This is a genomic window from Kitasatospora sp. NPDC005751 (assembly GCF_040630835.1).
Classification (GTDB): domain Bacteria; phylum Actinomycetota; class Actinomycetes; order Streptomycetales; family Streptomycetaceae; genus Kitasatospora.
Window position 1 is genome coordinate 224,183 of the sequence record NZ_JBEXYC010000004.1, and the last position, 55,463, is coordinate 279,645.

The 55,463-nt window shown below is 73.1% G+C and carries 58 protein-coding genes and 1 riboswitch (1 of these 59 cut by a window edge); of the genes, 19 read left to right on the plus strand and 39 right to left on the minus strand.

Annotation, left to right across the window (positions count from 1 at the left end):
* Positions 1–88 precede the first annotated feature (88 nt).
* The 5 genes from ABZ497_RS07020 to thrC form a co-directional block, all read right to left on the minus strand.
* On the minus strand, positions 89–454 hold the full coding sequence (locus ABZ497_RS07020; protein WP_329489150.1) for a hypothetical protein: 366 nt from the start codon (positions 452–454) through the stop codon (positions 89–91).
* A 100-nt stretch (positions 455–554) separates the two neighbouring features.
* Positions 555–2,177, minus strand: a complete 1,623-nt coding sequence (gene groL / locus ABZ497_RS07025) for a chaperonin GroEL (RefSeq protein ID WP_359803823.1) — start codon at positions 2,175–2,177, stop codon at positions 555–557.
* Positions 2,178–2,591: 414 nt separating this feature from the next.
* On the minus strand, positions 2,592–2,795 hold the full coding sequence (locus ABZ497_RS07030) for a cold-shock protein (RefSeq protein ID WP_030289665.1): 204 nt from the start codon (positions 2,793–2,795) through the stop codon (positions 2,592–2,594).
* A gap of 603 nt (positions 2,796–3,398) precedes the next feature.
* Positions 3,399–3,677, minus strand: a complete 279-nt coding sequence (locus ABZ497_RS07035) for a ubiquitin-like small modifier protein 1 (protein ID WP_329489148.1) — start codon at positions 3,675–3,677, stop codon at positions 3,399–3,401.
* A 62-nt stretch (positions 3,678–3,739) separates the two neighbouring features.
* Positions 3,740–5,026 carry a threonine synthase gene (gene thrC / locus ABZ497_RS07040; protein ID WP_329489147.1) on the minus strand — a complete coding sequence of 429 codons (1,287 nt, stop codon included), beginning with the start codon at positions 5,024–5,026 and terminating at the stop codon, positions 3,740–3,742.
* A gap of 17 nt (positions 5,027–5,043) precedes the next feature.
* Positions 5,044–5,176: riboswitch (SAM riboswitch) on the minus strand.
* 149 nt (positions 5,177–5,325) lie between these two features.
* On the opposite strand from thrC, the gene ABZ497_RS07045 reads away from it, so the two are divergent.
* Both ABZ497_RS07045 and ABZ497_RS07050 read left to right on the plus strand, forming a co-directional pair.
* Positions 5,326–6,393, plus strand: coding sequence for a glucosyl-3-phosphoglycerate synthase (locus ABZ497_RS07045; protein ID WP_329489146.1), 1,068 nt, complete (start codon positions 5,326–5,328; stop codon positions 6,391–6,393).
* 47 nt (positions 6,394–6,440) lie between these two features.
* Positions 6,441–7,910, plus strand: a complete 1,470-nt coding sequence (locus ABZ497_RS07050; RefSeq protein WP_359803824.1) for a trehalose-6-phosphate synthase — start codon at positions 6,441–6,443, stop codon at positions 7,908–7,910.
* Positions 7,911–7,959: 49 nt separating this feature from the next.
* Here ABZ497_RS07050 and otsB read toward each other — a convergent pair whose 3' ends face one another.
* Positions 7,960–8,829 (minus strand): trehalose-phosphatase, encoded by an 870-nt coding sequence (gene otsB, locus ABZ497_RS07055; RefSeq protein ID WP_359803825.1) that lies wholly within the window; start codon positions 8,827–8,829, stop codon positions 7,960–7,962.
* Between the two features lie 87 nt (positions 8,830–8,916).
* Positions 8,917–9,156, minus strand: coding sequence for a DUF3263 domain-containing protein (locus ABZ497_RS07060; RefSeq protein ID WP_329489143.1), 240 nt, complete (start codon positions 9,154–9,156; stop codon positions 8,917–8,919).
* Between the two features lie 103 nt (positions 9,157–9,259).
* On the opposite strand from ABZ497_RS07060, the gene ABZ497_RS07065 reads away from it, so the two are divergent.
* Complete coding sequence (locus tag ABZ497_RS07065; RefSeq protein WP_329489142.1) at positions 9,260–9,604, plus strand: cupin domain-containing protein; 345 nt, start codon at positions 9,260–9,262, stop codon at positions 9,602–9,604.
* A 31-nt stretch (positions 9,605–9,635) separates the two neighbouring features.
* Here the strand turns inward: ABZ497_RS07065 and ABZ497_RS07070 are convergent, their stop codons facing one another.
* A complete protein-coding gene (locus tag ABZ497_RS07070; RefSeq protein ID WP_329489141.1) occupies positions 9,636–10,907 on the minus strand; it encodes an extracellular solute-binding protein in 1,272 nt (423 codons plus the stop codon).
* A 311-nt stretch (positions 10,908–11,218) separates the two neighbouring features.
* Between ABZ497_RS07070 and ABZ497_RS07075 the strand changes: the two genes are divergently transcribed.
* Both ABZ497_RS07075 and nagA read left to right on the plus strand, forming a co-directional pair.
* Positions 11,219–12,166 (plus strand): ROK family protein, encoded by a 948-nt coding sequence (locus ABZ497_RS07075; protein ID WP_359803826.1) that lies wholly within the window; start codon positions 11,219–11,221, stop codon positions 12,164–12,166.
* A complete protein-coding gene (gene nagA, locus ABZ497_RS07080; RefSeq protein ID WP_359803827.1) occupies positions 12,163–13,365 on the plus strand; it encodes an N-acetylglucosamine-6-phosphate deacetylase in 1,203 nt (400 codons plus the stop codon). The genes ABZ497_RS07075 and nagA overlap by 4 nt, the downstream gene beginning before the upstream one ends.
* Positions 13,366–13,432: 67 nt before the next feature.
* Here nagA and ABZ497_RS07085 read toward each other — a convergent pair whose 3' ends face one another.
* Positions 13,433–14,455: a hypothetical protein gene (locus ABZ497_RS07085; protein ID WP_329489138.1), complete on the minus strand. Its 1,023-nt coding sequence runs from the start codon at positions 14,453–14,455 to the stop codon at positions 13,433–13,435.
* A gap of 174 nt (positions 14,456–14,629) precedes the next feature.
* Positions 14,630–16,429: a diguanylate cyclase gene (locus tag ABZ497_RS07090; protein WP_359803828.1), complete on the minus strand. Its 1,800-nt coding sequence runs from the start codon at positions 16,427–16,429 to the stop codon at positions 14,630–14,632.
* A 367-nt stretch (positions 16,430–16,796) separates the two neighbouring features.
* Between ABZ497_RS07090 and ABZ497_RS07095 the strand changes: the two genes are divergently transcribed.
* Positions 16,797–17,324: a flavin reductase family protein gene (locus ABZ497_RS07095; protein ID WP_359803829.1), complete on the plus strand. Its 528-nt coding sequence runs from the start codon at positions 16,797–16,799 to the stop codon at positions 17,322–17,324.
* Between the two features lie 14 nt (positions 17,325–17,338).
* Here ABZ497_RS07095 and arfB read toward each other — a convergent pair whose 3' ends face one another.
* Positions 17,339–17,770: an alternative ribosome rescue aminoacyl-tRNA hydrolase ArfB gene (gene arfB, locus ABZ497_RS07100; protein WP_329489135.1), complete on the minus strand. Its 432-nt coding sequence runs from the start codon at positions 17,768–17,770 to the stop codon at positions 17,339–17,341.
* 92 nt (positions 17,771–17,862) lie between these two features.
* On the opposite strand from arfB, the gene ABZ497_RS07105 reads away from it, so the two are divergent.
* A complete protein-coding gene (locus ABZ497_RS07105; RefSeq protein WP_359803830.1) occupies positions 17,863–18,351 on the plus strand; it encodes a hypothetical protein in 489 nt (162 codons plus the stop codon).
* 125 nt (positions 18,352–18,476) lie between these two features.
* Complete coding sequence (locus ABZ497_RS07110; protein ID WP_329489133.1) at positions 18,477–19,052, plus strand: TerD family protein; 576 nt, start codon at positions 18,477–18,479, stop codon at positions 19,050–19,052.
* A gap of 115 nt (positions 19,053–19,167) precedes the next feature.
* Here ABZ497_RS07110 and ABZ497_RS07115 read toward each other — a convergent pair whose 3' ends face one another.
* The 7 genes from ABZ497_RS07115 to ABZ497_RS07145 form a co-directional block, all read right to left on the minus strand.
* A complete protein-coding gene (locus ABZ497_RS07115; RefSeq protein ID WP_359803831.1) occupies positions 19,168–20,346 on the minus strand; it encodes a hypothetical protein in 1,179 nt (392 codons plus the stop codon).
* Between the two features lie 122 nt (positions 20,347–20,468).
* Entirely contained in the window at positions 20,469–20,960 is a 492-nt protein-coding gene (locus ABZ497_RS07120) for a DUF3180 domain-containing protein (protein WP_359803832.1), read from the minus strand.
* Between the two features lie 236 nt (positions 20,961–21,196).
* The gene (gene folK, locus ABZ497_RS07125; RefSeq protein ID WP_329489129.1) at positions 21,197–21,796 is read right to left on the minus strand and encodes a 2-amino-4-hydroxy-6-hydroxymethyldihydropteridine diphosphokinase; all 600 of its coding nucleotides are present in this window, start codon (positions 21,794–21,796) and stop codon (positions 21,197–21,199) included.
* Between the two features lie 58 nt (positions 21,797–21,854).
* Positions 21,855–22,214 (minus strand): dihydroneopterin aldolase, encoded by a 360-nt coding sequence (gene folB, locus ABZ497_RS07130; protein ID WP_329492204.1) that lies wholly within the window; start codon positions 22,212–22,214, stop codon positions 21,855–21,857.
* 246 nt (positions 22,215–22,460) lie between these two features.
* Complete coding sequence (locus tag ABZ497_RS07135; RefSeq protein ID WP_329489128.1) at positions 22,461–22,943, minus strand: nuclear transport factor 2 family protein; 483 nt, start codon at positions 22,941–22,943, stop codon at positions 22,461–22,463.
* A 31-nt stretch (positions 22,944–22,974) separates the two neighbouring features.
* A complete protein-coding gene (folP, locus tag ABZ497_RS07140) occupies positions 22,975–23,880 on the minus strand; it encodes a dihydropteroate synthase (RefSeq protein ID WP_329489127.1) in 906 nt (301 codons plus the stop codon).
* A gap of 89 nt (positions 23,881–23,969) precedes the next feature.
* Positions 23,970–25,808: a phosphatidylglycerol lysyltransferase domain-containing protein gene (locus ABZ497_RS07145; protein WP_329489126.1), complete on the minus strand. Its 1,839-nt coding sequence runs from the start codon at positions 25,806–25,808 to the stop codon at positions 23,970–23,972.
* 373 nt (positions 25,809–26,181) lie between these two features.
* Between ABZ497_RS07145 and ABZ497_RS07150 the strand changes: the two genes are divergently transcribed.
* Positions 26,182–27,342: an alpha/beta hydrolase-fold protein gene (locus ABZ497_RS07150; RefSeq protein ID WP_359803833.1), complete on the plus strand. Its 1,161-nt coding sequence runs from the start codon at positions 26,182–26,184 to the stop codon at positions 27,340–27,342.
* Positions 27,343–27,473: 131 nt separating this feature from the next.
* Positions 27,474–28,262, plus strand: a complete 789-nt coding sequence (locus ABZ497_RS07155; protein ID WP_352293629.1) for a ferritin-like domain-containing protein — start codon at positions 27,474–27,476, stop codon at positions 28,260–28,262.
* A 43-nt stretch (positions 28,263–28,305) separates the two neighbouring features.
* Here the strand turns inward: ABZ497_RS07155 and folE are convergent, their stop codons facing one another.
* From folE to dacB, 6 genes are all read right to left on the minus strand, one after another.
* Entirely contained in the window at positions 28,306–28,911 is a 606-nt protein-coding gene (gene folE / locus ABZ497_RS07160; RefSeq protein ID WP_329489123.1) for a GTP cyclohydrolase I FolE, read from the minus strand.
* A 109-nt stretch (positions 28,912–29,020) separates the two neighbouring features.
* Positions 29,021–31,072 (minus strand): ATP-dependent zinc metalloprotease FtsH, encoded by a 2,052-nt coding sequence (ftsH, locus tag ABZ497_RS07165; protein ID WP_359803834.1) that lies wholly within the window; start codon positions 31,070–31,072, stop codon positions 29,021–29,023.
* A 231-nt stretch (positions 31,073–31,303) separates the two neighbouring features.
* On the minus strand, positions 31,304–31,858 hold the full coding sequence (gene hpt, locus ABZ497_RS07170) for a hypoxanthine phosphoribosyltransferase (protein ID WP_030059589.1): 555 nt from the start codon (positions 31,856–31,858) through the stop codon (positions 31,304–31,306).
* A 71-nt stretch (positions 31,859–31,929) separates the two neighbouring features.
* Entirely contained in the window at positions 31,930–33,054 is a 1,125-nt protein-coding gene (gene tilS, locus ABZ497_RS07175) for a tRNA lysidine(34) synthetase TilS (protein ID WP_329489121.1), read from the minus strand.
* 327 nt (positions 33,055–33,381) lie between these two features.
* Positions 33,382–34,557, minus strand: coding sequence for a zinc-dependent metalloprotease (locus ABZ497_RS07180; protein WP_359803835.1), 1,176 nt, complete (start codon positions 34,555–34,557; stop codon positions 33,382–33,384).
* A gap of 172 nt (positions 34,558–34,729) precedes the next feature.
* On the minus strand, positions 34,730–36,400 hold the full coding sequence (gene dacB / locus ABZ497_RS07185) for a D-alanyl-D-alanine carboxypeptidase/D-alanyl-D-alanine-endopeptidase (protein ID WP_359803836.1): 1,671 nt from the start codon (positions 36,398–36,400) through the stop codon (positions 34,730–34,732).
* 76 nt (positions 36,401–36,476) lie between these two features.
* Between dacB and ABZ497_RS07190 the strand changes: the two genes are divergently transcribed.
* Together ABZ497_RS07190 and ABZ497_RS07195 are read left to right on the plus strand one after the other, a co-directional pair.
* Complete coding sequence (locus ABZ497_RS07190) at positions 36,477–36,968, plus strand: inorganic diphosphatase (protein WP_329492202.1); 492 nt, start codon at positions 36,477–36,479, stop codon at positions 36,966–36,968.
* Positions 36,969–37,193: 225 nt separating this feature from the next.
* Complete coding sequence (locus tag ABZ497_RS07195; RefSeq protein ID WP_359803837.1) at positions 37,194–37,865, plus strand: biliverdin-producing heme oxygenase; 672 nt, start codon at positions 37,194–37,196, stop codon at positions 37,863–37,865.
* 73 nt (positions 37,866–37,938) lie between these two features.
* On the opposite strand, the gene ABZ497_RS07200 is transcribed toward ABZ497_RS07195, so the two are convergent.
* From ABZ497_RS07200 to ABZ497_RS07215, 4 genes are all read right to left on the minus strand, one after another.
* Positions 37,939–38,031, minus strand: a complete 93-nt coding sequence (locus ABZ497_RS07200) for an LPXTG cell wall anchor domain-containing protein (RefSeq protein ID WP_359803838.1) — start codon at positions 38,029–38,031, stop codon at positions 37,939–37,941.
* Between the two features lie 110 nt (positions 38,032–38,141).
* A complete protein-coding gene (locus ABZ497_RS07205) occupies positions 38,142–38,357 on the minus strand; it encodes a dodecin (RefSeq protein ID WP_329489112.1) in 216 nt (71 codons plus the stop codon).
* Between the two features lie 143 nt (positions 38,358–38,500).
* Positions 38,501–39,460 carry an asparaginase gene (locus tag ABZ497_RS07210; protein ID WP_359803839.1) on the minus strand — a complete coding sequence of 320 codons (960 nt, stop codon included), beginning with the start codon at positions 39,458–39,460 and terminating at the stop codon, positions 38,501–38,503.
* Positions 39,461–39,536: 76 nt separating this feature from the next.
* A complete protein-coding gene (locus ABZ497_RS07215) occupies positions 39,537–40,157 on the minus strand; it encodes an ABC transporter substrate-binding protein (RefSeq protein ID WP_359803840.1) in 621 nt (206 codons plus the stop codon).
* A gap of 478 nt (positions 40,158–40,635) precedes the next feature.
* Here ABZ497_RS07215 and dtd point away from each other — a divergent pair, with 478 nt between their 5' ends.
* Positions 40,636–41,085, plus strand: a complete 450-nt coding sequence (dtd, locus tag ABZ497_RS07220) for a D-aminoacyl-tRNA deacylase (RefSeq protein ID WP_359803841.1) — start codon at positions 40,636–40,638, stop codon at positions 41,083–41,085.
* 25 nt (positions 41,086–41,110) lie between these two features.
* Here the strand turns inward: dtd and ABZ497_RS07225 are convergent, their stop codons facing one another.
* The 3 genes from ABZ497_RS07225 to ABZ497_RS07235 all read right to left on the minus strand — a co-directional run bounded on the left by ABZ497_RS07225 (position 41,111) and on the right by ABZ497_RS07235 (position 43,281).
* Positions 41,111–42,073 (minus strand): folate-binding protein, encoded by a 963-nt coding sequence (locus ABZ497_RS07225; protein WP_359803842.1) that lies wholly within the window; start codon positions 42,071–42,073, stop codon positions 41,111–41,113.
* Between the two features lie 10 nt (positions 42,074–42,083).
* Complete coding sequence (locus ABZ497_RS07230; protein ID WP_359803843.1) at positions 42,084–42,548, minus strand: Fur family transcriptional regulator; 465 nt, start codon at positions 42,546–42,548, stop codon at positions 42,084–42,086.
* A 130-nt stretch (positions 42,549–42,678) separates the two neighbouring features.
* Entirely contained in the window at positions 42,679–43,281 is a 603-nt protein-coding gene (locus tag ABZ497_RS07235; RefSeq protein WP_329489106.1) for an FABP family protein, read from the minus strand.
* A gap of 288 nt (positions 43,282–43,569) precedes the next feature.
* Here ABZ497_RS07235 and ABZ497_RS07240 point away from each other — a divergent pair, with 288 nt between their 5' ends.
* Positions 43,570–43,953, plus strand: coding sequence for a DsrE family protein (locus tag ABZ497_RS07240; RefSeq protein ID WP_329489105.1), 384 nt, complete (start codon positions 43,570–43,572; stop codon positions 43,951–43,953).
* On the opposite strand, the gene ABZ497_RS07245 is transcribed toward ABZ497_RS07240, so the two are convergent.
* The 7 genes from ABZ497_RS07245 to ABZ497_RS07275 form a co-directional block, all read right to left on the minus strand.
* The gene (locus tag ABZ497_RS07245) at positions 43,947–44,231 is read right to left on the minus strand and encodes a DUF3099 domain-containing protein (RefSeq protein ID WP_329489104.1); all 285 of its coding nucleotides are present in this window, start codon (positions 44,229–44,231) and stop codon (positions 43,947–43,949) included. The genes ABZ497_RS07240 and ABZ497_RS07245 overlap by 7 nt on opposite strands.
* 128 nt (positions 44,232–44,359) lie before the next feature.
* Complete coding sequence (locus ABZ497_RS07250) at positions 44,360–44,650, minus strand: DUF1416 domain-containing protein (RefSeq protein WP_093861460.1); 291 nt, start codon at positions 44,648–44,650, stop codon at positions 44,360–44,362.
* A gap of 40 nt (positions 44,651–44,690) precedes the next feature.
* Positions 44,691–45,524, minus strand: a complete 834-nt coding sequence (locus ABZ497_RS07255; protein ID WP_352293668.1) for a sulfurtransferase — start codon at positions 45,522–45,524, stop codon at positions 44,691–44,693.
* Between the two features lie 220 nt (positions 45,525–45,744).
* Positions 45,745–45,825: an Ms5788A family Cys-rich leader peptide gene (locus ABZ497_RS07260; RefSeq protein WP_350517234.1), complete on the minus strand. Its 81-nt coding sequence runs from the start codon at positions 45,823–45,825 to the stop codon at positions 45,745–45,747.
* A 271-nt stretch (positions 45,826–46,096) separates the two neighbouring features.
* A complete protein-coding gene (locus tag ABZ497_RS07265; protein ID WP_359803844.1) occupies positions 46,097–46,813 on the minus strand; it encodes a DUF2993 domain-containing protein in 717 nt (238 codons plus the stop codon).
* 226 nt (positions 46,814–47,039) lie between these two features.
* A complete protein-coding gene (locus tag ABZ497_RS07270; RefSeq protein ID WP_359803845.1) occupies positions 47,040–48,647 on the minus strand; it encodes a hypothetical protein in 1,608 nt (535 codons plus the stop codon).
* A 5-nt stretch (positions 48,648–48,652) separates the two neighbouring features.
* On the minus strand, positions 48,653–48,946 hold the full coding sequence (locus ABZ497_RS07275; protein ID WP_359803846.1) for a MoaD/ThiS family protein: 294 nt from the start codon (positions 48,944–48,946) through the stop codon (positions 48,653–48,655).
* Positions 48,947–49,664: 718 nt separating this feature from the next.
* Here ABZ497_RS07275 and ABZ497_RS07280 point away from each other — a divergent pair.
* The 5 genes from ABZ497_RS07280 to ABZ497_RS07300 all read left to right on the plus strand — a co-directional run bounded on the left by ABZ497_RS07280 (position 49,665) and on the right by ABZ497_RS07300 (position 55,229).
* Positions 49,665–50,396 (plus strand): response regulator transcription factor, encoded by a 732-nt coding sequence (locus ABZ497_RS07280; RefSeq protein ID WP_329489099.1) that lies wholly within the window; start codon positions 49,665–49,667, stop codon positions 50,394–50,396.
* 124 nt (positions 50,397–50,520) lie between these two features.
* On the plus strand, positions 50,521–51,579 hold the full coding sequence (locus tag ABZ497_RS07285; RefSeq protein WP_359803847.1) for a LacI family DNA-binding transcriptional regulator: 1,059 nt from the start codon (positions 50,521–50,523) through the stop codon (positions 51,577–51,579).
* 106 nt (positions 51,580–51,685) lie between these two features.
* The gene (locus ABZ497_RS07290; RefSeq protein ID WP_359803848.1) at positions 51,686–52,828 is read left to right on the plus strand and encodes a trypsin-like peptidase domain-containing protein; all 1,143 of its coding nucleotides are present in this window, start codon (positions 51,686–51,688) and stop codon (positions 52,826–52,828) included.
* Positions 52,829–52,947: 119 nt separating this feature from the next.
* On the plus strand, positions 52,948–53,721 hold the full coding sequence (locus tag ABZ497_RS07295; protein WP_329489096.1) for a response regulator transcription factor: 774 nt from the start codon (positions 52,948–52,950) through the stop codon (positions 53,719–53,721).
* Positions 53,718–55,229, plus strand: coding sequence for a HAMP domain-containing sensor histidine kinase (locus tag ABZ497_RS07300; RefSeq protein ID WP_359803849.1), 1,512 nt, complete (start codon positions 53,718–53,720; stop codon positions 55,227–55,229). The genes ABZ497_RS07295 and ABZ497_RS07300 overlap by 4 nt, the downstream gene beginning before the upstream one ends.
* A gap of 72 nt (positions 55,230–55,301) precedes the next feature.
* Here ABZ497_RS07300 and ABZ497_RS07305 read toward each other — a convergent pair whose 3' ends face one another.
* A protein-coding gene (locus ABZ497_RS07305) for a bifunctional metallophosphatase/5'-nucleotidase (protein WP_359803869.1) crosses the window boundary here: on the minus strand, positions 55,302–55,463 show its end. The gene runs 1,560 nt beyond the window's last position; the window shows 162 of its 1,722 coding nt (coding positions 1,561–1,722); its start codon lies off the right edge, out of view; it ends in the stop codon at positions 55,302–55,304.

Below are 55,463 nucleotides of genomic sequence, written 5' to 3' on the forward strand. Positions count from 1 at the left end.
CTCGATGACTCACTGAGCGGCCGACCCGCCCGGGACGCGCGAAGGCCCGGCCCGGCGCACGGAGCGCCGGAGCCGGGCCGGGGCGGGATCAGCCGTCGAGCCGGCCGACGGGCGCCACCACCGCCCCCGCCTTGCCGCAGACCCAGTGCGGCTCCGGCCCCAGCTCGGGCTCGACGCCCAACGCGTGCGGGTCCCCGTCGGCCGCGCAGGAGGTGCAGAGCGGCCAGCGGCCGTAGGCCTCCAGCAGCGCGTCCTGGACGTCCTGGGCGACCAGCCCGAGCACGTACTCGGCGCCGTCCGGCCACTGCTCAAGCCACCACCGGCGGTGCGTCACGGCGTCCTCGACCAGCGACACCACGGCGGCGTCCGCCACGTCCCGCGCGGTCAGGTCGGCCAGGATCAGCGCCCGCGCGTTGTGCAGGGCGGTCTCGATGTCATCAGCGGTGGCAGCCATCCGTCCATTGTCCCAAAACGGCGCCGGACACAACGCCGCACGGGCGGCTCCCCGAGGGGAACCGCCCGTGCGATCGGGAAACGACCGATCCCGGAGGGGATCAGAAGTCCATGTCACCGCCCGGCATGCCGCCGCCGGCGGCCGCGGCGGCCTTCTCCGGCTTGTCGGCGATGACGGCCTCGGTGGTGAGGAAGAGCGCCGCGATGGAGGCGGCGTTCTGCAGCGCGGAACGGGTGACCTTCGCCGGGTCGATGATGCCCTCGGCGATGAGGTCGACGTAGGTGTTGGTGGCGGCGTTCAGGCCGTGGCCGGCGGGGAGGTTGCGCACCTTCTCCACCACGACACCGCCCTCGAGGCCGGCGTTGGTCGCGATCTGCTTGATCGGGGCCTCCAGCGCCACGCGGACGATGTTGGCACCGGTGGCCTCGTCGCCCTCCAGCTCCAGCTTGTCGAACGCGACACCGGCCTGCAGCAGCGCGACGCCACCACCGGCGACGATGCCCTCCTCGACGGCGGCCTTCGCGTTGCGGACGGCGTCCTCGATGCGGTGCTTGCGCTCCTTGAGCTCCACCTCGGTGGCCGCGCCGGCCTTGATGACGGCCACGCCGCCGGCCAGCTTGGCGAGGCGCTCCTGGAGCTTCTCGCGGTCGTAGTCCGAGTCGCTGTTCTCGATCTCGGCACGGATCTGGTTCACGCGGCCGGCGACCTGGTCGCTGTCGCCGCCACCGTCGACGATGGTGGTCTCGTCCTTGGTGATGACCACCTTGCGGGCGGTGCCCAGCAGGTCGATGCCGGCGTTCTCCAGCTTGAGGCCGACCTCCTCGGAGATCACGGTGCCACCGGTGAGGATGGCGATGTCGCCGAGCATGGCCTTGCGGCGGTCGCCGAAGCCCGGGGCCTTGACGGCGACGGACTTGAAGGTGCCGCGGATCTTGTTCACGACCAGGGTCGACAGGGCCTCGCCCTCGACGTCCTCGGCGATGATGACGAGCGGCTTGCCGCTCTGCATGACCTTCTCCAGCAGCGGGAGCAGGTCCTTGACCGAGCCGATCTTGGAGTTGGCGATGAGGATGTACGGGTCCTCGAACGTCGCCTCCATCCGCTCCAGGTCAGTGGCGAAGTAGGCGGAGATGTAGCCCTTGTCGAAGCGCATGCCCTCGGTGAGCTCGAGCTCCAGACCGAAGGTGTTGCTCTCCTCGACGGTGATGACGCCTTCCTTGCCGACCTTGTCCATGGCCTCGGCGATGAGCTCGCCGATCTGGGTGTCGGCGGCCGAGATGGAGGCGGTGGAGGCGATCTGCTCCTTGGTCTCCACGTCCTTGGCCTGGGCCAGCAGCTGGTCCGAGACGGCCTGGACGGCCTTCTCGATACCGCGCTTCAGGGCCATCGGGTTGGCGCCGGCGGCGACGTTGCGCAGACCCTCGCGAACGAGCGCCTGGGCCAGCACGGTGGCGGTGGTGGTGCCGTCACCCGCGACGTCGTCGGTCTTCTTGGCGACCTCCTTGACGAGCTCCGCGCCGATCTTCTCGTAGGGGTCCTCGAGCTCGATCTCCTTGGCGATGGAGACACCGTCGTTGGTGATCGTGGGGGCGCCCCACTTCTTCTCCAGCACGACGTTGCGGCCCTTGGGGCCGAGCGTGACCTTCACCGCGTCGGCGAGCTGGTTCATGCCACGCTCAAGGCCGCGGCGAGCTTCCTCATCAAAGGCGATGATCTTGGCCATCAGAAGTGGTCCTCCGGGACACGGTCGACTGCTCGGACCAAGGGGTGCCCGCGACGGACGGCCCTGGTGTGCGGGGGTCCTTTCCCCTACCGCTCCCGGGGGCCTCACCGACCCAGTCCGCTGTCACTCTCACACTGTGAGTGCTAACGCCAATGATTAGCACTCCGGGTAGGCGAGTGCAAGCCCAATCGCCCAACCCGCGAGCCGCGTCCGCCCCCTGCGGCCGCCGTCGGCGAGCCCCCGGCGAGCCCCCGCTGGGCCGCCGCCGGGTGTTCGGCACCCCCGCGCCGGACGCCGCGCGGGCCCCCGCCGGACATGCCGACGGGCCCGTACGACATGTGTCGTACGGGCCCGTCGTGAAGCAAGAGGTGCACCAGCCGAATGGGCCGAGCCGAACTCCTGGGGTCGGAAAGGTCAGACCGCGGCGCGGACCATGTCCGCCTGCGGGCCCTTCTGCCCCTGAGAGATCTCGAACTCGACCCGCTGGCCCTCCTCAAGGGTGCGGTAGCCGTCCATCTGGATCGCGCTGTAGTGGACGAAGACGTCCGCACCACCGTCGACCGCGATGAAGCCGTAGCCCTTCTCCGCGTTGAACCACTTGACGGTGCCCTGAGCCATTCCGAACTCCCCTAGTGCTGTGCTGGCCCTTCACGCGCCCGCAGGTCGCGGGCCCGGGTCTGGTTTGAGGCCGGCCCGGGGAACCCCCCCTGGGCGCAGCCGTGCACGCCACAATCGTCCGCGGAGACCACCGGAAGGCCTCCGGTGAGCGGGTGATTGCGTCGACCGCGGCTGAATGTATCCGGATCGACGCCCTCTGCAACAGGGTCAACCGCTGGGAATTCCCTAGGTCCGCCAGGGGACAGGCCAGACCAAAGCGGGAGGAAATCGGCATTTCACGCCGGACATAGCGGACGAATTACTCAAATGCCTTCGAGAATTCTGACATCGGCCTGACATGTTTCACGGCCACGGCCCCGGCGCCGGTCTCAGCGGCCGGACAGACACCGGCGGTACGGGCGCGGACGGAGTTCGAGTACCGGCGCGAGGGGGATGGGGCGGCCCTCTTCCCGGACGAGCCACACTCTACTCCCCCGGACTGCGAAATATTCCCGCCGGAATGCGGCGGGCCGCCCGCGCGTACGGAGATCGGAATTCCGTACGCACGGACGGCCCGGTCGAAAACGGGTCGGCCGATGAAAGGCCTGGTCGGAAAGGGGCGGATCAGCAGCCGCCGGCCACCGCCGGAATGATCGAAACGCTCGCGCCGTCCTTGATCTCGGTGGCCAGGCCCTCGGCGAACCGGACGTCGTCGTCGTTGACGTAGACGTTGACGAACCGGCGCAGCTTGCCGGCGTCGTCCAGGATCCGGGCGGCGATCCCGGCGTGGTTCCGCTCCAGGTCGGCGATGACGTCGCCCAGGGTGGCGCCCTCGGCGGCCACCTCGGCGGCGCCGCCGGTGTAGGTGCGCAGGATGGTCGGGATGCGGACGGTGGCGCTCATGGGGGATCTCCTCGGGCGGTGCGGCCGGGCGGCCGGTACGGGCTGCGGGGGCTGCGGGCGGGTCAGGCGGACGCGAGGCCGGCGTCGCGGAACGAGGCCAGCGTCGGGCGGATGACGGTGGTCATCCCGGAGTCGGAGACGGCGTCCAGCGTCTTCAGGCCGTCACCGGTGTTGATCGCGACGGTCTCCTTGGCCGGATCCAGCTGTCCGGTCTCGACCAGCTTCTTCAGCACGCCGACGGTCACCCCGCCCGCGGTCTCGGCGAAGATGCCCTCGGTCCGGGCCAGCAGCTTGATCGCGGCGACCACCTCGGCGTCGGTGACGTCCTCGACCGCCCCGCCGGTGCGCCGGGCGATGTCCAGCACGTAGGGGCCGTCGGCCGGGTTGCCGATCGCCAGCGACTTGGCGATGGTGTCCGGCTTGACCGGCCGGATCACGTCCTGGCCGGCCTTGAAGGCCGCCGACACCGGTGAGCAGCCCGCCGCCTGGGCGCCGAAGATCCGGTACGGCCGGTCCTCGACCAGGCCCAGCTTGATCAGCTCCTGCAGGCCCTTGTCGATCTTCGTCAGCTGCGAGCCCGAGGCGATCGGAATGACGATCTGCTCCGGCAGCCGCCAGCCGAGCTGCTCGCAGATCTCGTACGCCAGCGTCTTGGAACCCTCGCCGTAGTACGGGCGCAGGTTGACGTTGACGAAGCCCCAGCCCTCACCGGCCGGGTCGCCGATCAGCTCCGAGCAGAAGCGGTTCACGTCGTCGTAGTTGCCCTCGATGCCGACCAGCTCGCCACCGTAGACACCGGCCATGACGACCTTGCCCTGCTCCAGGTCGTGCGGGATGAACACGCAGGACTTGAACCCGGCCCGGGCCGCCGCCGCGCCCACCGCGCCGGCCAGGTTGCCGGTCGAGGAGCAGGAGAGGGTCGTGAAGTGGAACGCCCGGGCCGCCTCGATCGCGCAGGCGACCACCCGGTCCTTGAAGGAGTGCGTCGGGTTGCCGGAGTCGTCCTTGACGTGCAGCTGGGCGGTGAACCCGAGCTCGCGGCCCAGGTTGTCCGCCTTCACCAGCGGGGTCCACCCCGGGTTGAGGTTCGGCTTGTCGGCCACGTCGGCCGGGACGGGCAGCAGCGGGGCGTAGCGCCAGATCGACGCCGGACCGGCCTCGATCCGCTTGCGGAGCTCCTCCGCGCCCTCGCTCCCGAAGTCGTAGGCGATCTCCAGCGGCCCGAAGCACTCCAGGCAGGCGAAGCTGGGACCGAGCGGGAACCGGGTACCGCACTCCCGACAGGACAGTGCGACGGCGGGACCGAGATCAACGGTCGCGGGGGCGGCTGCGGCGGTGTCGATAGCCATGATGGCGGAGGCCTCTCTCCTCATCTTCCCCGTGACGCGGGCGCGCCACAGGCCGGAATTGGCACCTGTCCCGCCGGGGCCGGAGGCCTGCCGTGCGAGAAGGTTGCCGGGACGTCAACGGGCCGTTCCCTCAGTCCCTCTGGATGAGCTCTGTGAAGTTGTGGTCCTGCTCAGCGACGACCCCGGCGTGCGAAGGTCCGATCGCTGTACGAAGACTGTATCCGAAGGCGTCAACCCTGAACGGGACCGTCCGCCACGCGAGATGCCCCGTCCCACCCCGATCCGTCGAGGAGAGTTCCGTGCCCGCCGAACCGACACCCGCGCTCCTCCCGAAGGCGGCGTCCTGGCTGCGCCGCCGCTCCTGGAGCGCGGCCGACCGCCCGGTGGGCGCCCTGCTGGCGGCCAAGCAGGCGGCGGGTCGGGCCGGCACCGTCAGCGTGGTGCTGCCCGCCCTGGACGAGGAGGCCACCGTCGGCGACATCGTCCGCACCGTGCGCCGCGAGCTGATGGAACGCCTGCCCCTCGTCGACGAACTCGTCGTCGTCGACTCCGGCTCCGTCGACGGCACCGCCGCCGCGGCCGCCGAGGCCGGCGCCCGGGTCGTCCACCGCGACGACATCCTGCCCCGGCTGCCCGCCTCCCCCGGCAAGGGCGAGGTGCTCTGGCGCTCGCTGCTGGTCACCAGCGGCGAGATCGTCTGCTTCGTCGACGCCGACCTGCGCTCCTTCGACCCCGCCTTCGTCTCCGGCATCATCGGCCCGCTGCTCACCGAGCCGGACATCCAGCTGGTCAAGGCCATGTACGACCGGCCGCTCGAAGTGACGAACGGCTCCGGCTCCGGCGACGCCGCCGTGGTCCCCTCCGGCGGCGGACGGGTCACCGAGCTGGTCGCCCGCCCCCTGCTCAACCTGCACTGGCCGGAACTCGCCGGTTTCGTCCAGCCGCTCGGCGGCGAGTACGCGGCCCGCCGCTCGCTGCTCGAACGGCTGCCGTTCCCCACCGGCTACGGCGTCGAGCTCGGCCTCCTGGTGGACGCCCTGGAGCTCGCCGGCCTGGACGCCCTCGCCCAGGTGGACGTCGGCGTACGCCACCACCGCCACCAGGACAGCCAGGCACTCGGCCGGATGGCCGCCACCATCTACCGCACCGCCCTGGAACGCCTGGACCGGACCCACCGGTTGAAGGCCTCCGCCGACCTGGTCCACCCGCTGCTCACCCAGTTCACCCGGGACCCGCGCACCGCGGCCGGGCCCCCGGCCGGCGGCGCCGCCATCTTCACCCCGCACACCCATGCGATCACGGCGGAGGAACGGCCCCCGATGCACACCGTCCCGGAGTACGCCGCCCACCACGGCCACCAGGCCTGACGCCGGACGGGGGTTTGCCGACCCGGGCCCACGGCAACGTACCAACCATGGGCGATCTCACGACCGAACGTTCGAGTGCGACCGGTTCCGCCACCGTACTGGTGGCCTCCAACCGGGGACCGGTGTCATTCAGTACCGCGGCCGACGGCACCCTGACCCTGCGCCGGGGCGGCGGCGGGCTGGTGTCCGGACTCTCCGCGATCGACGACCCGCATGCCGTCTGGGTCTGCGCGGCGCTCGGCGACGCCGACCGCCGGGCCGCCCGGGAGGCCCCCGACGGCCGCCTCGACCGGGCCGGCCACGACGTCGGCGGACAGGCCGTCCGGATGCTGGACATAGACCCGGAGACCTTCGCGGCCGCCTACAACGGCGTCGCCAACTCCACCCTCTGGTTCGTCCACCACCTGCTCTACGCCACCCCGACGGCCCCCTCCTTCGGCGCGGAGTTCCGCTCCGAATGGCAGTCCTACCGCGCCTACAACGCCGCCTTCGCCGAGGCCCTCGCCGCCGAGGCCGCGCCCGGGGCCGCGGTACTGATCCAGGACTACCACCTCTCGCTGGCCCCGGCCCTGCTCCGGACCGCCCGCCCCGACCTGCGCATCGGCCACTTCTCGCACACCCCGTGGGCCCCGCCCGAGTACTTCCGGCTGCTGCCGGACGACGTCGCCGAGAGCGTCCTCACCGGCATCCTCGGCGCCGACCGGGCCGCCTTCCTCACCCGCCGCTGGGCCCTCGCCTTCGCCGACTGCTGCGCGGACGTCCTCGGCGCGGACATCGACCGCGAGGCCCTCACCGTGACGCACGCGGGCCGCACCACCCGGCTCGGCGTGCACGCCCTCGGGGCCGACGCCGACTTCCTGCGCGAGCGGTCCCACCGCCCGGACGTCGACGAGCGGCTCGCCACCCTGCGCGAGGCGGTCGGCGGGCGGCGCACCGTCGTCCGGGTCGACCGCACCGAGCTGAGCAAGAACATCGTCCGCGGCTTCCAGGCCTACCGGCACCTGCTCCGCACCCGCCCCGAGTGGCTGGACAGCGTGGTGCACATCGCCTTCGCCTACCCCTCGCGCACCGACCTCGCCGAGTACCGCGCCTACACCGCCGAGGTCGAGCGGATCGCCGCCGAGATCAACGCGGAGTTCGGCACCGCCGACTGGCAGCCGCTGATCCTGCATGTCAACGACGACTTCCCGCGCTCCCTCGCGGCCTACCGGCTGGCCGACGTCGCCCTGGTGAACCCGATCCGCGACGGCATGAACCTGGTCGCCAAGGAGGTCCCGGTGGTCTCCGACCGCGGCTGCGCCCTGGTGCTCTCCCGCGAGGCCGGCGCCCACGCGGAGCTGGCCGACGACGCCCTGTGCGTCAACCCGTACGACGTCATCGCCACGGCGGAGGCCCTGCACACGGCGCTCACCATGCCCGAGGACGAGCGCGCCGACCGCACCAAGCGCCTCGCCGCCGCCTCGACGGCGCTGCCGCCGCAGCAGTGGTTCCTCGACCAGCTGACGGCGCTGGACTGACCGCCGCCGCGCCGGCCGGCGGCTCGACCGCCGGCCGGCACGGCCGGCCCTAGGAGCCCTGGGCCCGGTCCCCGAGCGCCGCTCCCAGCGCCGTCAGCAGCCCCACCACGCCGGCCGGGCCGGCGACCACCAGGTCCGCCCGGTCGGCGAGCTCCCGCACCGGCGCGTCGCCGTCGACCGTGCCGCTGCACACCAGCAGGCCGGCCAGCCCCTCGCCGCGCAGCTTCTCCACGGCCGCGAAGGCCGCCACGTCCCCCAGGTCGTCCCCCGCGTAGAGCACCGCCCGGGCGCCCCGCTCGCGCAGGAACCCGGTCAGCGCGGCGCCCTTGTCCACCCCCGGCGGCCGCAGCTCCAGCACCAGCCGGCCCGGCTCCACCACCAGCCCGTGCTCGGCGGCCAGCGCCTCCACCGGGGCGCGCAGCAGCTCGAACGCCTCCTCCGGCGCCTCCGTCCGCCGGGTGTGGACGGCCAGCGAGCGCCCCTTGTCCTCCACCCACGTCCCGGCCGGCGCTCCGACCCGCGCCAGTACGCCGTCCAGCGCGGCCCGCGCCCGTGCCACTCCCGGGTGCGCCGGCGGCGCAGTCAGCTCGCCGCCCTCCCAGCGCTCGGCCCCGTAGTGCCCGAGCACCACCACGCCGTCGACGTCGCCGAACCCGCCGTACTCCACCGCCAGGGCGGCCGGCCGGCCGGTCACCACCACGATCGCGCCGACCCGGGGCGCCAGCTCCGCCAGCGCGCCCGCCGCTCCCGGATGCGCCCGCGCCCGGCTCGGATCCGCCACGATCGGCGCCAGCGTGCCGTCGAAGTCGAGCGCCACCACCGCCTCCCGGGGCGCCCGGAGGATCGCCTCCAGCCCCGCCCGTCCGGCCTCGTTCCCCGGCTCCGCCATCTCCTCAAGACCCATGTCCTCAAGACCCATGTCCGGAACCTACCCAGCCTTCCGGGCCCGACCCGCCTCCGGACCCGGGAACGCCCCGGTGGCCCGAGCGGCCCGCGACCACCCGGGCTACCGGGCCGCGCGCCGTGCCTCCCGCACCCGCCGCAGCCGGTTCACCAGCACCGGCGCGTGCGCCAGCGCCGCCGGCCGGTCCAGCAGGGCGTTCAGCAGCTGGTAGTAGCGCGTGCTGGAGAGCCCCAGCTCCTCGCGGATCGCCCGCTCCTTGGCCCCGGCCGTCCGCCACTGCCGCCCTTCGAGCTCCAGCACCGCCGTGTCCCGCTCGTCGAGCCCGTCCGTCCCCGCACCCATCCGCGACCCACCTCCGTCCAGCACTACGGAGTGTCATTCTCCCCCGGCGAGGCGACACACCTTGCGCCCCCGCCGGCGTCCCCGCCCGGGCTAGCGTCACCCCATGACGCCCAGCTTCGCCGTGCACATCCCGACCGCCGAGCTCGAACCCGACCCGCTCGACCCGGCCCAGATCGTCTCCGGCACCCCCGAGGTCTCCGGCCGCGTGCTCTCCGAGTCCCCCGACGGCCGCCAGCTGCGCGGCATCTGGCAGATCACCCCCGGCGTGGTCACCGACGTCGAGGCCGACGAGATGTTCGTGGTGCTCAGCGGCCGGGCCACCGTCGAGATCGACGGCGGCCCGACCCTGGAGGTCGGTCCGGGCGACTGCGCCGTCCTGCGGGCCGGCGACCGCACCACGTGGACGGTCCACGAGACCCTCCGCAAGGCCTACGCCATCACCCTCTGACGTCCGCACCCGCCGCCCGGCCCGGGATCCGTCACTTGCGGACCCGGGCCGCCTCCTTCACCGCGGACTCCTGGAGCCCCTCCAGCACCTGCTTGGCGTCGCCCGTCACGGCGCCGCCGATCCCCGCCTTGATCCGGTTGCTGACGTCCGCCCAGGCCGGGTCCCCGAAGGGGTAGAAGCTCGCGTTGGTCAGGCCGGCCGCGAACTGCTTGAGGTCCTCGTGCCTCCCGTCCTTGGTCACCGCGGTGAAGGCGTCCTGGGTGACCGGCAGCAGGTTGTACGTCTCGTCGAACTTGAGCTGGTTGTCCTTGGCGTACACGAAGCTGAGGAACTTGCGGATCTCGTTGCGGTGCCCGTTCGCCTTGAACGCCATCATCCAGTCGGCCACCCCGAGGCTGCCGGTCTTCGCCAGCCCGTCCTTCTTCGGGATCGGCGCCGTGCCGAAGTCGATCTTGCCCTTGGCCGCCATCCGCAGCAGCGTCGGGTGCCCGTTGAGCATCGCGACCTTCCCGGCCGCGAAGTCGGTGAACATCGGCGTGCGGTTGGTCTTCCCGGGATCGGGGTTGGTCAGCTTGGTGTCGACCAGGTTGGTGCGCAGCCAGGTGAAGGTGGCCTGGTTCTCCGTGCTGTCGATGGTGTAGTTGCCGACGTCGTCGGAGAGGCTGCCGCCACCGCTCAGCGTCCACAGCATCGACTCGGCCGGGGCCTCCTCGGGGCCGAGCGGCAGCCCGTACGGCGTGACCCCCGGCACCTTGGCCTTGATCTTCTCGGCGGCCTGCCGGAGCTCGTTCCAGGTGGCCGGCGGCTGGGTGATCCCGGCCTTCTGGAAGACCGCCTTGTTGTAGAACAGCACCCGGGAGGAGGAGACGAACGGGATGCCGTACTGCGTCCCGAGCACCTGGCCGGCGTGCGCGAACGACTCCATGATGTTGGCCTGGGTCTCCAGCGAGAGGACGTCACCCGCCGGGTACAGCCGGTTCGCCACCGCCTGGTCGGCGAAGCCGCCGGTCTGCAGCAGGTCGGGCGACTTGCCGGCGGCCACCAGGTCGTCGACCCGCTTGCCGATGTCGGTCCAGCTCGTCACCTCGACGTCGATCCGGATGTCCGGGTTGGCGGCCTCGAAGCGGCGGGCGACGTCGTCCCAGTACAGCTTGGAGCTGGTGGCCGCGTCCTCGCCGTAGTCGGCCGCCACGAGCTTGAGGGTGACGGTCTTGTCGTCCTGGCCGCCGCAGCCGGTGAGCAGCAGCGCTCCGGCCAGCGCGGTGCCGAGCAGCCGGGTGGGGGCCTGGGCGCGCCTGATCAACGCGGGTACCGCCTTCGGGGGGTGAAAGGAAGCGGGGGGCCGGAGGGGGGAATCCGGCGGAGGGGAGGCGGCAACCCTGCCAAATGCGGTGCACAGTGGTCCACACCTGTGGGCCGTCACCGCCGGGTAGTTATCGAAGTGCGGAGGTCATTGCACGATGCGCAATGAATCCGCGTGAAAACCGCCCTCTCCGGGCGGGCGCAAAGTGCCGCACACCACATGGTTCTGCGACAAAGCTCACCTACTTTGGACCAGACCAATCCGACAACTGGACTAGACCTCTCCGACCCAGCCAAGGGAAACTGTCCTCCGTGAAGCACGTCATCGCACTCGATGTAGGCGGCACCGGCATGAAGGCCGCGCTGCTCGCCCAGGACGGCTCCGTGCTGTTCGAGGCACGCCGACCGACCGGGCGGGAGCACGGCACTGATGCCGTCGTCGCCGCCATCCTCGACTTCGCCGCCGACCTGGCGGACGAAGGTCGCAGCCGCTTCGGCGTCGCCCCGCTGGCGGCGGGCGTCGCCGTCCCGGGGACGATCGACGAGAAGAACGGCATCGCGGTCTTCTCCGCCAACCTCGGCTGGCGGGACCTCCCGATGCGCGAACTGCTGGGCGCGCGCCTGGCCGGGGCGGGCGGCACCGCGATGCCGGTCGCGCTCGGCCACGACGTGCGCTCCGGCGGGCTCGCCGAGGGCCGCCTCGGCGCCGGGCGGGGTGTGGAGCGCTTCCTGTTCGTCGCGCTGGGCACCGGGATCGCCGGCGCCATCGGCATCGGCGGCCGGATCGAGGCCGGCGCCCACGGCTACGGCGGCGAGATCGGCCACGTCGTGGTCCGCCCGGGCGGGCCGCGGTGCGGCTGCGGCGCCCGGGGCTGCCTGGAGACCCTAGCCTCCGCCTCCGCCGTCTCCCGGGCCTGGGCCGCGGCCAGCGGGGACCCCGACGCCGACGCGGCATCCTGCGCCGTCGCGGTGGACGCCGGGGACCCCCGCGCGGTCGCGGTCTGGCAGCACGCGGTGGACGCCCTCGCCGACGGCATCGTGCTCGCCCAGAGCCTGCTCGACCCGTCCACGGTGATCGTCGGCGGCGGCCTCGCCGAGGCCGGCGACACCCTCTTCACGCCCCTGCGCGCGGCGGTTTCCGAGCGGCTGACCTTCCAGATGCCCCCCGAGGTCGTACCCGCCATGCTCAAAGACACCGCCGCGTCCCTGGGCGCCGGCCTGCTCGCCTGGGATCTGCTCTCCATGGAGGTGACCGCGTGACCACCGCGCGAATCGAATCGGCGGCCCGGCCCGCGGGCATCGCCCTGGCCGGCGCCCGGCTGGTCCTGCCGGGCGGTGTCGTCGAGGGCGACCGGCTCACGGTCGAGGGCGACCGGATCGCCGGCATCACGGGCGGCGCGGCGCGGCCGGGCGATCTCGACCTGACCGGGTACACCGTCGTCCCCGGCTTCGTGGACCTGCACGTCCACGGCGGCGGCGGCGCCTCCTACGCCTCCGGGATCGCCGAGGAGGCCCTGCGGGCCGCCCGCGTCCACCTCGAACACGGCACCACCACCACGGTCGCCTCCACCGTCACCGGCGAGATCGACGAGGTCGCCCGCCAGGCCGGCGTGCTGTCCGAACTCGTCGAGGACGGTGTCCTGGCGGGCATCCACTTCGAGGGCCCGTTCATCTCCCACAACCGCTGCGGCGCGCACCGCCCCGACCTGCTGCGCGACCCGGACCCGGCGCTGGTCCGCAAGCTCGTCGACGCGGCCCGCGGCCACGCCAAGATGGTCACCCTCGCCCCCGAGCTGCCCGGCGGCCTGGAGTCGGTGCGGATGCTCGCCGACCTCGGCGTGATCGCCGCCGTCGGCCACACCGACTCGGACTACGCCAAGACCCTCGAAGCCGTTGACGCCGGCGCCACCGTCGCGACCCACCTGTTCAACGCCATGCCCGGCATCGCCCACCGCGCCCCGGGCCCGATCGTGGCGCTGCTGGAGGACGAGCGGGTCACCGTCGAGCTGATCAACGACGGCGTGCACCTGCACCCGTCCGTCCTCGACCTCGCCTACCGCACGGCCGGCGCCTCCCGGGTCGCGCTGATCACCGACGCCATGGGCGCCGCCGGGATGGGCGACGGCCTCTACCCCCTCGGCCCGCTCCAGGTCGAGGTCAAGGACGGCGTCGCGCGGCTGGTCGAGGGCGGCGCGATCGCCGGCTCGACGCTCACCCTGGACGTCGCGTTCAAGCGCTCCGTCACCGTCAACGGCCTCTCCCTGGCCGAGACCGTCGAATCGCTCAGCACCGTCCCGGCCCGCCTGCTCGGTCTCGCCGACTCGACCGGCTCGCTGGCGGCCGGCAAGAACGCCGACCTCGTCGTCCTCGACTCCGACGGCTACGGCCTCGTCGCCGTCATGCGCCGGGGCGAGTGGATCACCGGCGGCGACACCTTCGCCGCCGTGCGGCCCGCCTGACACCGGACGCGCGACGGCCGCCCGCTCCCCCTCGGGAACGGGCGGCCGTTTCGCGTCCGCGCGCCGGTCAGCCGCCGTACGGCTCGACGGTCAGCTGGTCGATCAGCACCGGGCCGCCGCTCGGGTTCATGATGGCGACGGTGTTCGAGCCCGCCTGGAACTGCGGGAGTATGAACGTGGTGTACCAGGAGGACGCCGGGTCCTTGCCGGGCGAGTAGTTCTTGAGCGACAGCCCGCTCGGCCAGTCCTTGCCGTTGACCGCGGCCGAGGCCTTCACGTCGCTGCCCGCGTTGTTGAAGTGCACGGTCAGCTTGTACGTGCCGGCCGTGGCGATGTCGCCGGTCCAGCTCACGGTCGCACCCGGCTGGAGGGTCAGGTAGCTGCCGTCCGCCGACTTGGCGCCCTTGACGGTGTTGCCGGACGGGGCGTTCTGGCCCTGCAGCTGGCCCGCGTCGACGGTGGCCGGACCCGAGGTGGCGGTGGCGCCGGGCGAGGCCGTGCCGGAGGCGGACGGGCCCGCGGTGGTGGCGCTCGGGGCCGGCGGGGCCGTGGTCTGGGTGCCGCTCTTTCCGCTCTTGCCGCCGTCCGGATCTCCGGTGGAGAGCGCTATGCCCGCGCCGATCGCGATGGCCGCGACCACCGCCACCGCGCCGATCACCGCGCCCTTGCTCCTCCCGCTGCTCGCCCGCTCCTCACCCGGCTGCGGCCGGGAGCGCTCGGCGTACCGGGTCTGCTGGGTGGGCGCGTCGCCGCCGTACTCCAGGTGCTGCGCGGGCTGGTGCGGCACTGGCGGCTGGTGCTGCGTGGGCGCACCGCCGTACTCGGCCTGCTGCGGCGGGTACGGCTGCCCCTGCGGGTAGCCCTGCTGCGGCGGGTACGGCTGCTGGCGCTGCTGCCCGTACTGCGCACGGCCGACCTCCATCGGCCGGTTGTACGACGTACGGGGTACGCCCTGCTGCGGCTCGGCCGGCTGCGCGGCGCCGCCGCCGGCCGGACGGTAGAGGTAGCCGAAGGGATCGTCGTCCTGGGGGGCACCGCCCTCCGGGCCCTCGGGCACTCCGTTGCTGCCGGCGGTCGTCACGGTGGTCAACTCCCCATCGCGGTGGCGCCGCCGGACTTCCCTGCCGTCGGCGCACGTGGTGGTCGCTCGTACCCGGGAACCCTACCTGCCGCAGCCGATCCGCCGAAAAGACCCCTTGACAACCTGCGAGTAGCTTTCACCTCACCGCCACGGGACACCGGGCGCCCGGGCCGCCGTCCGGGCCTAACCCGCCCGGCGGTGGGAGCGTTCGCCCCGGGCCCCGCGCACCGCGCCGCCCCGGGCCCGCTTCTCGTCGTACATCCGCTCGTCGGCGGTGTGCAGCACCTCCTCGATGCTCATCCCGCAGCCGGCCCAGCCGACGCCGAGGCTGACCCCGACCCGCATCCCGCGGCCGTCGATCCGCATCGGCGGGATGATCGCGTTGCGCAGCCGGTGGGCGAGGTCCTTGGCCTCCTCGCGGCCGATGCCGTCGGCCAGCACCACGAACTCGTCGCCGCCGAGGCGCGCCACCGTGTCGCCCTCCCGGACGGCCTGGCTCAGCCGGCGGGCGACCTCGACCAGCACCGCGTCGCCCGCGTTGTGGCCGAACCGGTCGTTGATCGACTTGAAGCCGTCGAGGTCGCAGAAGAGCACCGCGAGCCCCTTGTCCGCCGCGGCCGCGCCGCCCGACCGGAACGGGCCCGACCAGACGTCCCCGCCCGGGCCGTGGTCGGCGGGGACCACCGCGTGCTCGTGCTCGCCGTAGCCGGCGGCCGCCACCGGGTAACCGTCGGGCAGCCCGTAGCCGTGCGTCCCGCCGGTCCGCGGGTCGGCCCCGTCCAGCCCCTCGTAGGCGGCGTGCGCGCTGTAGGAGTCGACGGCGTAGCCGCCGTACGCCGGCGAGTACGCCCCCTCGCCGTGTCCGGCCGGGTGTCCGGCGACGGCGCCGACCGTCTGCGGTTCGTTGCAGAGCCGCCGACCCAGCCGGGCCTTCAGCTCGGCACCGTTCGGCAGTCCGGTGAGCGCGTCGTGGCTGGCCCGGTGGGCGAGCTGGAGCTCGTGGCGCTTGCGGTCCTCGATGTCCTCGACGTGGGTGAGCAGGAAGCTCGGGCCCTCGGCCGCGTCCGCGACGATCGAGTTGCGCAGGCACACCCACTGGTATCCGCCGTCCCGGCGGGACAGCCGCAGCTCGGCCCGGCCGCTCTCGGCACTGGTGCGCTCCAGCAGGGCCCGGTCGTCGGGGTGGACGAGGTCGGCGAAGCTCTGCTGGCGCAGCACCGCGCGGGGGCGGCCGAGCAGTCGACAGAGCGCGTCGTTGACCCTGGTCAGCTGGCCGCGCCCGGCGCCGTGCAGCTCGGTGATGGCCATCCCGCTGGGCGCGTACTCGAAGGCCTGGCGGAAGCTCTCCTCGCTGGCCCGCAGGGCCTGCTGCTCCTTCTCCAGGCGGGCCAGCGCGCGCTGCATCTCGGCCCGCAGCCGGGCGTTGCCGATCGCGATGGAGGCCTGCAGCGAGAACATCTCCAGCGCCTCGCGGGTCCAGGCCCCGGGTCGCTTGCCGCTGCGCGGGCGGTCCACCGAGAGCACGCCGAGCAGGTCGCCGCCGGCGCTGTACATCGGGGCGAGCAGCCCGTCCGCGGGGTGCCAGTCGTTGGCGTAGACGGGCATCGGGCCGTCACCGATCCAGCGCGGGATGTCGCTGGCCACGGCCCAGCCGCGGTCGTAGGGCAGGAATCGCAGGGTGCCCCAGTGGTCGCTGACGCCGAGCAGCCGGTCCCAGGACTCGCGCGAGCCGACCTGGCCGAGCAGGACGGAGGGGCCGCCCATGGCGCTCTCCTCCAGCTCCCAGACGGCCGCCACCACGAGGTCGCCGTCCGGACGGACCAGGCTGACCGCCGCGGCGTCGAATCCGAGCCCGTGGACCGCACCCTCGACCACAGCCTGCAGCGTGCCCGCCAGGCTGCGGGCAGCGTTGAGGTCCGCCACGACCCGGTGCAAGGTGCGGAGGGTCGCGAGGCGGACGTACGGCTCCGACTCGGCTTCCATGCGGGGGCTCCCCGGCTGCTTCGGATAGTTCTTGAATGGTTATCGTCCGATTGCCAGAAGAACTGAATCACAGGGAGCACAGCGTTCGGCACGCTCGGTCAGCAATAGGCCACCACTTGTGACTTAAATCACACGACACTTATGCGCCCTTAATCAGCTCATCCGCCCCATAACGGGACATAAGGCTTTATAGGAACATTTCTGGTGGTCGGCCGCATTGCCCGTGCACTGAAGCCGCCTGCCGCCCGGCAGTCCCTCCACTTCACCCCTGAGGGTGAGCCTCGGCGCGGAACGTAACCTCTGCGCCGATGGTCCTACGACCACGGCCCGATGCCCTTTCGCGCGGCCGCCGACTACCGTGCGGTACGTGTACTCGGCTCCGCAGCCCGAAGCTGCCTCCCAAGCGACGCCCGACGAGTTCCGGGCGGCCCTCTCCCAGCTCGCCTCCGGCGTGAGCCTGGTGACCGTCCACGACCCGGAGGACGGCGAGGACGTCGGCATGACCGCCACGTCCTTCCTCTCCGTCTCGCTGGAACCGCCGCTGGTGCTGATCTCCGTCCGCGAGGACTCCCGGATGGACGAGGTGCTCTCCCGCGCCGACACCTGGGCGGTCTCCCTGCTCGCCGAGGAGCAGAAGGCGCTCGGCTCCCGGTTCGCCATGAAGGGCCGGCTCAGCGACCGGCTGCTGTTCGCCGACGCCCCGCACCACCGGGGCCGGCGCAGCGGAGCGCCGCTGATCGACGGCGCGCTGGCCACCGTGGAGTGCCGCACCGAGCGGCGGATAGCCGCCGGCGACCACACCCTGCTGCTCGGCCGCGTCCTGGAGGCCGCGGTACCGAACGCCGGCGGCCGCCCGCTGCTCTACTTCCACGGCGGCTACCGGCAGCTCGGCTGACCGCGGCCGACGCGCTACTCGCCCTTCGGCGAGCGCCGGCCCTGCTTCAGCTCGGCGCGGTGCCGCTTGTTGGTCAGCCGCCGCTCCACCATGCCCCGGCTGGGCTTCGTCGCCCGGCGGGCCTTCGGCGGCGGTGCGGTGGCCTCCCCCAGCAGGGACGCCAGCCGGGCCGCGGCGACCTCGCGGTTGCGCCACTGCGAGCGGTGCTCCGACGCGCGCACCACGAGCACCCGCCCGTCCACCAGCCGCCCGGCCAGCCGCTCCAGGGCGCGCTGCTTCCACACCTCGGGCAGCGCCGCGGAGGCGGCCAGGTCGTAGCGCAGCTCGACCTGGGTGTCGGAGGTGTTGACGTGCTGGCCACCGGGGCCGGAGGAACGGGAGAAGCGCCAGACGAGCTCGGCGTCGGGGACGACCACCGATCCCCGGACGCGAATGGGCTCGGGCATGCGCCCATCATCCCGTGCCCCACGCCCCCGGTCACGCGGTTATCCGGTCACCCGGTTATCCGGGACCGCCCGCAGCCCCGACAATGGCGTACGTGATCGAGCTCGGCTACTCCCTCTCCAACCGCTTCCCCGACCCCCCGCAGACCGACTACCGCAGCGCCTCGGTGCACGCCCTGCGGTACGACCTCTTCTGCGGCGACGTCTACCTGGACGCCGACGGCTCGGAACTCTCCACCGCCTGGGGCTGGGTGCCGGTGCTGGACTTCGCCTGGGCGCTCTGCGACATCGTCGAGGAGCTGGACCGGGACCCGGACGGCGGCCGCGCCGCCCGGGTGCAGGCCTGCGACCTCGACTTCACCCAGAACACCGAGCTGCTGCGGTTCGCCCGCCGGTTCAACTGGGTCGAGGTGAGCGCCACCTGGCTGCCGGACGAGGCGCCCGCGGTGATCCGCCACGGCGACCTGCGCCGCGAGGCCCGGGATTTCCTCCAGGACACGCTGGCCGATCTCTTCGACATGCACCCCGAGCTGGCCGACAATCCGAACATCTGGTCACTTCAGGGCCGCTTCCGCCGAATCTGAGCGAGCTCGGCCCCGGCCATTGCCCACCGGTCATCCGCTCCGAAGAATGTGTGCCGCGCGGCGTGGAACCAAGTCCACGGTCTCCCGCGTTATCCCGGCAAAGCAACGAAGGGACAGCAAACACCATGCCAGTGAGCCTCTCCAAGGGTGGCAACGTCTCGCTGACCAAGGAGGCCCCCGGCCTGTCCGCGGTCACCGTCGGTCTCGGCTGGGACGTCCGGACCACGACGGGCGCCGAGTTCGACCTCGACGCCAGCGCGATCGTGCTGAACGCCGACGGCAAGGTGCTGTCCAACAGCCACTTCGTCTTCTTCAACAACACCAGCACCCCGGACAGCACCGTCGTCCACACCGGTGACAACCGCACCGGCGAGGGCGCCGGCGACGACGAGGCGATCAACGTCAACCTCGCCGGCCTGCCGGCCGAGGCCGTCAAGATCACCTTCCCGGTCTCGATCTACGACGCGGTCGCCCGCTCGCAGAACTTCGGCCAGGTCCGCAACGCCTACATCCGCGTGATCAACGCGGCCGGCGGTGCCGAGATCGCCCGCTACGACCTCTCCGAGGACGCCGCCACCGAGACCGCCATGATCTTCGGCGAGCTCTACCGCAACGGTGCCGAGTGGAAGTTCCGCGCCGTCGGCCAGGGCTACGCCTCCGGCCTCGCGGGCATCGCCCAGGACTTCGGCGTCCAGCTCTGACGCCACGCTGAAGCGCCCGGCCTCCGTCTCGGCGGCCGGGCGCTTCGCCGTTCCCGCGCCGCGCACCACCCCGGAGGTGCGGCCACGAACGCCCCGGCGCGCCGCCCGGGCTGGGTCAGCGGGAGGCGCGCAGCTCCGGGAGCTGGAGCAGCTCGGTCTCCTCGTCCGGGGTCAGGTCCACCACGGTCGGCTCGACGCCCTCCGGCTCGGCGTCCTGGTCCGCGTCGGCCGGTACGGCCTCGGCCTGCCCGGCCTCGGGGTCGGCCGGCTCGACCGAGGGCCGCACCCGGTCCGGGAGGGCGGCCGGCGGCACGGCCCTGACCGCGGCCACCGCCTCGTCGCCCACCACGTCCGCCAGGTCGGCGCGCTCGCCCAGCTCGGCGACGCCGCCCAGGGCCGGCGCCGGGGCCGCCGGACGGCCGGCCGCTCCCGAGCGGCCGAAGAAGCTGAAGCCCTGCCCCCGGGCCTGCTGCGGGCGCGGGCGCTGCCGCTCGGCCGCCACCACGGGAGCGCTGGGCGTCCCGCCCAGCTGGCCCACCGTCGCCGTCAGCGCGGGCCGCGGCGCGGGCGCCGGAGCGACGGCTGCCGGGGCGGCCGCCGCGGGCACCGAGGCGGCCGGGGTGGGGACGGCCGGAGCCACCGGAGCCGGCACCGGACGGGCGGGCGCCACCGGCGCGGACGCCGGGACGGTCGCCGGCGCGGTGCGGGCCCGCAGCGCGACCTCCGCACCGGCCGTGCGCTCACGCTGGGCGTCCCGGGCTGCCGCCTGCCGCTGCAGCTGCCGCAGCACGGCCGCGGCGCGGACGAACGCGGCCGGACTGGCCGGGTACTTGGGGCGGGCGGCCGCGAGGGCCCGCTGGGCCGCCTCGGCCTCCTTGAGCGCCTGCTCGGCGACCGCCACGGCGCGCTCGCGCAGCAGCCTGGCGATCTCCGTCTCGGCCTTGGCCAGCCGCGACTTCTCGGCCGTCAGCCGCCGCCCGAAGCGGGTGGCCCGCTCCTCGGCGACCTCCGCCGCGTACTCGGCCTCGGCGAGCTGCTCCTCGAAGCGCTCCTCGGCCCGGAGCCGCTGCGCGACGGACACCTCGGCGGCCGCCCGGGCGGCCCGGTCGCGCTGGCGCAGCAGCACGGCGATCCCGAGCGAGGCCAGCACGGCGGCGACGCCCACCGAGCGGACCAGGACGGTGTCCTGACTGAAGAGCAGCGCGGCCACCGCGGCGACGATGAGCACGCCGGCGGCGGTGGGAGGAAGGATCCGGCCGAGGACGGAGGAATGACGGTGGCGTCCGCGAGACATGCCAAGAAACTAGCGTGCGAATTGGGGCCGTGTCAGCCCAGGGTCCGCTTTGGCCCTTGACACTGCGCAAGCTTTACCGCTTGTACCCGGGCCCTCACCCAAGATCACCGAAGCGGGTCCGCTCAGCGGTGCGAGGTCGCCGCCGGCCCGCTCGGGTCGTCGTGGTCCTCCGGCAGCTTGCACACGTGCTGCAGCCAGAGCGCCGCCGCGATCACCGCCACCCCGGCCAGCACCGCGAAGCCGGCCGTGACGGCCTGGTCCTGGCGGGCCTGCACGTCCAGTTCGCCGAGCAGGTAGACGCCCGCGCCCGCGTAGATGCCGGTGACCACCGACGAGACCAGCGCGCTCGCCTGCGCCAGCACCACCGCCCGGGCGGCGCCCAGCGGGTCGACGCCCTTCGCCCCGGGCTGGCGCTCGCGCGCCGCCTTCAGCCGGGAGCGCAGCGAGATCGCCGTGGCGAGCAGGATCACCGCCACCGCGGCCAGCACCACCGGAGCCGCACCCGGCACCGCGGGCAGGGTGTCCAGGGAGGCCCACAGCTTGGCACCGGCCCAGGACAGCGCCGTGGTCGCGGCGGTGATGCCGACCAGCAGACGGAGGCGAAGCAGCTTCACTCGGACGTGGTCCTTCCCGGGGTTGCGGTGTCGGGCGGCCGCCCCCGGGCCCGGCCCTGCTCCCCCCGGCCGACGGCTGGGAGGCGCCCCGACCCGGCGAAGGGGCGGGGCGGACGGTACGACGGCGCCAGGCCACCGTACCGGGCCCGGGTCGGCGGGCACCCGCGCGGATGGCGGACACCTACTCGTACGGCCGGGACCTCGTCCGAGTTCCCGGCCGTACGGGCCGGCTGGGCCTACTCCGGCAGGGTCAGCCCGATGTCCTCGCGCCGCCGGACGCCCTGGGCGTCGGCGCCGCCGAGCGCCTGGAGCAGCGCGGCGACCTGGCCGTGGCCGGGCACCTCGGCCTCCGGCTGGGCGTCCAGCCAGGGGGCGAGCACGAAGGCCCGCTCGTGCGAGCGCGGGTGCGGCAGCAGCAGCTGCGGGTCGTCGCTGGTGACGCCCTCGTAGGCCAGGATGTCGACGTCCAGCGTCCGCGGGCCCCAGCGCACGGTGCGGACCCGGCCGAAGGCGTCCTCGATCGCGTTGCCGCGCTCCAGCAGGTCGCGCGGGGGCAGGGTGGTGCGCAGCACCACCACCGCGTTGTAGTAGTTGGGCTGCTCGTCGGGGCCGCCGAGGGCCTCCGTCTCGTACACGCCGGAGACGGCCTTGATCTTGAGCCCGGGGGTGTCGGCGAGGGCGTCCACGGCGCCCTGGAGGGTGTCCAGGCGGTTGCCCAGGTTGGAGCCGAGGGCGATCACGGCGCAGCGCTGGCTGTGCAGCGTGGCGTCGGCCGAGTCCACCCGGTTCTCCAGGTCGAACGTGCTCGGCGAGGCGGTCGGGTCGCTGGTGCTCATCGGGCTTCCCCTACAACTGGAACGGGCTCTGCGGCTGGCACGGGGTACGCGGTGCGGGTCATGCGCGGCCCCGGTGGATGGTCACGGTCACGTCGTCGAACGGCACGGTGATCGGGGCGTCGGGCTTGTGCACGGTGACCTCGACCTCCTCGACCGCCTCGTGCGCCAGGCACTGGTCCGCGATGCGCTGCGCCAGGGTCTCGATCAGGTCGACCGGCTCGCCGGCGATGATCGCGGTGACCTCCTCGGCCACGACGCCGTAGTGCGCCGTGCGGGTGAGGTCGTCGCCGGACGCGGCGGGGCGGGTGTCCAGGTGGAGCACGAGGTCCACCACGAAGGTCTGGCCCTCGACGCGCTCGCGCTCGAAGACACCGTGGTGACCCCGGGCACGCAGGCCCCGCAGGGTGACGCGGTCCAGCAAACGAATCACTGCTCCCACTCGGACGGGCCCTGCCCCGGAAAGCGGGGGGAAGGCAGGGCGGAGGCGGACACGACGGCCGCCACTGCGTTTCGAATCTACCCGCGAGCGCCGACAACGCCTGACCGTCCTACCCGGCACGAACCGACGCCACGCGCGCCGGATCGGCGATTGACGTGAACGTTCGGTGGCTCTCCGGGAATTCCCGGGCCGCCTCCGGCGGGCATTTCCCCAGCGGGCCCCGGGTCAGTCCTCGTCCTCGTCGTCCCCGCTGGTCAGAACGGGTGAACCGTGGTGGGACCAGAGCTTCCAGCCCGCCGGGGTGCGGCGGAAGAGATTGGTCGAGACGACCTTTCCGCCGACCAGCGGGCCGAGTTCGCCCTCCTCCTCCGCCTCGCCGCCGGAAAGGATGTTCTCGGTGCACGTGACAAGGGCCACATCCCCCTGAACCTCGGCCTCGACGTCGGTCAGGATGAACTGGATGTACTCCGTGTTCGCCATGATCAACATGTAGGAGCGGGTCACCTGGGCCCGCCCGCGCAGCACCGGCCAGCCGGGGTGCACGCAGACCACGCCGCCCTTGTCGTCGGCCTCGTCGGCCCCCAGCCAGGCCTCCTCGACGGCCTCCAGATCGCCGTTCTCCAACGCCTCGTACAGCGCCCGGTTGGCCTCCAGTACGGCCTCCCGGTCCGCTTCCCGGGCGCGCTGACCCGCGGTCTCGCCGCTCACCTTGCCGTCACCTGCCACAGACCCTCCCGTTTCACCTGCCGCTCCGGCCCGCCGACGGGCCGGAGGGGTCCTGCCGGGCCGCCCGCTGCCAGGCGGCGACCACCCGGACGGCGTCCGCCGTGCCGGCCACGTCGTGCACCCGCACCGCCCAGGCCCCGGCCCCGGCCGACAGCACCGACACCGCGGCGGTCGCGTCGTCGCGCTCCCTGGCCGGGCGCAGTTCCCCGGTTTCCGGGTCGGCGAGCAGCGTACCCAGGAACCGCTTGCGCGATGCGGCGACGAGGACGGGACGGCCGAGCGCGGTGAGCGCCGGGAGCCCGCCGAGCAGGGCCCAGTTGTGCTCGGCGGTCTTGGCGAAGCCCAGGCCCGGGTCCAGGATCAGCTGCTCCTCCTTGACGCCGGCCGCCAGCAGCGCGTCCATCCGGGCCGTGAGCTCGCCGACCACGTCCGCGACCACGTCGCCGTAGACGGCCAGGCTGTCCATGTCGGCGGACTGCCCGCGCCAGTGCATCACCACGAAGGGCACGCCGGTCTCGGCCACCACCCGGGCCATCGCGGGGTCGGCCAGGCCGCCGGAGACGTCGTTGATGATCCGGGCACCGGCCGCGACGGCCCGCTCCGCGACGGAGGCGCGCATGGTGTCGACCGAGACGACCACCCCGGAGTCGGCCAGCTCGCGCACCACCGGCAGCACCCGGCCCAGCTCCTCCTCCTCGGGCACCCGCTGCGAGCCGGGGCGGGTGGACTCGCCGCCGACGTCCACCAGGTCCGCGCCGCGGGCCCGGAGCGCCAGGCCGTGGGCGATGGCCCGGGCGGGGTCGTGCCACATCCCGCCGTCCGAGAAGGAGTCGGGGGTCACATTGACCACGCCCATCACGGAGCAGCGGTCGAGCCGCGGCAGTCCGGCAGGCAGCGAGAAGGACAGCGAAGTGCTCATAACCCCATTATCAGTTCAAGTCCCCGCTCCCCCGGAGACGACCGGACCCCCGCCGGGTCTCCGACGGGGGTCCGGGGGCGGGCGCCGGCCTACGCGGCCTCGGTGACCTCAGGGCGGCCCGGGGCCGGCAGCGGGCCCTGGCGCTGCGGCTTGCGGCCGAAGCGCGGCATGCCGAGGGTGATGAAGGCCTCCGCCTGCATCGCGGCGAACCCGATCCGGGGCAGGTCCCGGGTGTTCGGGAAGACCAGGAACCGCGGCTCCCACTCGGGCTGGAACTTGGCGTTGAACTTGTACAGCGACTCGATCTGGAACCAGCGCGACAGGAACACCAGCAGCCCGCGCCAGGCCCGCAGCACCGGGCCGGCGCCGATCCGCTCACCGCGCGCCAGGGCCGAGCGGAACATCGCGAAGTTGAGCGAGACCCGGCGCACGCCCATCGCCGGCACCGCCTGCAGCGCGGCGACGATCAGCAGCTCGTTCAGACCGGGGTCGGCGGCGCGGTCGCGGCGCATCAGCTCCAGCGAGATGCCGTCCGGCCCCCAGGGCACGAAGTGCAGCACGGCCTTCAGGTCGTCGCCGTCCTCGCCCTCCTCCGGCGCCTTGTGCGCGGTGACCACCACGCAGGCGTCGTCGCCCGGGTCGCCGAAGCGGCCGAGGGCCATCGAGAAGCCGCGCTCGGTGTCGGTGCCGCGCCAGCGGGAGGCGGCGTCGGCGATCCGGTACTTCTCGTCCGGCGTGAGGTCGGCGACCCGCCGCACCTGGCAGGAGTAGCCGTTGCGCTCGATCCGCTTGACCATCTGGCGCACGTTGCGCATCGCCCGGCCTGCGAGTGAGAACGTCCCGGTGTCGACGATCGCCTCGTCACCCAGCTCCAGCGCGTCCAGCCCCGCCTCGCGGGTCCAGACCTCGCCGCCCACCTCGCTGCAGCCCATCACGGCCGGCACCCAGGCGTGCTCGCGGGCCTCGGTCATGAAGACCTTGATCGCACCCGGCCAGGCCTCGACGTCGCCGACCGGGTCACCGGAGGCGAGCATCACGCCCGAGACCACCCGGTAGGAGATCGCCGCCTTGCCGGAGGGCGAGAACAGCACGCTCTTGTCCCGGCGCAGCGCGAAGTAGCCGAGCGAGTCGCGCTCGCCGTGCCGGTCGAGCAGCGCGCGGACCTTCTCCTCGTCCTCGGCGGTCAGCTCCGGCTTGGGCTTCTCCGGCCGCAGCGCCAGGTAGGCGGTGGTGAAGGCGGTGATCAGGCCCAGCCCGCCGAGCAGGTAGGCGACCTGGTCGGAGACCCGGTCCGAGCTGTAGTCGACCGGCCCTTCGAAGCCGAACAGTCCGTACCCGACGTGCTCAAGCCGGTGGAACAGGCTCGGGTCGCCGATCTCGTACCCGGTCCGGGTGGAGACCACCAGCAGGCCGAGCGCGACGCTGATCGCCCCCATCACGACCAGGTTGACCACCGCCCGCCAGCGGGTCCGGGGGTCGGCCTTGGCGTAGAACTCGCGCCGGTGCACCAGCATCACCGCGAACAGCACCAGCGAGACGACCGCCGGGCCGATCTGGTGCCAGCGCAGGATGTGCAGCGCCGCGCCGACCGGCAGCAGCACGCAGACGGCCCGCCAGGCCCGCCGCTTGCGGCGGCGCAGGGCGTGGGCGAGCAGCACCAGCAGCAGGCCGACCATCAGCGTGCCGGCCGCGGCCAGGGTCGTGGTGCCGCCGGGCAGCTGCCCCGCGAAGTCGTGCACCTTGGTGTGCCGGAGCTTGGGGAACACCGCGCTGGCGGTGTCCACCAGACCGATCAGCAGACAGGCGTAGCCGACCGCGCCGGGGAGCCAGGCCCGGGGGACGGCGGCCGCTTGGGTACGAAGCGTCTGCAGGCCGCGGCGGCGGGGCGGCTGCTCGGGGCTCGGCTCAACGGACACGGGAACGCTCATGGAAGCTCAGCGTAGAGGCTGCGGACTGCAGTCCTGTCACTCCGGGGGAGGAGTTGTGAGGGACCTTCATGCCTTTTCCTTCATCGGGCAATGCGCACACCAAACATCCGGCAACGGAGGGTAAACCGGTGTTCGGCGGACGCTGTGGTTGAGCCGAGGGGTGGGCGCCGGAGCCTTCCCGCCGCGTGGCGCGACGGACCCCCGCATACCCGGTACGTACGGTGGACGCCGCGTTCCGGGGAACCGGTTGCGTCGGATCGCCCCGGACTCCGCCTGCCCCGACGTCCGGACAGCCTAGCCGCGATGGCCGTGGCTGACGCACCGCCAGACGATGAAGCCTGCACCGAGAGTTTCCCACCGGAAGGCCGACGGCATGGAACTGACCAGCGACGCGCTGGTGAACTCGCTGCTCGCGCTCGGCGCGGCGGCCCTGCTCACCACCCTCTGGCTCTGGCCCCGGCTGGCCCGGCAGCGCCCGCTCCCGGTGCTCGGGCGGATCGGTCTGCTGACCGTCACTCAGGTCTCGGTGCTCGCGGTGCTGGCGCTGTCGGTCAACAACTCGTTCGGCTTCTACACCTCATGGGACGACCTGCTCAGCCCCGGCGGCGCCAAGCTCGCGCTCACCAGCAGCGAGCGCCACCACAGCGGCACCCCGGTCTCCGACGCGCTGGTCCAGCCGACCGAGGAGGGCGGCCTGGAGACCGTGACCGATCTGCCCAAGGGCCCGCCGGAGGAGGTCGGCAAGATCGAATCGGTCCGGGTGGCGGGCAAGGAGACCGGCCTCTCCGACCAGATGTTCGTCTACCTGCCGCCCGAGTACTTCGACCCGAACCTCGCCATGGTGCGCTTCCCGGTGCTGCTGACCATCGCCGGCTTCCCCGGCACCACCATGCACCTGCTCAAGGACCTGCCCGTCCCGCAGACCGCCTGGGAGCTGCGCAAGGGCGGCAAGATGGCCCCCACGATCATCGTGATGGCCCGGCCGAGCGTCGCCCCGCCGCGCAACACCGAGTGCGTCGACGTCCCCGGCGGCCCGCGCGCCGAGTCCTGGTTCACCAAGGACGTGCCCGAGGCGCTGCGCTCGGCGTACCGGGTCAGCCGCTCGCCCTCGTCCTGGGGCGTGCTCGGCTTCTCGACCGGCGGCAGCTGCGCGATGCGGCTCGCGATGCGCTACCCGGACGTCTACGGCAACGGCGTGGGGATGCACGGCGACTTCAAGGTCGCCGAGGACCAGTTCACCGGCGGCAACCTCTTCGGCGGCGACAAGGCGCTGGCCGACCAGAGCGACCTCGGCTGGCGGCTGCAGAACCTCCCCGCGCCGAACCTCTCGCTGCTGGTGATCAGCACCCGCAAGGAGACCGACTACCCGGAGACGGTGAAGTTCGTCGACCTCGCCCAGCAGGTCGCGGCCGCCAATCCGCAGTTCAAGGTCGAGTCGCTCTACCTGGACGACGGCGGCCACAACTTCGACAGCTGGATCCGCGAGCTCCCGGCCGCACTGGAGTGGATGAGCGCCCGGCTCACCTGGACCTGACCGCCGGCGGCGACGGCCGCCGGACGAGTGGTTACCGGCCGGTCGGGCCGGTCCGCCGCCACCACGGGGAACGTATCGCGACCGCCCGGCCGAACGGCCCGGGTGGACACCTGATCCGTGCAGGAGGCCCCATGCTCAGCACCCGATCGCTCTTCACCGAGATCTACCGCAACGACGAGGCCTATCAGCTCTTCTGCAGCATCGCGGCCGGCGGCGAGGACCAGGGCGGCTGGGAGAACGAGCGGATCACCGCCCTCACCCGCGACCCGGTCCTCGCCCCCAAGATCGCCCGGCACGGCGCCGACGAGCGCAAGCACGGCCGGATCTTCACCCAGCTGCTGCACAAGCGCGGCCTGCCCAGGATCGACGTCCCCGCCGAGGCCGACTACTGCATGCTGCTGGAGCGCCAGGGCGTCGGCCTCTCGCACGAGCGGCTGAACAGCGAGGTGCCGCTGGCCGAGCGGGAGATCATCACCTACCTGGCGCACAGCCGGGTGACCGAGCAGCGCGCGGCCGAGCAGATGCGCCAGCTGGTCAAGGTGTACGGCGACGATCCGGATCTCGGCCGCGCGATGCGGATGATCTCCGCCGACGAGGACAACCACCTCGCCTACTGCCACGAGGAGCTGCTGCGGCTGGTCGCCGAGGGCCACGGCCCGTACGTCCGGCACACCCTGGAGACCAGCGCGCGCGGCGAGATCCGCACCCACCGGGACGTCGGGCTCGCCGTGACGGCCCGGATGGCGCGGATCCTCGGGTGGCCGCGCTGGCAGCGCGCCGTGGTGACGGCGGGCGTCCACGTGCTCTACCTGTACGACCGGGCGTTCGGCTGGCGGCGGATGGTGACCCTGCGGATGCCCCGGCGCCGCAACGCCCTGGGCACCCCGGCCCCGCCGCACGCGGAGCACCAGCTGCTCTGAGCCGGCGCGGGCCGGGGGGGGTGCCGGCGGGGCCGCAGGGCCGCTAGCGACCGATGATCAGGCTCATCGCCTCGGCCCGGGTGGCCGGGTCGCGCAGCTGGCCCCGCACGCAGGAGGTGATGGTCTTGGCGCCGGGCTTGCGGATGCCGCGCATCGACATGCACATGTGCTCGCACTCGATCACGACGATCGCGCCGCGCGGTTCGAGGATCCGCATCAGCGCGTCCGCGACCTGGCTGGTGAGCCGCTCCTGCACCTGCGGGCGGCGGGCGTAGACGTCGACCAGCCGGGCCAGCTTGGACAGGCCGGTGATCTTGCCGTTGACCGACGGGATGTAGCCGACGTGCGCGACGCCCCGGAACGGCACCAGGTGGTGCTCGCAGACCGAGGTCAGCTCGATGTCCTTGACCAGCACCATCTCGTCGTGGCCGAGGTCGAAGGTGGTGGTGAGGACGTCCTCCGGCTCCTGCCAGAGGCCCGCGAATATCTCCTTGTACGCCCTGGCGACCCGGGCCGGGGTCTCCAGCAGACCCTCGCGGTCCGGGTCCTCGCCCACCGCGAGGAGCAGCTCGCGGATGGCGTTCTCGGCCCGCTTCTGGTCGAAGGTCCCGACGGCGGACGGACCGTCGAGCGTCACCGGGTCGATCATGCGGGCCTCGCTAACTAGGGGGACGACTTGGCTGAACAGCACGGATGCCGCGCCTCCAGAGTACAAACCCTGGTGGCGCGGCATCCATTCCGTCCCTGTGCTGGCGCGATCAGCCCTCGGCGGGCGGCTCCACCGGCAGCGGCGGGAGCTTCACCACGTCGACCGGAGCGGCCTCGACGGCGGCGGCGCCGTTGGTCAGCGCCAGCTCCTTCGGGGACTGCACCGGCGGCCGGGTGGACGGCGTACGACGGGACGAGCCCGTCCAGGCCGGCCGGGCCGGGCGCTTGACGATCGGGGCGAAGATCTCGGCGATCTGCTCCTTGTTCAGGGTCTCCTTCTCCAGGAGCTCCAGAACCAGGTTGTCGAGCACGTCGCGGTTCTCGACCAGGATCTCCCAGGCCTCGTTGTGCGCGTTCTCGATGAGCTTCTTCACCTCTTCGTCCACCAGCCCGGCGACCTCTTCCGAGTAGTCGCGCTGGTGACCCATCTCGCGGCCCAGGAACGGCTCCGAGTTGTCCGAACCGAACTTGATCGCGCCGAGCCGCTCGGTCATCCCGTACTGGGTGACCATGGCCCGCGCGGTCGCGGTGGCCTTCTCGATGTCGTTCGAGGCGCCGGTGGTCGGGTCGTGGAAGACCAGCTCCTCCGCCGCGCGCCCGCCCAGCATGTACGCCAGCTGGTCGAGCATCTCGTTGCGGGTGGTGGAGTACTTGTCCTCGTCCGGCAGCACCATGGTGTAGCCGAGCGCCCGGCCGCGGGACAGGATGGTGATCTTGTGCACCGGGTCCGCGTTGGGGGAAGCCGCCGCGACCAGGGCGTGACCGCCCTCGTGGTACGCGGTGATCTTCTTCTCCTTCTCGGACATGATCCGGGTCCGCTTCTGCGGTCCGGCCACGACGCGGTCGATCGCCTCGTCCAGCGTGAAGTTGTCGACCAGCTTCTTGTCCGAGCGGGCGGTCAGCAGCGCCGCCTCGTTCAGGACGTTGGCCAGGTCGGCACCGGTGAAGCCGGGGGTGCGCTTGGCGACGGCCCTGAGGTCGACGTCCGGCGCGACCGGCTTGCCCTTCTGGTGCACCTTGAGGATGTCCAGACGGCCCTGGAGGTCGGGGCGCTCGACCGCGATCTGCCGGTCGAAGCGGCCCGGGCGCAGCAGCGCCGGGTCCAGGATGTCGGGGCGGTTGGTGGCCGCGATGAGGATCACGCCGCCCTTGACGTCGAAGCCGTCCATCTCGACCAGCAGCTGGTTGAGGGTCTGCTCGCGCTCGTCGTGACCGCCGCCGAGACCTGCACCGCGGTGCCGGCCGACGGCGTCGATCTCGTCGACGAAGACGATCGCCGGAGCGTTCGCCTTGGCCTGCTCGAAGAGGTCGCGGACGCGGCTGGCGCCGACACCCACGAACATCTCCACGAAGTCCGAGCCGGAGATCGAGTAGAACGGGACCCCGGCCTCGCCCGCGACGGCACGCGCCAGCAGGGTCTTGCCGGTACCGGGCGGCCCGTAGAGCAGCACGCCCTTCGGGATCTTGGCGCCGACCGCCTGGAACTTGGCCGGCTCCTGCAGGAACTCCTTGATCTCGTGGAGCTCCTCCACCGCCTCGTCCGCACCGGCGACGTCCGAGAACGTCGTCTTCGGCGTGTCCTTGGTGAGCAGCTTGGCCTTCGACTTGCCGAACTGCATGACGCGGGACCCGCCGCCCTGCATCTGGTTCATCAGGAACAGGAAGACCAGAACGATGATCACGATGGGCAGCATCGACAGCAGGAGGCTGACGAAGGTGCTCTGCTTCTCCGGGCTGACGGTGTAGCCCTCGGAGAGCGAGTTCTGGTCGTTGTCGTTGATCTGGGCCTGGAGCTTGTCGGCGAGCGCGACACCCTGGTCGCCGATGTACGAGGCCTGGAACTTGCTGCCGGACGGGGTCTTGCCCGTGCCGGCGTTGGACAGCGTGGCGCCGTCCTTCAGTTGGATCTTGATCGTGTTCGAGTCACCAGTGGTGATCTGCGCCGACTTGACCTGCTTGGCGTCGATCGCTGCGACGACCTGCCCGGTGTCCACCGTCTTGTAGCCGTTCGAGTCAGAAACGACCTGCATCAGCACGATGACGGCGAGGACGGCCAGCACGATCCACATGATCGGCGCACGGAAGTATCGCTTGACGTCCATCCATGCGGGGCGTTGCCGCCCCGTCCCTCCTGCCACTCGACGGCGCCGCGGGGCCTGGGCCGCCGGCGCATCCGGTTCTGCTCATGTGAAGAGCGGTTTTATTGGACCGTACCGCAGTCCGACCCGCCGGTGGCGGGAGCACAGCGACACGACCTACTTCTATTTCCCCCGATGCAACGGGCGGGAACGGTCCACTGTTCCCGTCCGTAGCCCGAACGGGCCCCGAAACCCTCAGCCGCCGTAGACGTGCGGGGCGAGGGTGCCGATGAAGGGGAGGTTGCGCAGCTTCTCCGCGTAGTCGAGCCCGTAGCCGACCACGAACTCGTTGGGAATGTCGAACCCGACGTACTTGACGTCGATCTCGACCTTGGCCGCGTCGGGCTTGCGCAGCAGCGTGCAGACCTCCAGCGAGGCCGGGCCGCGCGAGCCCAGGTTGCCCAGCAGCCAGGACAGCGTCAGCCCGGAGTCGATGATGTCCTCGACGATCAGGACGTCACGGCCGGCGATGTCGGTGTCGAGGTCCTTGAGGATCCGCACCACACCGGAGGACTTGGTGCCCATCCCGTACGAGGAGACGGCCATCCAGTCCATGGTCACCTGCGAGTGCAGGGCCCGGGCGAGGTCGGCCATCACCATCACGGCACCCTTGAGGACGCCGACGATCAGCAGGTCCTTGCCTGCGTAGTCCCGGTCGATGCGCTCGGCCAGCTCCAGGAGCTTGGCGTCGATCTCGTCCTTGCTGATGAGCACCTTCGCGAGGTCAGCGCCCATGTCGTTCTGGTCCACCGGGGATACGTCCTCAAACGTTCGGGGTCTGGATGGCCGGCGGCCCGGCGCCCCGGGAGCATGCCTGCCCGTCAGTCGCCCTGCCGCCGAAAGACCAGCGTGCCACACCTACGGGTGGCTTCGACGCCCCCGGGTAGGTGCAACGGCCCCTGGCCGCGCCAACCGGTGACCAGCAGATCGATCGTTTCGAGGTGGCGCGCGAAGAGGTCCCCGGCCGGGCAGCCCGCCCTCAGCGCGGCCCTGCGCAGTACCCGGCGGCGCACCGCGGGCGGCAGTTCGGCCAGCTTCCCGACGTCCAGGGTGCCCTCGCCGGTACGGAGATCGCGCTCGGCGAGCGCGGCCCACTGGTCCAGCGCGTCGGCGTCGTCGCGGAACAGCCGGGCGGTCCGGGCCAGCGCCTCGACCACGCCGCCGCCCAGGTGCTTCTCCAGCACCGGCAGGACCTCGTGCCGCACCCGGGAGCGGGTGTAGGCGGGGTCACAGTTGTGCGGGTCGTCCCAGACCGGGATCGCCTGGGCGGAACAGGCCTGGCGGGTGGCGGCCCGGTCGAGCTCCAGCAGCGGGCGGCGGTAGCGGCCCTTCTGGGCCGGCATGCCGGCCAGCGAGCGGGCACCGGAGCCGCGGGCGAGGCCCAGCAGGACCGTCTCCGCCTGGTCGTCGCGGGTGTGGCCGAGCAGGACGGCCACGGCGCCGTGACGCTCGGCGGCGGCGTCCAGGGCGGCGTAGCGGGCGTCCCGGGCGGCGGCCTCGGGGCCGCCGGCGCGGCCGACCCGGACCGGCACGGCCTCCACCGGGTCGAGCCCGAGCGAGCGGAGCCGCTCGGCGACCTGGGCGGCGCGGTCGGCGGAGCCGTTCTGGAGACCGTGGTCGACGGTGACGGCGCCGACCCGCAGGCCCAGCTTGGGGGCCTCGAAGGCGGCCGCGATGGCCAGCGCCATCGAGTCGGCGCCGCCGCTGACGGCGACCAGGACCAGCGGCGAGCCGGGCGCGGCCGGGGTGCGCGGCAGACCGGACGGGTGGCGGTGGGCGTTGCCGATCAGGGTGGTCCCGACGGCGGCGCCGACCAGCGGCGCACCGCTGGGGCGCTCGCGGGGCTCGCGGGGTGCGGCGAAGGTGGTGCCGGCCTCGGCGGCGAGGTCGGTGAGCGTGCGGCGTACGGCCAGGCGTATCGCGGCGACAGCGGGGTGTGGGCCCACGGCGGACGACTCCTTGACGGAGGGGACAGGACGGCGGTGGGCGCGGCGGGGGCCGCGCATCTGTGAGCGCCGTGTTACCGGGCGCTCACAGATGGTGGCAGAAAGGAGGCGCCCGCTACGCCACCCGCGCCACCGGTACGACCACCGTCCCACGTACGGGTGAATGGAGAAACGTATCTTCACCCGCCATCTGCACGATTGGACCACTCGTACGAACGGCTTTGACCGCTGCCGACCGCCTCCGGCCCCGCCCGGAGCGCGCGCACGGAGAGCGACCGGGGCGAGTCCCCCGGCCGCCCGGGCCGAAGGGACGCTCCGGCGGGCGAGTCACCTCGCGACGCGGGCCACCCAGGCGGCGGGGTCGTGGATCTCGTCCTTGGTGGGCAGGGTGTTCGGGGACGTCCAGACCCGGTTGAAGCCGTCCATCCCGACCTGCTCCACCACGCCCCGCACGAAGACCGCGCCGTCCTGGTACTGGCGGAGCTTGGCGTCCATGCCGAGCAGTCGGCGCAGCACCAGGTCGAGCCGGTTGGCACCGCGGTCCCGGCGCTGCTGGAACTTCTCCCGGATCTCGGCCACGCTCGGCACCACGGCCGGGCCCACGCCGTCCATCACCACGTCCGCATGGCCCTCCAGCAGCGACATCACGGCCGTCAGACGGCCGAGGATCTCGCGCTGGGACGGCGACTGGACGATCTCCAGCAGTCCGGTCGACCCGGCCCCCTCGCCCCGCCCGCCGAGGCCGGGCAGGCCGCCGAGCGTGCCCGCCGCGTCCCGCAGCCGGTCCAGCAGCGCCCCCGGGTCGACGTCCGTCTCGGCCAGGAAGGACTGCACCTCGGACTGGATGTGGTCGCGCAGCCACGGCACCGCGGTGAACTGGGTGCGGTGGGTCTCCTCGTGCAGGCAGACCCAGAGCCGGAAGTCGGCCGGGTTCACGTCCAGCTCCCGCTCGACGTGCACGATGTTCGGCGCCACCAGCAGCAGCCGGCCCGGGCCGGGGCCCTCGGGGCCCAGCCGGGGCTTGTCGAAGAGCGCGGCCGGGCTGTCCGGCGCCTCCAGCGAGGGCTCGGCCGGGGCGAAGGTCTCGTACTGGCCGAGCACCTTGGTCGCCAGGAACGCCAGCAGGGCGCCGACCTCGATGCCGGTGGCCTTCTCCCCCACCGCGCCGAGGACCCCGGCCGCGGCGCTGCCGCTCCGGCGGGCCTGGAGCTTCTCCACCAGGGGCTGGACCACCGTCCGGAAGCCCGCGACGTTGGCCCGCACCCAACCGGGGCGGTCCACGATCAGCACCGGGGTCGCGGTGGCCGCACCGAGGCTGCTGGAGCGCATGCCCGTGAACGCCCGGACGTGCTCCTCCGCCTCCAGGGCGTGCCTGCGCAGTTCGGCGACCACGGCCGCCGCCTCCGCGCGGCTCACCTCCGGCCCCGGCCGTACCAGCCTGGTCGCGGTTGCGACCGCGAGATTCCAGTCGACCATGTCAGCACCGCCGCTCGCGCTCGTCATGCCCTCACCGTACGTGCTCCGGCCCATCGGGGGGAGCCACGGGAGCCCACGTCCTGCCGGACGGGTGCCCGGGACGGCCGGACGCCGGGCGGCGGCCGTGCGGGGCCGAACCCCCCGCCGGTGCACGGGGATCGGCCCCGGTCGGCGTCGCGGCGGCGGCGCCGCGGGTGACTCAGTGGCAGCCGCAGGCCGCCAGTCTGGCCACGACGCGGTCCATCGCGGCGCGGGCGGTGTCGGCGGCTGCGGTGGTCTTCGTCATCACGGCGAAGGCGAGCAGCCGGCCTTCGGCGTCCACCACCGTGCCGGCCAGGGTGTTGACGCCGTTCAGGCTTCCGGTCTTGGCCCGGACCAGGCCGGCCGCCTCGGCCGCGCCGGAGCCGGCGCCGAAGCGCTTGCCGAGGGTGCCGGTGAATCCGGCGATCGGCAGGCCGGTGAGCACCGGACGCAGCGTCGGGTGCTGCTCCGAGGAGGCCAGCGCGAGCAGGTGGACGAGGACGGCGGGCGGGATCGCGTTGCCCGTGCTCAGCCCGCTGCCGTCGCCCAGCACCACCCCGGTCATCGGCACGCCGAGCCGGGCGAGCTCCTGGGTGACGGCGGTGGCGGCGCCCTCGAAGCTGGCCGGCTGGTGCGCGGCGAGCGCGGCCTGACGGGCGATCGCCTCGGCGAGGGTGTTGTCGGAGGTGGTGAGCAGGCGCTCGACCAGCCGGGCGACAGTCGGCGAATCGACCCGGCCGAGGACCGGCGCGGTGGCGGACGCGGGGGCGGCGGCTGGCTTGGCCTTGCCGTCCACGGTGATGCCCTGGGCCTTCAGCTGGGCGGCGAAGGCGTCGGCGGCCTGGCCGGCCGGGTCGGCCACCCGGGCCGGCGCGTCCTCACGGCTCTTCGGGTCGACCTTGCCCTCGTCGATCATCAGCGGGGTGACCAGCGCGATGTTGGCGGCGTCGTAGTTCTTGTGCTGGGGGCTGCCCGCGTAGAGCGAGAGGTCGTAGTCCAGCTTGACGGCGGTGGTGCCGGCCGCCTTGAGGGCGGCGGCGGTCTGCCGCGCCAGGGCCTCCAGGGAGGCGGGGGCGGTGTCGGCGTCGGCGGGCGCGCCGCCGATCTGCACCTGGTCGGCGGGCAGCGCGGTGAGGGTCGGGTCACCACCACCCACGAGGGTGATCTCGCCGGGGTTCGCACCCTTGACGACCCGGGTGGCCAACCGGGTGTCCCCCGGGATCAGCGAGAGCGCCGCGACGGTGGTCGCCAGCTTGGTGGTGGAGGCCGGGGTGGCGGGCGCGTTCTCCCCCGAGCCGTAGAGCACCCGGCCGTCCGCCGCGTCCGCGACGGCGAAGCTGACGGTGCCCAGGTTCCGGTCCGCGAGCGCGGCGGCGAGCGCCTGCTGGAGGCCCTGGGCGGTCGGCAGCGCGGCGCCCGGTCCGGCCTCGACCGAGGCCAGGACGGCCCCCGCGACCGGGGCCGGGCGGCCGGCGGCCGGGGTGGCGGGCGCCCCCGTGGGCGGACCGGCGGGCCCGGCGGGCGGGGTGCCGGGCGGCGGGGTGGTGGACGGCCCGGCGGCCCCGGTCGGGCCGGTCGGCTCCGCCGCTCCCACCCGGTTCCGGCCCTGGTCGCCGCCGCGGTCGTGCCCGCGGTCGTGCCCGCGGTCGCCGCCGCGGTCACCGTCCCCGCCGTCGTGCTTCTTCCCGTCCTCGCCGTGGCCCGCGCTGTGCCCGCCGGCCGGAGGGGAGGGCTGGGCGTACGCGCCGCCGCCCGAGCCCAGCACCGTGCCGGCGACCAGTAGTGCCGCCCCGAACAACCCTGCGGCCGTCCCCCTGCGGCGGTCTCCCGCCCCGACCACTGCTCCCACCGACCGGCCCCTTTCCTGAGCACCCGCTCCCGTAGGAGACACTTGGATTCTGTCAGTCCCTACCTTGGAGGAACCGTTGGAGTTCGACGTCCTTATCGAAATCCCTAAGGGCTCGCGCAACAAGTACGAGGTCGACCACGAGAGCGGTCGCCTTCGTCTTGACCGGATGCTGTTCACCTCGACGCGCTACCCGGCCGACTACGGCTATGTCGAGGGCACCCTGGCGGACGACGGCGACCCCCTGGACGCCCTGGTCATCCTGGAGGAGCCGACCTTCCCCGGTTGCCTGATCAAGTGCCGCGTCATCGGCATGTTCAAGATGACGGACGAGGCCGGCGGCGACGACAAGCTGCTCTGCGTCCCGGCGACCGACCCCCGCTGGGAGCACCTGCAGGACATCCACCACGTGTCGGAGTTCGACCGTCTGGAGATCCAGCACTTCTTCGAGGTCTACAAGGACCTGGAGCCCGGCAAGTCCGTCGAGGGCGCCAACTGGGTCGGCCGCGCCGAGGCCGAGGCCGAGGTCACCGCGTCGATCAAGCGGCTTGCGGAGCAGGGCGGTCACTGAGCCCTCGTACCCGATCTCGTTCGCAGGGCGGTTCGAGGTAGGTCGGGGCAGTCGGAGGCCGGGGTTGGCGGATTCGTCCGCGACCCCGGCCTTCGCCGTTCCCGGCCGCGCCCGGAGGCTCCCGCGCCGTTCCCCGACCGGTTTTGCCGACACTCTGTCGGCATGACGGGAACTTAGGTTAGGTTAACCAAGACGTCGGGCCCCGTTCCGATCCCTGGAGGCCGCATGCCCACGCCCGAGCAGCCCGTCCCGTTCTCCACCGTGCTCCGCACCGCCAGCAGCGAGGAGCACGAGGCCGCGGAGCAGTCGTCCTTCATGAGCCGCCTGCTGGGCGGACGGCTCGGCGTCGACGCCTACGCCGACCTCACGGGCCAGCTCTGGTACGTCTACCGGGCGCTGGAGGGCCGGACCGCCGAGCTGGCGGACCACCCGGTGGCCGGACCGTTCATCGACCGGGCCCTGCTGCGCACCGCCGCCATCGAGCGCGACCTGGAGCACCTGCGCGGGCCCGGCTGGCGCGAGGGGCTGGCGCCGCTGCCCGCCACCGCCGCGTACGTGGCCCGGGTGGAGGAGCTGGCGGCCGAGTGGCCGGCCGGGTACATCGCGCACCACTACACCCGCTACCTCGGCGACCTGTCGGGCGGTCAGATCATCCGCGGCATCGCCGAGAAGACCTGGGGCTTCGAGCGCAAGGGCGACGGCGTGCGCTTCTACGTGTTCGAGGAGGTCGACAACCCGGCCGCCTTCAAGCGCGACTACCGGGCCAAGCTGGACGCCGCCGGGCTCGCGCTGGACGACATCGAGCGCCGCCGGGTGGTCGAGGAGTGCAAGCGCGCCTTCGTACTCAACGGCGCGATCTTCCACGACCTGGACGGGCGTTACCCGCTGAGCGCCTGACCACCGCCGCGCGGGAACGTCCCCGCACCGGTGCGCCCGCGCCCGACCGGACGGCGAAGCACCGGGCCCCGGATCAGGCCTGCGCGGCGGTCCGGCGGCGGGCCAGCACCGTGGCGCTGCCACCGAGCAGCAGCAGACCGGCCGCGGTGGCCAGCGGCGGCACCACCGACCGCTGAGCAGGGGACGGGCGCCGGGCACGGGCGGGCGCCGAACTCCGGCGACCGCTGGACACGGCCGACCGCTGCGCACCGGGGCCCGGCGCGCGCCGGGCCCCGGTCAGGCGTCGTCGTCGAGCCGGAAACCGACCTTCAGACCGACCTGGTAGTGCTGGATCCGGCCCTCCGCCAGGTGCCCCCGGACCTGCGTCACCTCGAACCAGTCGAGGTTGCGCAGCGTCCGGGAGGCCCGCTCCACCCCGTTGCGGATGGCGGCGTCGATGCTCTCGGTCGAAGACCCGACGATCTCGGTCACCCGGTAGACGTGCTCGCTCATGACGGACTCCCTCACCTGTGCGACGGCCCCCGTCCACCGTGCACCGCCACCGGCCGGTCCGCACTCCGGCGCCCGCCGGGCGGGCCCGGGGCCCGTCCTCGGGAGCGCGGCGCCGCCCCGTGCCGGGGAACCCGGGCACGGGCCTAGAAGGCCGCCCGGATCTCGCCCACCGGCACCCCGCCGCCGAGCAGCGGCGCGGCCGCGATCCGCTCCACCGTGCCGTCCGCCGTGGTCACCCCGAGCCGGCGCAGCGCGGCCGCCAGGACCGGCCCGCGGGCCCGCTCGGCACCGTCGTCGATCTTGAAGGCGAGAGCCCGGCCGTCCGGCAGCGCCACCGCCTGCACGGCCTCGGCCCCCATCTTGGACAGCGCGCCCGGCACCGCCCGCATCAGCCAGGTGTCGGCCCGGCGGGTGCCGGCCACGTACTCGGGGTGGGCGCGCATGGCGTCGGCCACCCGGCGCTGCGGCGTCCCCGGCTCGGCCCCCAGCAGCGCCCGGTAGCCGCGGGCCAGGCCGGTCAGGCTGACGGCCAGCAGCGGGGCGCCGCAGCCGTCCACCCCGGCGTGCGCCGCCGGCTCGCCGGTGGCCTCCGCCATGGCCTCGCGGGCCAGCACCTGGAGGGGGTGCGCCGGGTCGAGGTAGCTCTCGGTCGGCCAGTCGTTGGCGACGCAGGCGGCCAGCCAGCCGGCGTGCTTGCCGGAGCAGTCCATCAGGATCGGTGCGCGCCCGCCGCCGGACCGCAGGTGCAGCTCGGCCTCGGTCTCGTCGAGCGGCAGGTCGGCCGGGGTCCGCAGGGCGGACTCGTCCAGCCCCGCGTCACCCAGGATCCGCCGTACGCCGTCCAGGTGAAACGATTCTGCGGAGTGGCTGGAGGCGGCCAGTGCCAGCAGCTCGCCCTCGATCGCCAGGCCCGCCCGCAGGGTGGCCACCGCCTGGAACGGCTTGGCGCACGAACGCGGGAAGACCGGGGCGTCGGGGTCGCCCAGCGCGAAGTCCACCGAGCCGTCGGCGGCGAGCAGGACCAGCGATCCGTGGTGCCGGCCCTCGGTGAAGCCGGAGCGTATGACCTCGGCGAGCGCGGGCAGGGCGACGGAGTGGGACATGGCGGAAGCCTTCCGGGGTGAGGGTGGGCCGGGGGCGAGCCGGACCGCACGCACCCGCCCCGGACACCTCACCCGGTCAGAGCGGGCCGCCCGCGAGCAGGTCGTCGACCCGCGCTTCCCCATCACGGTACCTGCGGGTGATCTCGGCACTGCAGCCGTCCGCCGTCCGCAGCAGCAGCTGCCGCCGGCCGGACACCTCGCGCTCGTGCGCGCGCAGCCGGTCCAGCGCGGCCAGCAGCTCCTCGGGCGGGTGCGCGGCCAGGTCGGCCAGCTGGACATCGCCCATCAGGGCGTCCGCCTCCAGCTGGGACTGCTGGCCGCGGGGCGGCCCCAGGGTGACGTGCCGGGCGGAGCGGCGGACCGTCGACGGGGCATCGGTGAGGATGGCCGGCAGCCGGTCCAGCAGCGCGCCGCCCGCCGGGCTCTCACCCCCGGCCGCCACCAGGAGCGCGCCCGGCCGGCGGTCGAGTTCGGCCCGCAGGATGTCCATCCGACCGTGCAGCAGGCGCCGCAGATAGGAGAGGTCCGCCTCCTGCTCCAGGGTCTCCCGGCGCAGGGTGCGCAGCTGCTCCAGGCCCAACCGCCCCAGATCGGGCTCACCTTCCGTACCCGCTGCCGGGCCGGAGGAGCCCCCCACCGGCTCCGCCCCCTCGGGCGTCTGCCCGGACCGGCCCCGTGCCGTGCTGCTCGCGTCCATCAACCAACCACCTGCCGTCGTCCGATCCCGCCCGCTCGCGGCACCCCGTCGCCTGCCGCCGGTCCGACCCGTCCCCCGGGCGGGCCGTCGCGCGTACCCGCCGCGCACACCCGTCCGATGGCACGCGCGATCGCCCCCGAAAGGTTCCCGCCCCCGCCGATGCCACCCCACGGGGCGACACCACCAGAACGCCTGACCTACCGACTCGACCACCCGGCCGAACGGACCCGGCGCGGCGGACCTCTGGCGCCCCGGACCCTCGTACCGCCCCAGCGTGCCACCCCGCCCACCGCCGGTGCACCGCCCGTGCACCCGAACGGCCCCCTGGCGAACGGGGGTGGCTGATATGACCGGGGCTTTTCGCAGCGAGAGCGGCATCCCCTGGCGCGCAGGCGCGCACCACCCGGCGCGTACGGGTCTTGCGCACGCCCCTCAGGGGGCCGCCGGAACGCGCCGCCCGCTCCGGCACAATGGCCGCATGCGAGCAGTGGTGCAGCGAGTGACCGAGGCCAGGGTGACGGTGGCCGGCGAGACCGTCGGCGCGATCGAGGGACCGGGGCTCTGCGTCCTGGTCGGCGTCACCCACGAGGACACCCCCGCCAAGGCGGCCCAACTGGCCCGCAAGCTCTGGACGCTACGACTGCTGGAGCCGGACGAGGCCCGGGCCGACGGGGTCGAGCAGTCCTGCTCGGACCTGGGCGCGCCGCTCCTGGTGATCAGCCAGTTCACCCTCTACGGGGACGCCCGCAAGGGCCGCCGCCCCACCTGGAACGCCGCTGCCCCCGGCCCGGCCGCCGAGCCGCTGGTGGACGAGGTGGTCGCCCAGCTGCGCGCCCTGGGCGCCAAGGTCGAGACCGGCCGCTTCGGCGCGGACATGCGGGTCGCACTGGTGAACGACGGCCCGTTCACCGTCCTGGTCGAGGTCTGACCGGACCGGGGCCCGACCGGCCCGGCTACTGCGGGACGATCACGTCCTGCGTCCCCGGCACCGTCCCGGCCAGCAGCACCGCGTCCACCGGGACGTTCCGCTTGACGACCGCCAGCGCGATCGGCCCCAGCTCGTGGTGGCGCGCCGAGGACGTCACGAAGCCCAGTGCCCGGCCGTCCGGGTCCGAGGCGAGCCGCACCTCGGTACCGTGCGGGGGCAGCGTCTCCTCGGTGCCGTCCAGGTGCAGGAAGACCAACCGGCGCGGCGGCCGGCCCAGGTTGTGCACCCGGGCGACCGTCTCCTGGCCGCGGTAGCAGCCCTTCTGCAGGTGGACGGCGGTCGTCAGCCAGTCCACCTCGTGCGGGATGGTCCGGTGGTCGGTCTCGAAGCCGAGCCGCGGCCGGTGGCCCTCGATCCGCAGCGCCTCGTACGCCCAGATCCCGGCCGCCGGGCCGTAGCCCCCGGTCAGCGCCGCCAGCTCGGCACGCGGCAGGAAGAGGTCCCGCCCGTAGGCCAGCTCGCGGACCGCCGCCGCGCCGTCCGCCGCGGCGGTGGAGCCGGCCGGCAGGTGGACCACCGCGTAGTCGGCGGTCGCGTCGGCGACCTCGACCCGGTAGAAGAACTTCATGCTCTCCAGGTAGCCGAGCAGCGCCTGCGCCGTGCCCGGCTCGACGTGCGCCCAGGTGGTGGTGCCGTCGTCGACCAGGTACAGGGCGTGCTCGACGTGTCCGTTCGGGGAGAGCACCAGCGCCTCGGTGGCCTGCTGCACGGGCAGCTCGCTGACGTGCTGGGTGAGCAGCAGGTGCAGCCAGGCCAGCCGGTCGTCGCCGGTCACGGTGATCACGCCGCGGTGGGAGAGGTCCACGAAACCGCTGCCCCGCGCGAGGTTGCGTTGCTCGCGGAAGATGTCGCCGTAGTGGGCGGCCACGCCCTCGTCGGTTCCCTCGGCGGGGACGGCACCGGGCAGCGCAAGCAGCGGGCTCTTCATACCGGCCAGCTTACGGCCGGTCCTCGGCGAGCTTGGCGGTGCAGTCGGCGCAGCGGCCGAAGATGGCGAAATGCTTGAGGTCGGTGTCGAAGCCGTGCCGCTCGCGCAGGCTCTCGATCAGCGGCCGGGCGATCTCGGTACCGGTCTCGGTGACCTTCTCGCAGTCCCGGCAGACCAGGTGCAGGTGGTGGTGACGGCCCGCCAGGTGGTACGTCGGAGCGCCGTGGCCGAGGTGCGCGTGCGACACCAGGCCGAGCTCCTCCAGCAGCTCCAGGGTCCGGTAGACGGTGGAGATGTTGATGCCGCTGGCCGTCCGGCGGACGTGCCCGAGGATGTCGTCCGGGGTCGCGTGGTCGAGCACGTCGACCGCCTCCAGGACGAGCTGGCGCTGGGGCGTGAGGCGGTAGCCGCGCTGACGCAGATCGGCCTTCCAGTCGCCGGAGAGCTGCCAGTCTGTGGTGCCGGTGTCCGCCACGGTGCTGTCCCTGCCAAGGTCGGGGGTCCTGATGCAAGTGTAGGGACCGGCCGTCGGCCGGTCCCTACCTCGTGCGCGGTGGGCTGTGGGCTGTGCCCGGCGGTGAGCCGTGCTCAGCGGTGAGCCGTGCTCAGCGGAAGAAGGCGATGCCGTCGTCCGGCAGGTCGTTGATGTCCTTGATCAGCTGGGCCGGGCTGAGCACCTTCTTCAGCTGCGCCGACATGTACGGGCGCAGCGGCACGTTCGGGGCGGCCTTCTCGCCGACCCAGAGCAGCTCCTCGTTGACGAAGCCGAAGAGACGCTTGCCGCCCGAGTACTCCGGCGAGCCCTCGATCCGGGCCACCGCGTCGGTGGAGACGTCGATCTGCGGCTTGCCGTCGGCCAGCTCGCCGTACCAGATCTCCACGGCGCCGTCGTCCCGGACGGAGGAGATCTCGATCCCGCGGGCACCGCTGGTGCCGTGCTGGTTGCTGGTCACGCGCCAGAACGCGTGCTCGTTCTCCAGCGGGCGGACCTTCTCGCCCTCGCTGTCCAGCACCCAGGTGCGGGAGCGGAACTCCAGGAACGGCCGGCCGTCGTGCCGGAAGACGATCTCCTGGCCGAAGTTGCACTTCTCCGCACCGGCGGCCTCCTCGCCGGGCAGCGGCGCGTAGACGCCCGCGCCCTCCCAGGTGCCGAGGAGGAAGGCGAGCGGGACGACGTCCTTGTGGAGGTCAGAGGGGATCTCGATCATGTTCCTGGTCGCTGTCGTCGACGATGTGGGGCAGCTTCAACCGTACGGCAGCCGGACTCAGCGCTGGCCCTGGTACAGCTTCATCACCGAGAAGATGGCGAACCAGGTGATCAGCACGGCCATGAGGGCCAGCAGACCGTCGAAGAAGATTTCCAGACCGGACACGGGGGGCTCCCAGGGCGGCGACAGTGTGGTGGATTTTGCTGGCGCTCACTCTATCCGCCGGGTGACGACGGGTCTCGGTGAGCCCCACCACGTCGGCATTTCGCCGGGATCTAGGGTGGCGGCATGTCCTCCGATACGAAGTCCGACTCGAAGAAGCTCGTCATCAAGGTCACCGCCGGTGCGGACGCGCCGGAGCGCTGCTCGCAGGCCTTCACGGTGGCGGCGGTGGCCGTCGCCAGCGGGATCGAGGTCTCGCTCTGGCTGACCGGCGAGTCGTCCTGGTTCGCCCTGCCGGGGCGGGCGGCGGAGTTCGAGCTGCCGCACGCGGCGCCGCTGCCGGACCTGCTGGAGTCGATCCTGGCGGCCGGCACCGTCACCCTCTGCACCCAGTGCGCGGCCCGGCGCGGGATCGAGCAGAAGGACACCGTCGAGGGCGTCCGGATCGCGGGCGCGCAGGTCTTCGTCAGCGAGATCATGGCGGACGGCGTGCAGGCCCTCGTCTACTGATCCGGCCCCCGCCGCCCCTCGTGGTCCGGGTGGTCCCGGTCGTGACCGGGGTCGTCCCACTTCGGGTCCTCCCAGCGCGGGTCGTTCCACCAGTCGTCCTCGGGGTCCCGCTTGTTCGCGAACACCGCGGCGGCGGGCGGGATCACCATCGCGACCACGCACATGCCGATCGCGGCCGGGACGGACCAGAACCGGACCACGCCCCAGGCCAGGACGAACAGCCCCAGGCAGACGCCCATCATGGCGAAGTAGTAGCGATGCCGCCGGCTCCCCTGCACGCTTCCACCGTACGACCGAGGGCCCCTGCGGAAGCAGGGGCCCTCGGGATCGGATCCGGCGCACTCGGTCACCCGGAGCGCTCGGCGTGCGAAGCGCACGCGGGGCGCTCGGAGCGGGGTCAGAGCGCTCAGACGGCGATGGCGACCTCGGTCAGGTTGCCCTGGGAGGCGACCACCTGGCGGTCCACGGTCTGCCCCGGGACGAGCGCGCGCAGCGTCCACTTGCCCGGGCGGGCGAAGAACCGGAACTGGCCGGTCGCCGAGGTGGGCACCTCGGCCGTGAACTCGCCGCCCTCGTCGAGCAGCCGGACGTAGCCGTTCACCGGCTCGCCGTCTCGGGTCACGGAACCCTGGATGATCGTCTCGTTCGCCACGTCAACTCCTGCCAGGTCCGGCCCACCGGCCTTCGCACCGCACATGTCTTGTCTTCCCTTCAGCCTTACGGGTGGAGCCGGCGGTTCAGTTGCCGAGCTCGATCGGCACGCCGACGAGGCTGCCGTACTCGGTCCAGGAGCCGTCGTAGTTCTTCACGTTCTCCTGGCCGAGCAGCTCGTGCAGCACGAACCAGGTGAGCGCGGAGCGCTCGCCGATGCGGCAGTAGGCGATGGTGTCCTTGGCCAGGTCGATGCCCTCGGCCTCGTACAGGGCCTTCAGCTCGTCGTCGCTCTTGAAGGTGCCGTCGTCGTTGGCGTTCTTGGCCCACGGGATGTTGCGGGCGCTCGGCACGTGGCCGGGGCGCTGCGACTGCTCCTGCGGGAGGTGGGCCGGGGCGAGCAGCTTGCCGGAGAACTCGTCGGGCGAGCGGACGTCGACCAGGTTGAGGGTGCCGATGGCGGCGATCACGTCGTCGCGGAAGGCACGGATCGAGGAGTCGACGGCCTGCGCCTTGTACTCGGTCGCGGGGCGGGCCGGCACCTCGGCGACCAGGTCGCGGGAGTCCAGCTCCCACTTCTTGCGGCCGCCGTCCAGCAGGCGGACATCGCCGTGGCCGTACAGCTTGAAGTACCAGTAGGCGTACGAGGCGAACCAGTTGTTGTTGCCGCCGTAGAGCACCACGATGTCGTCGTTGGCGATGCCCTTGGCGCTCAGCAGCGCCTCGAAGCCGGCCTGGTCGATGAAGTCGCGGCGGACCGGGTCCTGGAGGTCGCTCTTCCAGTCGATCCGGACGGCGTTGCGGATGTGGTTCTTGTCGTAGGCGGAGGTGTCTTCGTCGACCTCGACGATGACAACCTTCGGGTCGTCCAGGCGGGCCTGGACCCAGTCGGCGTCGACCAGGACGTCGCTGCGGCTCATGGTGGTGTTCTCCATCCGAGGGCGGTTTGCGGAAGGTGCTGCTGCGGGTGCTCGTCGGCGGCCGTTCCGAATTCATGTCCGAATGATGGGACGAACCAGGGAGGCGCACTGTTCCGAGCGGTGGTCTGCGGTGTGCAGCGGGAACGGCCGGTACGGGGTGCCGGGCCGGATCACCGGGAAAATCGGCGGCGGGCGGGAAGTGCCCTGCAAAGACGCCGAGTTAGCGCATTCGACACAGACAGGCGGCCACGCGGCACAGGTCTACCGCCCGCCGCTTCGTGAGGTCCGTCTGTCGCTTCATGCCGACGATGCTAGGGACACGGGGTACCCGCTGTCACCAGCGTATCGAATACTGAGACCAGATGGCTCAGATAACGAGATTTGACCTTCCCATGGTGGTCGGGAACCGGCCAACCGCCGTTCGGGGCCTCCAGGAGGGACGGTCGGGGGCGGGAAGCACACCGCTCCACGGTCGGCGCTGGACAGCGCGTCTCGCGGAGCGGAACAGGGGCAAGGGGTACGGGGTACGGCGGTACGGGGCATGGCGGTGCGGGCAGGCGGTGCGGTCGGCGTCAGCCGATCAGGGTCACGCCGTCGCCCTGGAAGGACAGCTGGAGGCCCTCCTCCTTCGGGGTCACCCCGGACAGCTTCAGCCCGGCCGGGAGCTGGTCGAGGGTGAAACTGACCGGATCCACCTTCTGGTTGGTCAGGCCCGCCACCATCGCGGCCACCCCGCTGAGCTGGAACCCGTCCGTCGTGACGGTGTTGCCCTGGCTGTGCACCGAACCCTCGCCGACCGCGAGCGGGCCCAGCGCCGCCTTGATCCTGCCCGGCCCGCCGTACGACAGGCTCAACCGGGCGTTGGGGGCCACCGGCAGCTTCCCGGCGGCGGGCACCATCTCGGCGGCGGGCGGCAGCAGCTGGGCGAGGTCGGCGTAGGAGATCAGGCCGCTGCCGCTGCCCTTGGCCACCGTGGCGCTGCGCAGGCTGTCGCTCACCGCGACGCCGGACAGCCGGGCCTCGAAGGAGTGCAGCGCCACCTGGCGGGTGCCGTCACCGACGGTCAGCCCGTCGGCCGAGATCCGGAGGTCGTCCACCTTCTTCGACAGCAGGTCGGTGAGGAACGGGACGTCGCCGATCGACACGTCCGGCCGATGGCTCATCCGGCCGCTCTTCACCAGTTGCTCGGCGACCTCGTCCTCGGCCAGGCCCACGGCGATCCGGTCCGCGCCCACCAGCAGGCCGGAAAGGACCACCAAACCGATCGTCGCCTTCAGCCAACCGCGCATCGCTCTCCCCCGTCGTCGCCCGCCGCTGTCGTCGTACGCGTCGTTCTCTTCGTCGATCTCGTCTTACCGGTCGGTCCGGTCCTACTCGTCGGTCCGGACGGCGCCACCGGGCCCGCGAGCGCCCCGCCCGGCCGGCCGCCGCGACGGCCGCGCTCGCACGACCGTACGACGCCCGGCTCCGGACCATGGTTCCGGAACCGGGCGTCGCGGGGCGTGCCGCCGGACCTCAGCCCGCCAGCAGCCGGGTGGCGATCCAGATCAGCGGCGAGGCCACCGCCAGCGGCAGGGCCACGCCCGCCGTCATGTGCACGAAGCGGGACGGGAAGTCGTACCCGGCCACCCGGCGGCCGACCAGGGCGCCCAGACCCGCCAGCACGCCCAGCGCCAACGGGGCGCCGACGACCAGGCCGAACACCGCGGCCGCCAGCAGTCCGAGCACCGGGCCCAACTGCTTCGGACCGGGCAGCGGCGCCGCGGCCAGCACGGTGGCCAGCGCGACAGCACCGACCGCCGCCGGCACCCAGTCCGCCAGCAGCAGCGCGGTGCAGAGCACCGTCACCACGCTGGCCGAACCGAGCACGGTGAGCGCGTAGAACCGCTCCTTCGGGTCCGAGGGCCGGAACGTCTGGAGCACCAGGACCAGCAGGAAGAACCCGCCCAGGGTGCCGACGACGGCTGCCGCCCCGCCGTCCGAGTCGGCCAGCAGAACCGCCACGTCGGCGGTGAGACCGGCCAGCACGGCGAGGGCGATGCCCTGACGGGCCGGCCACATGCCGTTCAGCCGGAACCAGCCGGCCGCGGTCAGCACCTGGAGCAGCGCGACGACCAGCGCCAGCGCCGGCTGCCCGATCGCCGCGCCCCCGGCCAGCAGCGCGGCCGCACCGGAGGTGATCAGGGCGGGCTGCAGGCCCGGGTCGATGATCGGCGAACCGGTCCGGACGGGCGCGGCGGAACCGGGCGCGACCGGTCCGGGCGCGGCGGTGCCTGGTCGACCCGGCACAGCGCCGTGCGGGGCACCGGCGCGGCGGCGGCCGGTGGGGGCACCGGGGCCGTCGGCGGGGGCCGTCGGGCGCTTGAGCGTCATGGTCGGCGAGTCGAGGACGGGCGCCGGGGCCGGGGCGGGGGCCGGGTTCGCGGCCGGGGCCGGCGCGGGCGGGGCCGGCGCGGGCGGCATCGCGCCCGACACCACCACCGGTGGGAGCAGCGTCGTCGCCGCGTCGTCCATCGGCGGGACGGGCGGGAGCAGGGCCGTCGCCGCGTCGTCGACGGGCGGCTGGGCGTACGGCTGCTGCCCGTACGGCTGCTGCCCGAGCGGCGGCTGCCCGTACGGCTGCGGCTGTTGCCCGTACGACGGTCCGGCCTGCTGCTGACCGGCCTGCTGCGGTCCGCCCGGCCGGGCCTGCTGACGCTGCTGCCCGTACGGCTGCGGCTGTTGCCCGTACGACGGTCCGGCCTGCTGCTGACCGCCCGGCCGGGCCTGCTGACGCTGCTGCCCGTACGGCTGCTGCGGAGGCCGGGGCTGTCCGTACGGCGGGGGCTGCGGTGGCTGCTGCTGCCCGTACGGCTGCTGGGGCGGCTGCCCGGGAGCACCGGCCGGCGGCCGGCTCCCCGGGTGCTCCGGCTGCCCGGGTGCCCGGCCCGCGGCGGGGGCGGGGGCGGGGGCGTACGGCCGGGCCACCTGCTCCTGCGGCTCCGGCGCGTACCCCTGCTGGGGGGCGTACGGATGCTGGGACTGCGCCTGCGGATGCGGCGGCTGCTGCGGATGCTGTGGCTGCTGCCAGCCGCCCGGGCCGGTGCCCTGCGGGCCGCCGTTCACGTTGTTCGGGTCCGTCACGCCGCTCACCCTCCCGCGAACGGCGGGAGCACCTCGACCGTGCCGCCCTCGGTGAGGGACACCGTCGCGTGGTCACGGCCGCCGACGGGAGAGCCGTCGACCAGGTAGGAGCAGTGTCCGAGCAACCGGCCGAGCTTCGGCCGGTCGGCGTGCCGCGTCCTGGCCGCCGCGAGTGCCTCCGCCAGGGTCGCCGCCTGGTACGGCTCCTCGGCCAGCCCGGCCTCCGACTTCGCCGCCGCCCAGTAGCGGATCGTCCCGCTCACCCGAGCGGCGCCCGCTGGTTCGGTGGTCGCGCCCATGGCAACCCCTTCTCGTCGTCCTCGCCCGGGCCCGGTGCCCCGGGCGGGTCCCCACCGGCGGCCGAACACCACTCGAAAGAGGTACGCGTACGGTGCCGCCGATACGCGTCCCATGATGGCGTGTCCGCCGACCCGACCGGCAATCGCCCTGGCCGCGCGGGTGCCGGCGCCCGCGCGACGCTGTGGTCAGGCTCACCCCCGGCGTGCCCGAAAAGGCCGAACGGCCGCTTTCGAGCCCTCCCGGCGAGAGAGCAGGTCGGCTATCCTCGACCCCTGAGGGATCCGGGCAGAGTCGCCCCCGGATCCTTTCGTGCTTTCAGGACGCCAGTACGGACGTTCTTGCGATTCGTCGGCCCACCCCCGGCGCGGAGCAGGAACCGCCCCGCCATTCCCGGCACAACGACGTACCGGGACCAGGACGGGGTGTCGGATCCCGGCTCCGGGCCGCCGCCCGGTACGGGACAGACCGGAAGGTTCACGGGATGGGCAGGGCAGAAACGGTGCACCAGGGGTTGCGGGACCTCCGACGCACGCCTCGTTCTGCCGTGCACGCCGGTGAATCCTCCGGTGGACGCCTGGCCTCCTCCCCCACCTCCCTCGCGTCGCCCGCCGCCGCCCCACCCGGGGCCCGCGCGCGACACCTCCTCGCACGTGCGCCAACCGGCTGTGGCGGCAGCCGTCACGCGACCGCGACGACCCGGAAAGGGGACTACCGGGTATGAGTTCTCTGCTCCTCCTCACCAACGCGCTGCAACCCTCCGCGGAGGTACTGCCGGCCCTCGGCCTGCTGCTCCACAACGTCCGGGTGGCGCCCGCCGAGGGCTCCGCCCTGGTGGACACCCCCAGCGCGGACGTCATCCTGGTCGACGGCCGGCGGGACCTGCCGCAGATCCGCAGCCTCTGCCAGCTGCTCCGGTCCACCGGCATCGGCTCACCGCTGATCCTGGTGGTCACCGAGGGCGGCCTGGCCGCCGTCACCGCGGAGTGGGGCATCGACGACGTCCTGTTGGACACCGCCGGCCCCGCCGAGGTGGAGGCCCGGCTGCGGCTCGCCCTCGGCCGCCTCCAGGTGACCACCGACGACAGCCCGATGGAGATCCGCAACGGCGACCTCTCGGTCGACGAGGCCACCTACTCCGCCAAGCTCAAGGGCCGGGTGCTCGACCTCACCTTCAAGGAGTTCGAGCTGCTCAAGTACCTCGCGCAGCACCCCGGCCGGGTCTTCACCCGGGCGCAGCTGCTCCAGGAGGTCTGGGGCTACGACTACTTCGGCGGCACCCGGACGGTCGACGTCCACGTCCGGCGCCTGCGGGCCAAGCTCGGCGTCGAGAACGAGCAGCTGATCGGCACCGTGCGCAACGTCGGCTACCGCTTCGTCGTCCCGGAGAAGCCGGACAAGGGCGAACGGCCGGACCTCGCGCAGCGCTCCTCGGCCTCGCTGGAGGCCTGACCGTCGGCCGGGCGGCCGACCGCCGCCCGGCCTGTCCGGATTCGCCCCGCGCTGTCCTGCCGGCATCCGCCGGGCAGCCGAGGTACCACTGCCCGGGCGGACGCCACACGCGTAGACTCCTCCCGTGGCCAAAGTGACGCGCGACGATGTAGCCCGACTGGCTGGTACCTCGACCGCGGTCGTCAGCTACGTCATCAACAACGGGCCGCGCCCGGTCGCGCCCGCGACCAAGGAGAAGGTGCTCGCGGCGATCGAGCAGCTCGGCTACCGGCCGAACAGCGTCGCCCAGGCGATGGCCTCCCGCCGCACCAACCTGATCGGCATGGTCGTCCCCGACGCCCGCCAGCCGTTCTTCGCCGAGATGGCGCACGCCGTGGAACGCGCCGCCTCCGAGCGCGGCAAGCTCGTCCTGATCGGCAACTCCGACTACGTGGACGACCGCGAGGTGCACTACGTCCGCGCCTTCCTCGGCATGCGGGTCTCCGGCCTGATCCTGGTCAGCCAGGGCCCCTCGCAGCGGGCGGCCGAGGAGTTCGCCGCGATGGAGGGCGCCAAGGTGGTGCTCCTGCACCGCCGGCCCGAGGCGATCGACGACGTCGCGGTGGTCACCGACGACGTGGCCGGCGCCGAGGCCGTCGTCCGCCACCTGCTGGAGGAGCACGGGCACCCGTACGTGGCCTGCTTCGGCGGCCCGGTCGAGTCCCCCGCCCCCGGCGACCCGGTCATCGACCACGTCGAGGGCTGGCAGCGCGCCATGGACGCCCACGGCCTGCCCACCGAACCGCACCTGATCGACGCGCCCTTCCACCGCTACGGCGCCTACGAGGTCGCGCTCGGCCTGCTGGGCTCGGCCGAGCGGCCGCCCGCCGTCTTCTGTTCCACCGACGACCAGGCGATCGGCGTGCTGCGGGCCGCCCGCGAGCTCGGCCTGCGGGTCCCGGAGGACCTCGCGGTGGCCGGCTTCGACGACGTGCCCGAGGCCGCCTTCGCCGACCCGCCGCTGACCACCGTCGCCTCCGACCGCGACGCGATGGCCCGGGCCGCGGTGGACCTCGTCCTCGACGACTCGCTGATGGTGCCCGGCTCGGACACCGAGCGGGTCCGGAAGTTCCCGTCGCGCCTGGTCATCCGCCGTTCCTGCGGCTGCCGGCCGAGCGCGCCGCAGGAGACTCGGCCGTCCTAGCGGCGGTCCCGGCCTGACCAGGCTTTATGAGAAGTCAACGGGCTTCTCGGGGGCTTCTGACCCCGTTCTCATCGGATCCTCATCCGGCGGGCGGACGTTGGTCGGCATGAGCGATCAGCAGCACGGCAGCGAGCAGTACGACCCGTACCGGGCCCCGCACGGACACCCGCACCCCGCCGAGGGACAGCTCGTCCAGGGCACCGTCCTCGACAGCACGACCACCGGGTACCCGGCCGCCGGCCACCCCTCGGTCGGCACCCCGCCCCCTCCCCCGCCCGCGGCCCCGCCGATGCCGCCGGCGCCCCCGGCCGCCGACGGACCGACGTCCCACGGCGGGCACGGCGGCCGGGGCAGGCGCGGCCTCCTGCGCGGCCGGGTCGCGCTGGTCACCGCCGTCGCGGCGGTCGCCGCCGTCCTCGGCGGGGTGACCGGCGGTGTGGTCGCCGCCCAGGAACACGGCTCGGCCACCCGGACCGGCACCATCGCCAGCCCGGTCTCCGCCCGCTCGGACGGCAGCGCCGACGTCGCCGCGATCGCCTCGGCCGTCTCGCCGAGCGTCGTCCAGATCACCGTGAAGACCGCGAACGGCACCGCCACCGGCACCGGCGTGGTGCTCGACAAGGACGGCCGGATCCTCACCAACTACCACGTCGTCTCCGGCGCCTCCGACGGCGGCCAGGTCACCGTCACCTTCAAGGACGGCTCCACCGCCAGGGCCACCGTCACCGGCACCGACAAGTCCCTGGACGCCGCCGTGATCACCGCGAGCGGCGCCAAGAACCTCAGCCCCGCCACCCTCGGCGACTCCTCCACCGTCGGGGTCGGTGACGCGGTCGTCGCCATCGGCAACCCGGAGGGCCTCACCGGCACCGTCACCTCCGGCATCATCAGCGCCGAGAACCGCGAGGTCACCGTCCAGGTCGACGAGGGCACCACCAGCGGCAACGGCGGCTTCGGCTTCCCGAACCTGCCCGGTCTGCGCGGCAGCACCCCGCAGCAGAACAGCGGTGAGACCGCGACCTACAAGGCCTTCCAGACCGACGCCGCGCTCAACCCCGGCAACTCCGGCGGCCCGCTGATCAACGCGAACGGCCAGGTCATCGGCATCAACTCGGCGATGTACTCGGCCGGCGGCTCCAGCTCCACGGCCGGCGGCGGCACCGCCGGCAGCGTCGGCCTCGGGTTCGCCATCCCGATCAACGACATCAAGCAGGTGCTGCCCGAGCTGCAGGCCGGGCAGAACATCTAGACGGACAATTACTCCGAGCAGGTCACCGCAGCACCCGAGCAGCAGCACCCCAGCAGCACCCCAGCAGGCTCCCGACAGGCTCTCCGCCGACGAGAGACGACGAGAAAGGGCAACCGCCCATGACCCCGGCCGCCGACGACCGCACCCCCGCCGAGCCCGGACCGGCCTCCGCCCGGCTCCTCGTGGTCGACGACGAACCCGCCCTCCGGGACGCCCTGGAGAGCAGCCTCGCCTTCGAGGGCTACGAGGTCGCCACCGCCACCGACGGCTACGAGGCGCTGGAGACCGTCGAACGGGAGAAGCCCGACCTCGTCCTGCTGGACATCATGATGCCCCGGATGGACGGCCTCACCGCCGTCCGCCGGATGCGCTCGCGCGGCGACACCGTCCCGGTCCTGATGCTCACCGCCCGCGACGCCGTCGGCGACCGGGTCACCGGCCTGGACGTCGGCGCCGACGACTACCTCGCCAAGCCCTTCGAACTCGACGAACTGCTCGCCCGGGTCCGCGCCCTGCTCCGCCGCAACGCCCTCGCCACCGAGGCCGCCGCCCGCGCCGCGGCCGTCGAGGACGACAGCGAGGTCCTGGCCTTCGCCGACCTCCGGATGAACACCGCCACCCGCGAGGTCACCCGGGCCGGCAGGCCGGTCGAGCTGACCCGCACCGAGTTCATGCTGCTGGAGATGTTCCTCTCGCACCCCCGCCAGGTGCTCACCCGCGAGCAGATCCTCAAGGCGGTCTGGGGCTTCGACTTCGAGCCCTCCTCCAACTCCCTGGACGTCTACGTGATGTACCTGCGCCGCAAGACCGAGCAGGGCGGCATGCCCCGGATCATCCAGACCGTACGCGGCGTCGGCTACGCCCTCCGCCCGGCCGCCGGCACCACGGCGTGAGCGACACCGCCACCCCGCCCCCGCCCCTGCTACCGCCCCGCGTCCCACGCCGGCAGCGGCTCGCCCGCTGGTACCGCGCCCAGTCCCTGCGCAGCCGGCTCACCTTCCTGACGGCGGCGGCGGTGGCGGTGGCGATCGCCCTGTCGGCGCTGGCCTGCTGGTTCATCGTGGAGAAGCAGCTGTACGGGCAGGTGCGCAACGACCTGCAGAACGTGCCGCCTCCCCGCGCGGCCCCGCTGAGCCTTCCGTGCGCCACGACCCCGGAAGCCGCCCTGAAGATGGTCCAGCAGGCCAAGGAGGCCGGGACCCTGCCGGAGCCTCCGGGCGGTGGCCCCGCCGCCCGGGACACCCAGTTCGTCTGGGCCGACCCGGCCTGCGTCACCCTGCCGGCGAGTGCCACCAGGGCGATCGTGATCCAGCCGGAGGACGCCCGGGCGTTCGCACTGAAGCCGAATCAGTCGATCATCCGCGACGGCCGCTTCACCAACGGTGATCCCGCCACGGTCAAGATCACCACAGCCGTCGCCACCAACCACTCCTCCGTGCTCATCATGGTCGCCTCCCCGACCAAGTCGACCGATGAGTCCCTGCAGAACCTCGCGCTGATCCTTGGGGGCGTGGCCCTCGGCGGCATCATCCTCGCCGGGGTCGCCGGCCGGTTCGTGGCCCGCTCGGCGCTCAAGCCCGTCGACCGGCTCACCGACGTGGTCGAGCACATCGCCCGCACCGAGGAGGTCGGCAGCACGATCCCCGTGCACGGCAGCGACGAGATCGCCCGGCTCTCCGCCTCGTTCAACTCGATGAGCACCGCGCTCGCCAACTCCCGCGACCGCCAGACGCGGCTGATCGCCGACGCCGGGCACGAGCTCCGCACCCCGCTCACCTCACTGCGCACCAACGTCGACCTGATGATCCGCAGCGACGACACCGGCCGTCCGCTGCCCGCCGCGACCAGGACCAAGCTGCTCGGCAACATGAAGGCGCAGATGCAGGAGCTCACCGTCCTGATCGGCGACCTGCTCCAGCTCTCCCGCCCCGACACGCCGAAACCGGGCCGGATCCTGGCGGTGGTCGCCCTGCACGAGATCGCCGACCGGGCCGTCGCCCGGGCGAAGCTGCGCGGTCCGGGGCTGGTCTTCGAGACCGACGTCGAGCCGTGGTTCGTCCAGGGCGACGCCGCCGCCCTGGAGCGCGCCGTGATCAACCTGCTGGACAACGCGGTCAAGTACAGCCCGCCCGGCGCCGCGATCGACGTCCGGCTCCACCAGGGCGTGCTGACCGTCCGGGACCACGGCCCCGGGATCCCGTCGGACGAGCTACCGTACGTCTTCGACCGCTTCTGGCGCTCGCCGTCCTCGCGCCAGCTCCCCGGGTCCGGCCTGGGGCTGTCGATCGTCGCGCAGAGCGTGCGGGAGGCGGGCGGCGAGGTGTCGCTCGGCCCGGCGCACGACGGGGGCCCGGGCGCCCTGGCCACCGTCCGGCTGCCGGGCGGCCCCTCGGCCGGCTAGCGGCCGGGCCCGGACGGACGGAACGGGCGGGGCGCCCCGACAGCGCCCCGCCCGTTCCTCCGCCGGCTCCGGTCAGTCGTTGTCGACGCCCGGGCCGATGACCTTGATGCGGTCCTGCGCCGGCGCCTTCAGCGGCGCGGCCGCCGAGCTGTTGGCACCGAGGTAGGCGGCGAAGACGTCCAGGTCGGAGGCGCCGACCAGCTTGTCGGTGCCGGCCGCGAAGGCCGGGAAGCC

Bases quoted from the DNA above. Each gene is read 5' to 3' on its own strand.
- ABZ497_RS07020 (WP_329489150.1), bottom strand. From the start codon at position 454: ATGGCTGCCACCGCTGATGACATCGAGACCGCCCTGCACAACGCGCGG.
- groL (WP_359803823.1), bottom strand. From the start codon at position 2,177: ATGGCCAAGATCATCGCCTTTGATGAGGAAGCTCGCCGCGGCCTTGAG.
- ABZ497_RS07030 (WP_030289665.1), bottom strand. From the start codon at position 2,795: ATGGCTCAGGGCACCGTCAAGTGGTTCAACGCGGAGAAGGGCTACGGC.
- ABZ497_RS07035 (WP_329489148.1), bottom strand. From the start codon at position 3,677: ATGAGCGCCACCGTCCGCATCCCGACCATCCTGCGCACCTACACCGGC.
- thrC (WP_329489147.1), bottom strand. From the start codon at position 5,026: ATGGCTATCGACACCGCCGCAGCCGCCCCCGCGACCGTTGATCTCGGT.
- ABZ497_RS07050 (WP_359803824.1), top strand. From the start codon at position 6,441: ATGGGCGATCTCACGACCGAACGTTCGAGTGCGACCGGTTCCGCCACC.
- otsB (WP_359803825.1), bottom strand. From the start codon at position 8,829: ATGGGTCTTGAGGACATGGGTCTTGAGGAGATGGCGGAGCCGGGGAAC.
- ABZ497_RS07060 (WP_329489143.1), bottom strand. From the start codon at position 9,156: ATGGGTGCGGGGACGGACGGGCTCGACGAGCGGGACACGGCGGTGCTG.
- ABZ497_RS07065 (WP_329489142.1), top strand. From the start codon at position 9,260: ATGACGCCCAGCTTCGCCGTGCACATCCCGACCGCCGAGCTCGAACCC.
- ABZ497_RS07090 (WP_359803828.1), bottom strand. From the start codon at position 16,429: ATGGAAGCCGAGTCGGAGCCGTACGTCCGCCTCGCGACCCTCCGCACC.
- arfB (WP_329489135.1), bottom strand. From the start codon at position 17,770: ATGCCCGAGCCCATTCGCGTCCGGGGATCGGTGGTCGTCCCCGACGCC.
- ABZ497_RS07110 (WP_329489133.1), top strand. From the start codon at position 18,477: ATGCCAGTGAGCCTCTCCAAGGGTGGCAACGTCTCGCTGACCAAGGAG.
- ABZ497_RS07115 (WP_359803831.1), bottom strand. From the start codon at position 20,346: ATGTCTCGCGGACGCCACCGTCATTCCTCCGTCCTCGGCCGGATCCTT.
- folK (WP_329489129.1), bottom strand. From the start codon at position 21,796: ATGAGCACCAGCGACCCGACCGCCTCGCCGAGCACGTTCGACCTGGAG.
- folP (WP_329489127.1), bottom strand. From the start codon at position 23,880: ATGAGCACTTCGCTGTCCTTCTCGCTGCCTGCCGGACTGCCGCGGCTC.
- ABZ497_RS07145 (WP_329489126.1), bottom strand. From the start codon at position 25,808: ATGAGCGTTCCCGTGTCCGTTGAGCCGAGCCCCGAGCAGCCGCCCCGC.
- ABZ497_RS07150 (WP_359803833.1), top strand. From the start codon at position 26,182: ATGGAACTGACCAGCGACGCGCTGGTGAACTCGCTGCTCGCGCTCGGC.
- ABZ497_RS07155 (WP_352293629.1), top strand. From the start codon at position 27,474: ATGCTCAGCACCCGATCGCTCTTCACCGAGATCTACCGCAACGACGAG.
- folE (WP_329489123.1), bottom strand. From the start codon at position 28,911: ATGATCGACCCGGTGACGCTCGACGGTCCGTCCGCCGTCGGGACCTTC.
- ftsH (WP_359803834.1), bottom strand. From the start codon at position 31,072: ATGGACGTCAAGCGATACTTCCGTGCGCCGATCATGTGGATCGTGCTG.
- ABZ497_RS07180 (WP_359803835.1), bottom strand. From the start codon at position 34,557: ATGACGAGCGCGAGCGGCGGTGCTGACATGGTCGACTGGAATCTCGCG.
- ABZ497_RS07195 (WP_359803837.1), top strand. From the start codon at position 37,194: ATGCCCACGCCCGAGCAGCCCGTCCCGTTCTCCACCGTGCTCCGCACC.
- ABZ497_RS07205 (WP_329489112.1), bottom strand. From the start codon at position 38,357: ATGAGCGAGCACGTCTACCGGGTGACCGAGATCGTCGGGTCTTCGACC.
- ABZ497_RS07210 (WP_359803839.1), bottom strand. From the start codon at position 39,460: ATGTCCCACTCCGTCGCCCTGCCCGCGCTCGCCGAGGTCATACGCTCC.
- ABZ497_RS07215 (WP_359803840.1), bottom strand. From the start codon at position 40,157: ATGGACGCGAGCAGCACGGCACGGGGCCGGTCCGGGCAGACGCCCGAG.
- dtd (WP_359803841.1), top strand. From the start codon at position 40,636: ATGCGAGCAGTGGTGCAGCGAGTGACCGAGGCCAGGGTGACGGTGGCC.
- ABZ497_RS07225 (WP_359803842.1), bottom strand. From the start codon at position 42,073: ATGAAGAGCCCGCTGCTTGCGCTGCCCGGTGCCGTCCCCGCCGAGGGA.
- ABZ497_RS07235 (WP_329489106.1), bottom strand. From the start codon at position 43,281: ATGATCGAGATCCCCTCTGACCTCCACAAGGACGTCGTCCCGCTCGCC.
- ABZ497_RS07240 (WP_329489105.1), top strand. From the start codon at position 43,570: ATGTCCTCCGATACGAAGTCCGACTCGAAGAAGCTCGTCATCAAGGTC.
- ABZ497_RS07250 (WP_093861460.1), bottom strand. From the start codon at position 44,650: ATGTGCGGTGCGAAGGCCGGTGGGCCGGACCTGGCAGGAGTTGACGTG.
- ABZ497_RS07255 (WP_352293668.1), bottom strand. From the start codon at position 45,524: ATGAGCCGCAGCGACGTCCTGGTCGACGCCGACTGGGTCCAGGCCCGC.
- ABZ497_RS07260 (WP_350517234.1), bottom strand. From the start codon at position 45,825: ATGAAGCGACAGACGGACCTCACGAAGCGGCGGGCGGTAGACCTGTGC.
- ABZ497_RS07265 (WP_359803844.1), bottom strand. From the start codon at position 46,813: ATGCGCGGTTGGCTGAAGGCGACGATCGGTTTGGTGGTCCTTTCCGGC.
- ABZ497_RS07275 (WP_359803846.1), bottom strand. From the start codon at position 48,946: ATGGGCGCGACCACCGAACCAGCGGGCGCCGCTCGGGTGAGCGGGACG.
- ABZ497_RS07280 (WP_329489099.1), top strand. From the start codon at position 49,665: ATGAGTTCTCTGCTCCTCCTCACCAACGCGCTGCAACCCTCCGCGGAG.
- ABZ497_RS07290 (WP_359803848.1), top strand. From the start codon at position 51,686: ATGAGCGATCAGCAGCACGGCAGCGAGCAGTACGACCCGTACCGGGCC.
- ABZ497_RS07295 (WP_329489096.1), top strand. From the start codon at position 52,948: ATGACCCCGGCCGCCGACGACCGCACCCCCGCCGAGCCCGGACCGGCC.